Raw genomic sequence first — 56686 nt, 5'->3', positions numbered from 1 at the left:
TCAGCCCCGAGGACCCCCCATGCGCCTTTCCGCGTCGACCCCCGTCGATAAAACGAGTAGCCCCTATCCGAGGCGATGGTGGGCGCTCCTGGTGCTCTGCCTGAGCCTGCTGATCATCGTCATGGCGAACACGGCGTTGATCGTGGCCGCGCCGGACATGACGCGGGACCTGGGCCTGGACAGCAGCGAGCTGCAATGGGTCATCGACGGCTACACCGTCCCGTACGCGGCGCTGATGCTGCTGCTGGGAGCGGTCGGCGACAAGTACAGCCGTCGCGGAGCCCTGGTCACGGGCCTGGCGATCTTCGCGGCGGGTTCGGTGGCAGGCAGTCTCGTGGACAGTTCGACCGCGGTCATCGCCGCGCGAGCCGTCATGGGGCTCGGCGCCGCGATGATCATGCCGGCGACGCTGTCCCTGCTCGTGGCGACCTTCCCTCGCGGTGAGCGGGCGCGGGCGATCACCGTGTGGACCGCCACCTCGGGACTCGGCGTCGCCGTGGGCCCGCTCATCGCCGGATGGCTTCTCGAGGGCCATGCGTGGGGCTCGACCTTCCTGATCAACGTCCCCATCGCACTGCTCGCGATCGTCGGCGCGTTCGCGCTCGTCCCGCCGTCCCGGGCCCACGGGATGGGCAAGCTCGACCTGGTCGGGGGCGTCCTGTCCATCGTCGCCGTCGGTTCGCTGGTGTACGCGGTCATCGAGGGGCCGCACTTCGGCTGGACGGCAGGCCCCGTGGCGGCCGCTGTGATCGCCGGCCTGGCGCTGGCCGCCTTCGTTCTCTGGGAACTGCGGCACCCGCACCCCGTCCTCGACGTGCGCAAGTTCCGCGACCGGACCTTCAGCGGCTCGACGATCGCCGTCCTGATGTTCTTCCTGGGGACCTTCGGGGCCATCTACTACATCACCCAGGACCTGCAGTTCGTCCAGGGATACACCCCTCTGGAGACGGGTGTCAGGATGCTGCCGCTCGCCGGCGGCGTCTGCCTCGGCGCCGCTCTGACCGGACGGCTGACACCCCTTCTCGGCATGAAGGTCACCGTCATCGCCGGAATGGTGATCGGTGCCGTCGGCGTACTGCTCATGACGCAGGTCGACGCCGACTCCAGCTACGGCAGCTTCCTCGGTCCGTTCATCCTTCTCGGACTGGCCGTCGGCCTGAGTGTCTCCCCGTGCACCGACACGATCATGGGGGCCTTCCCCGAAGGCGAACTCGGCGTGGGCGGAGGCGTGAACGACACCGCCCTCGAACTGGGCGGTTCACTCGGTATCGCCATCCTCGGTTCCCTGCTCGCCACCTCCTACCGCGACAACCTGACGGACAGCGTCGGCAACGCGCTGCCCCCTGAGGCGCTGAGCGTCGCGCGGGACTCCATCGGCGGAGCCCTCGCCGTAGCCGGGCAGGTCGCTCACGACCCGTCCGGCGGAGTCGCCAAGTCCCAGGCGCTCGTCTCGGCGGCCAATGCCGCGTTCTCCGACTCCGTGGCCACGACGAGTCTGATCGGCGGAATCATCATGACCGCCGGAGCAGTGATCGTCATGGCGCTGCTGCCCGGTCGGAAGGACCGCCTGAGCCCCCCTCCCGACAGGGAAGCCGGCGACATCGAGACGGTGGACACGTCATCCGGGAGGTCGGTATGACCAGCACGGAGGATGCCCACCGTCCATGGCAGGAGCGGCCCCGGCCCCTTCCCCGGTGGCGCCGCCCACGCGTGCTCGTACCGACAGCCGCTCTTGCCCTGCTGCTGATCGCCACCGGCGTCGACGGCGCGGCCCTCCAGTACACCGAGTCGCGGACCGCCGCCGCGTTCCAAGAGGCAACCGGCACGGCGCAGGCTCCGGCAGTCCACGTCCGCGGATTCCCGGTGCTGACCCAGTTGGCCGACGGCACCTTGAAACGCGTCGACATCTCCGCCCGCGACATCCCCGCCGGGGCGCAGAATCCGGTGCCGATCACCGACCTGGATGTGCACCTGACCGGCCTCAAGCGCGGCACTGACGCCCGTTCGGCCCACGCCGCCACGGCCACGGCCACCGCGTTCGTCTCCTACCGCGACCTGTCCGACGCCCTCGGCATCGACATCGGCCCCGCGTCCACCGACGGCCGCGTCGCGGCAAGCATGTCCGTACCACTGATCGGCGATCTCCAGGTCACCGCCCAGGTCACCAGGGCGGAGCACAACAGCATCGCCTTCACGTCCGTGCGGGTCTCCGGAGGACAACTTCCGGCCTCAGTGCGAGCGTTGGTCGAGAAGGCGTTCCAGCAGACGATCCCCCTGGAGAACCTGCCGCGCGGTCTGACCCTCGACGGGCTCTCCACCGGACGCGGCGGTATCACCGCGAACCTGTCGGGCCACGATGTCACCTTTACTCCGGACTCCGGGGCAACCGAAACCGGATACGTGTACTGATCCCCGGAGGAATTCCTGAAGAAGGAGGACGCGGTCAGCGGCCCGGTCGGTCGGGCCGCTGACCGCGTTCTTCGCCCGGCTAGGCCGTCGCGAGCGCGAACACGTGCAACGTGCCCCCGGCGACGGTGCCGGGGAGGGTCACGCTCTTCAGTTGCTTGCCGGCTGCCAGCGTGATGGGGGCGCTGGCGAAGACGTCCGTGGCGATCTGCTGGCTGCCGCCGCCGGAGACGTCGCGGTAGGAGGTGCGCAGGGCGATGGTGTTGCCGTACGAGGGCTGGCGGTTGCCGCCGCCGAGGGTCCAGTCGCTGAAGCCGAGCTGTGCCTCCTGGGTCGTGCCGTCGGTGTAGGTGAGGGTCATGGTGCCGTCGGCGGCGCCGTTGCCGGCGCTGCCCAGCAGGCTGAGCCGGGTGGCGTTCGCCGAGCCCGTCGGGGCGTTGAGGACCTGGTCGCCGCCGCTGACGGCGATGTTGTCGGGGTCGCCGGGCTTGACCTTGGGCCAGGTGAAGTCGAAGCCGCCGGATGTGACGGTGGCGCCAGGGGTGGCTCCGGCGGCGGCGAGAGCCTTTGCCGAGTAGCTGTAGCCGCCGCCGTCGAAGTTGGCGGCGGGGTTGGTGTCGTCGGCCGAGATGCCCTTGTTGTTGAGGTTCCAGAACAGGCTGCCCGGTGTGGCGACCGTCACCGCGAGGGCTGCCTTCGGCAGGGCGGTGCCGTCGGAGTCGGTCAGCTTCAGGGGGACGGTGTAGAAGCCCGGTTCGGTCCCGGCCGCCGCCGAGATCGACAGGGTGCCGGTGCCGGTGCCGTCCGCCGGCACGGTGAGGTCGCCCTCGGTGGCCGACAGAGTGATGCCGTCCGGGGGTGAGGCCGTCCAGTGCACGGTGGTGCCGGTGTCCTTGAGGGTCCGGACGGTGACGGTCGCGTGCTCGGCGTCCCCGCCGGGCTGGACCTTGACCCGGCCCGGGTCGGTGCTGGTGAAGTAAGGCTGCTCGCCGTCGCGGAAAGACGGTGGTGCGTCGGCCGCCGCGCTCGCCCAGGTGGTGTTCGGGGTGGTGCCGAGGGTGTAGTCCAGGGTGCCGCCGTCGGCGACGAAGGACTCCGGCAGCCAGGCCTTGCCGCTGTCAGCGCCGTTCACCTTGAGCGACTGTACGTAGTAGGTGTCCGCCGAGGCGTTCGGAGCGTTGATGGTGATGGTCTGGCCGCTGCCCCGGTGCAGAGTGATCTCCGGGAACAGCGGGCTGGCCAGCACCAGTTCGGACCGGCCCGGCACCTCGGGGTACATGCCGAGCGCCGCCCAGACGTACCAGGACGACATGGCGCCCAGGTCGTCGTTGCCGACCTCGCCGTCCGGCTTCTCCGAGTAGAGCGTGTCGGCCGCCCGGCGCACCACGTCCTGGGTGCGGTAGGGCGCGCCGGCGTAGGCGTACTCCCAAGGGGTCTCCAGGGAGGGCTCGTTGCCCAGGAAGGCGTACGGCTTGTGCGGGCCGGCGTTCAGCTCGGTGAAGAAGGTGTCCAGCCGGTCGACGGCCTTGGCGTTGCCGCCCATGGCGTCGAACAGCCCGGCGAGGTCGTAGGGCACCATCCAGTGGTACTGGGAGCCGTTGCCCTCGACGTACAGGCTGGAGTCGGCCGGGTCGAAGGGGGAGACGAACGATCCGTCCGGATCGCGGGGCTGGATCCAGGAGTTGGACGGATTGAAGACGCTCTCCCAGTTCTGCGCCCGCTTCATGAAGGTGGCCTGCGTCGAGTCGTCGCCCAGCTTGCCGGCCAGGGCGGCGATGCCGAAGTCGGCGCTGGTGTACTCCAGCGTGGTGGAGACGTCGTCGGGCAGATAACCGAGCGTCTGGTAATCGCTGAGGCCTGGCCGCTCGACGTAGCGGGCGGTGGTCGGCTGGATGGTCGTGGCGCCCTTGACCATCGAGGTCAACGCCGCCTTGGCGTCGAAGCCGGTGGCCCCGAAGGCGTACATGCTGGCCAGAATCGAGTGGTAGGGGTCGCCGTTCATGACGCCCTCGAAGTCGTTGTTCACCGACCAGCGGTCCCACACATCGCCCGCCTGATGCGCCTGGTTGTACATCGACTGGGCGATGTCACCGGATTCGCCGGGCGCCAGCAGGGCCAGCAGCTGCGCCTCGGAGCGGTAGATGTCCCAGCCGGAGAAGTTGGCGTACTGCGCGTGCCCCTTCGCCGCCTGGTGGACGCGCCCGTCGAAGCCCGGGTACTGGCCGTCCGTGTCGCTGAAGACGTTCGGCTGGAGCAGCGAGTGGTACAGCGCGGTGTAGAAGGTGGTGCGCTGGGCGGTGGTGCCGCCGTCGACCTGAATTTGGTTCAACCGTTGGTTCCAGGTTGAGCGCGCCTTGTTGACAACGTTGTCGAATGATGAAGAACCCTGCTCCGCCCTGACGTTCGCGGCGGCGCCCGCGATGCTCACGTAACTGAGCCCGACCTTCACTCCGACGGTCGCCTGCTTCGCGGTGTCGAAAGTGACGTACGCCCCCGAGCCCGGCCCCGAGACACTGACCGACGGGTGCGCGGCCTGCGCCTGCTTGGACTGCGTCAGGGCGCCGGCCTTGGCGCGGGCGGTGCCGTGCACGCTCTCGTCTCCGGGGCTGACGATGTCGTTGTGCCAGGTGCCGACGGAGGCGAAGGGCTGGTCGAAGGTGGCCGAGAAGTAGACGCGGTAGAGATTGCCGCCGCCGCAGAAGTGGCCGCTGGCCACATAGCCGGTGATGGTGCGGTCGCCGGTGATGGTCGCCTGCGCGTCCGAGGCGCCGCCGATGGAGCCCGAGACGTTCAGCAGCAGGGAGGCGGTGCTGCCGGCCGGATAGGTGAAGCGCCCGGCGCCGGAACGCTGGGTGGCCGTCAGCTCGACCTTGTTGCCGGAGGCCAGCTTGACGCCGTAATAGCCGGCGGTGGCCGATTCGTCGTCGTGGGAGAAGCTGTCCAGATAGTGCTTGGGGTCCGTGGCCGGCGAGGTGGTCACGGATCCGGAGTACGGCATGAACGGCAGGTCCTCGGCTCCGTCGCAGCCGGCACCGGACAGATGGGTCAGGCTGAAGCCCCTGATCTTGTCGTCGTCGTAGAAGTAGCCGCCGGGCTGGTTCTTGTCGGTGTCCGGACTCCACTGCACCATCCCGAACGGCACGTCGGCGCCCGGAAAGGTGTTGCCCGACCCGCCGCCGGTCCCGAAGTCCGGCCCACCGGGCTTCGTACCGACGAGCGGGTTCACGTAAGGGACGAGATCGCGCGGAGCGGCGGCGGCCTTGGCCGACGCCTGGGCGGGGGAGCCTGCGCCGAGGCTGCCAACAGCCACGAGTGCCGTGAGGACCACGGACAGGAGCGGCCGGGCCCGTCTGCCGGGGGAGCTGGATCGGAGTGCCGCCATGCGGTGTCTCCTTGCTGTGTGGTGAGTGTGGGGGAGACCGGGCGGCGCTGATCCACACCGCACCGGCGCCCGCGAGTGTGAACGGGTGTGGCAGGCGGCGTCAACGGTGACACCGTGAACGGAGCGACAAATGGGACTGGCTTGGTCCCATTCAGGCCACGCCGCCGTCGGGCGGGCCCCACCGGCGCCATCGCCGGCGATCAGCTCATCTGACGGCGGACCAGTTCGTGCAGGCGGCCGCCCTGGTCGGCGAGCAGATCCGCCGGGCGGCCCTGCTGGACGACCTTGCCCTCGGACATGACGATCACCCGGTCGGCGTCCATGACCGTGGAGAGCCGGTGGGCGATGACGACGCGGCTGGCGCGCAGGGTGCGGGTGCTCTCGATCACGATGCGCTGGGTCTCGTTGTCCAGGGCGCTGGTGGCCTCGTCGAAGAAGAGGATGCGGGGGCGTCGGATGAGGGCCTGGGCGATCATCAGGCGCTGGCGCTGGCCACCGGAGATGGTGGAGCCGCCGGCGATCATGGTGTGCAGGCCCATCGGCATCCGCTTGATGTCCTCGGCGAGACCGGCCATGGCGGCGGCCGCCCACGCCTCGTCCTGGGTGAAGGTCTCGGTGCCGCAGATGCAGTCCAGGATGGAACCGGTGAAGGGCTGGGCGTTCTGCAGGACGACGCCGCACTGCCGGCGGACCGCCGCCTGGTCGAGGGCGGCCAGGTCCTGGCCGTCGTATAGGACGCTGCCCGCGGACGGCTTGTCGAAGCCGATGAGGAGGCGGAGCAGGGTCGACTTGCCGCAGCCGCTGGGGCCGACGATCGCCACGAACTCGCCCGGCCGGACCTCCAGTGACACGTCGTCGAGGACCAGGGGGCCGTCGTCGGTGTAGCGGAAGGACAGCTTTCGGGCCTCGATGCCACCGGACAGCGCGCCGGGCTGGGTGCTGGTGCCGCGGACCTCGGGTGCCTCGTCGAGCACCGGCTTGATCTGCTCGTACATCGGCAGTGCGGCGACCGCGGAGACGAGTGCGCCGGTGAGCTGGGTGACCGAGGTCAGCAGCATGGTGACGGCGGTGCTGAAGGTGAGGAAGGCGCTGGCCGACAGGGAGCCGCGGGCCGGGCCGGCCAGCAGCATGAACATGATGAGCGAACAGAGCGGCAGATAAACCGCGTTGAGGACGGCGGTGAGGTTCTTGATCCGGCCGGTGCGCTGCTGGAGTTCGCGGCTGCGGGCGAACTCCCGGGCCCAGGCGGCGTACGCGAAGCTCTCGGCGGCGGCGACGCGCAGCTTGGGGAGTCCGCGCAGGGTCTGGAAGGCCTGGTTGTTGAGCTTGTTGCTCAGCTCGACCAGGCGGCGTTGCCAGCGCACCTGCCACAGACCCATCGCCAGGAAGACGGCGGCGATGACGACCAGCATGGCGATGGCGGCCAGCGCCAGCGGGACGCTGTAGAGGAGCAGCAGTACGAGGTTCATGGCGCCGACCGTGAGCGACTGGACGGCGACCGGGCCGACCCCGGTGAGCACCCGGCGGATGGCGCTGACGCCCATGGCGGCGCTGGCCAGTTCGCCGGTGGACCGGTCGGCGAAGAAGGCGGTCGGCAGGCGCAGCAGCCGGTCCCAGACGGCGGGTTGCAGGGTGGCCTCGATGCGGCCTTCCATCCTCAGGATGGTGAGGCTCTGCAGCAGCATGAAGGCGGCGGACACGACGCTGGTGACGATGATGGCCAGCGAGAACTGGACGATGAGCCCGGTCTCGGCGTCCGGCACATAGGTGCCGAGCACCTGGCCGGTCGCGATCGGCACCAGCGCGCCGAGACCGACCGTGACGAGACCGCTCAGAATGAGGTTGCGCAGGTCCGCCCGGGTGCCGCGCAGGCTGAAGCGCAGCAGCCGCATCGGGCTGAGCGGCTTGTCCGGCAGCGGGCGGTAGAACATGACCGCGCGCTCCGCGATCTCCTCCGCGTTGTCCGCGGTGATGCGGATCCGGCTGCCGCTGAGCGGGTTGACCGCCTCGTACCCCCCGCGCCGCCACAGCAGGGCGACCCGGACCCCGGTGGCCGCCCGGTGGCCGACCAGGGGACCGGCGTTCTCCCGCCACCAGCGGCCGTCGAGCCGGACCGGCCGGGTGCGGACGCGCGAGGTGACCGCGATGCGGTCGACCGCGTCCATCCGGTCGCTCTCCGCGCCGCTCTCCGAGGGCGGGGTGAGGGTGATCCCGGTGGCCTGCGCGACGACCTTGCAGACGGCGTACGTGGTGTCGTCGGAGGTCCCGGGGGCACGGGACGGCGCCTTCCGGGACTTGGCGATGGAGTCCAGCAGCGCCTGGTCGGCCTCTTCGCGTACGGCCTGGCCCGCCTTGATACCGGCCGCCGTACGGTCCTCGTGGGCGCGCTCCAGCCGTTCGATCCAGCGGTCCAGGGTGGACAGCAACCGGTGCTGCTGGTTGACCATGCCCTGCCACATCGAGCCGTCGATGAGCAGGTCACCGGACGCCTCCGCGGAGTACGCCGCGCCGTACTGCACGCTGCCGGGCAGCACCGGCAGCCACAGGATGTCGTCGTCGGCGACGGCTTCGTCGGCGGTCGTACGGCCGTCCAGCGGCGCCTCGTACAGAACGCGCTGGCTGCGTCCGACGCCCAGCGCGAAGGCCTGCTCCAGCAGGCTGAGGGCCTGGCCCTGGTCGGTGTCGAACTGGTTGCCGTAGGCCCAGGGCTCGGCGTACTCGGGCCGGTACAGCTCGCGCAGCTGGATCCGGCGCAGCCAGCAGTTCTGCAACGGCCGCCCGACCAGGGTGTGCTGCGGTCCCTCGACCGGGCCCAGGAGCAGGGTGCCGGGTTCGAGGCGGCCGAGGAAGTGCCAGTGGCCCTGCTGGGCCGCGTCGACCGCGAAGAGGTCGAGGGCGCCGGCCATCACGAGCCACAGGACGTGCGGGCCCTCCAGGTTGATGCTCCGCAGGCCCGTGCAGTCGACGGGGGTGCCGAGACCACCGAGGGCGGCGGTCACCGGGTCGTCGACGGCGGGGGAGTGCTGAACGGGGATCACGTCAGTGCTCCTTGACCAGTTCGGCGTACGCGCCCGCGGCGGCCACCAGCTCTTCGTGGCGGCCGCGCTCCACGACCGACCCGTGGTCGAGCACCACGATCTCGTCGCTGTCGCGTACGGTGCTGAGCCGGTGGGCGATCACCACGCAGGCGCAGCCGCGCCGCCGCAGATTGTCGATGATGATCAGCTCGGTCTCCGCGTCCAGTGCGCTGGTCACCTCGTCGAGGACCAGGATGCTCGGCCGGCGGACCAGCGCCCGGGCGATCTCCAGCCGCTGCCGCTGCCCCCCGGAGAAGTTGCGGCCGTCCTGCTCGACCCGGCTGTTGATGCCGCCGGGGCGGCGCGTGATGACGTCGTACAGGGCCGCGTCCTGGAGGGCGGTGACGACGGCCTCGTCGGGGATGGAGGGGTCCCACAGCGCCACGTTGTCGCGCACGGTGCCCTCGAAGAGGAAGACGTCCTGGTCGACGAAGGAGACGGAGGCGGCCAGGGCACTGCGGGAGATCTCGTCGAGGCGCGTCCCGTCGATGCGGATGACGCCTTCCCAGGGGCTGTAGAGCCCGGAGATCAGGCGGGAGACGGTCGACTTGCCGCTGCCGGAGCCACCGACCAGCGCGACCTGCTGCCCGGGCGCGACGGAGAGCGAGAAGCCGGACAGCAGCGGCTTGTCGAGCGGGCTGTAGCCGAAGGTGATGTTCTCCAGCGTGACGTGCCCCTTGAGCCGGCGGGTGCTCGCCTCGGGCTCGGGGCGCGAGTAGAGCGAGTCCACCGGGAAGCTCTCGACGTCCTTGAGCCGGGCCACGTCGGCGGCGAAGTCCTGGATGCGGCCCGCGACTCCGTTCAGCCGGGTGACGGGCGCGGTGAAGCGGGTGACCAGGGCCTGGAAGGCGACCAGCAGACCGATCGAGATATGGCCCTCCACCGCCCGCAGTCCGCCGATCCACAGGATGAGCGCGCTGTTGAGGACCGCCAGGGTCGGCGCGACGACCGACAGCCAGGCGCTCGGCACCCCGAGGCGCTGCTGCTCCTCCAGGGTGGCCGCGTGCTGGCCGGCCCAGCGGCGGAAGTACCCGTTCTCGCCTCCGGTGGCCTTCATGGTCTCGATCAGCTGGAGGCCGGTGTACGAGGTGTTGGTGAGCCGCGCGGTGTCGGCCCGCAGCTTCTGGGTGCGGGTGGCCCGCAGCCGTACCACCACCCGCATCGCCACCACGTTGAGCAGCGCGATCCCGACGCCGAGGACGGTGAGTTGGGGGTCGTACGTCCACAGCAGGACCGCGTAGAGGACGACCACCACCCCGTCGACGGCGGCGGACGCCAGGTCGCGGGCCAGGGTCTCGGCGACCGCGTCGTTGGACTGGAGGCGCTGGACGAGGTCGGCGGGGCTGCGCTGGGTGAAGAAGGTGACCGGCAGCCGCAGCAGATGCTGCAGGAAACGGGCGCTGCTGAGGGTGGAGGAGATGATGCGGCCGCGCAGCAGATTCGCCTGCTGGAGAGCGGTCAGCACAGCGGTGAGCGCCACCATGGTCGCCATCGAGGCGAACAGGACGCCGAGCAGCGAACTCTGTTCGCCGATCAGGAACATGTCGATGTACGTGCGGCTGAGCGCGGGCAGCGCCGCACCGACCGCGACCAGCAGGAGACTGGCCACCAGCGCGGCCAGCATGGTGCCGGTGGTGCCGCGCAGCCGCGCCGGCATCGCGCGCAGGATGCCGGGCCTGCGGCCGCCCTTGTGGAAGTCGGCGCCGGGTTCGAAGGTCAGGACGACCCCGGTGAAGCTGGTGTCGAAGTCCTCGGCCGGCACGAAACGGCGGCCCTTGTCGGGGTCGTTGATCTGTACGCCGCGCCGGCCGAGGCGGCGTGCCATGCCGTCGTAGACGACGTAGTGGTTGAACTCCCAGAACAGGATGGCCGGGGCCCGCACTTCGGCCAGCGCGGCCGTCTCCATCTGCATGCCCTTGGCGCGGAGACCGTAACTGCGGGCCGCCTTGAGCAGGTTGCTGGCCCGGGAGCCGTCGCGGGAGACGCCGCAGGCGATCCGCAGTTCCTCCAGCGGCACATGGCGGCCGTAGTGGCCCAGCACCATCGCGAGCGAGGCCGCGCCGCATTCCAGGGCCTCCATCTGGAGCACCGTGGGGGTGCGTACGGTCTTCTGCCTGCGCCCCTTCGGCTTCGGCTGGGCGCGTCGTCCGCGCTCCGGGGTGTGTCTGCGGCGGCCTGCGGGCGGCAGTTGCTGCTGTTTGTGCTGTTTATGCGAGGACGGTGCGGTCACGGGAGCAGCCAATCGATCGGACGCTGGGCGGCCAGATGGACGGCGCCGCTGGTCAGGGTCATGGAGTCGATCCCGTACGGCGGTCCGGAGGACGAGGACCACCGGTAGCCCGACTTGGTGGTGGCCGACGCGTCAAGCCGTACCAGGACGGCCACCGGCCGGCTCTTCCCGAATGCCTCGGCCAGTTGGCTGTCGCCCAGGAAGGCGGCGATCTGCTGCGCCGACTGGGAGGTGCGGCCGACGGACTCCACATGGCCGCGCAGGACTCCGTACCGATCCTTCGACACCGACTCGACCGTCAGGTCCACGGAGGCGCCCACCGGTACGGACGAGGCGCTGCCGGCCGGCACATACAGGGTCGCCACGAGCCGGTCGTCGGCCCGGGTGACGCGCTCCACCGAGGCCACATTCGCTCCGGTGGTGACGACGGTTCCGATCGTGGCGACCAGCGCGGTCACGCGGCCCGCGGCCACGGTGCGCACGACGCTGTCGCCCTGCGGCGTACGGACCTTCAGCAGCGGCGCGTTGGCGGCCAGCTGCTCACCTTCCTTGGCGAGGACCTGGACGACCTGTCCCGCGACCGGGCTTTGCAGGATGTAGCTGCCCTGCCCGTGGGTGAGAATTCCGGACGCGTTCAATTTTGACGAGACCGAGCCGGTCACGGCCCAGAAACTCGCGGCGGCCAGGACCACAATCGTGACGGACAGTACGAACAGGCCCTGCGGCCGGGCGAAACGCACCGGCAGTTCGAGTTCCTCGGGCGACTGCAGCTTGGAAAGGGCCTTTTGGCGAAACTGCACGGAACTCTTCCCTCACAACTGCATTCGTCGCTATACGGACACAACGCCGCAACGGCGCCCGTGAGCCCCGGAACGGTCGGTTCCGGGGCTCACGGGGTGAATCCGTCTCAGAGGCCGGCGATGAGGCCGGTCGCGACCGAGGTGTTGACGCCGGTCAGACCCTCAACGGTGCCGACGACGCCACCGAGGGTGGTGGAGACCGGGGCGATGGAGTCGACGGTGCCGGTCACGGTGCCGACGAGGCCGCCGATGAGGCCGCCGGACACGTTGTCCAGGTCGGCGTCGGAGATCTCGCGGGTCTCAACCTGGGGGGTGACGTTCATGATGGGGCTTCCCTTCAAGTGGATACTTCTCAAAGTGGCGAACAGTTTTTCGAAGAAGTCCCGCCGCCGGACAGGATCAAAGCATGTCGTCAGGTCGTACGACCAATGCCGGACAGCCCGTTCGAATAGCATTCGGATTCATGACTTCACGGGTGTGTCGGCCCGTCCACGACTTGGTGCCAACATCCGCACATGAGCTGATCGCGTTCACCTCGGCGAATTGGGCACTCCGCATCAAAGGCCCCGCACAGACCGCGGACAACCACCGCCCGTCAGCGGCCATATGGCGTCGGCGTGCACAGTGTGAGGATTTACTGGAGATAGTGCGCCCGGTTACCGGTCGGTCGGGAGACGCGTTCGCACGAGGAGGCCCGGAGTCCGGTGCCGGCGACACACCGCCGTTCGGCAGCAGTCCGCTCTTCCGCTGTACGACCTACCCGGTGTTCGAGTGGTCCACGGTTCACAGGCGTAGCCGGTACGGCAGCATGCAGACCGCGACGTCGGTGCGGGCCCGCAGGACGGTGGCCAGGAGGATGCCGCGCTGGTTCTGGAGGATCTGGTAGCGCCGGTGCTTCGGCTCGACCTCGGGGATGAGCACGGCGATCTGCCGTCCCTGGCTCGCCGCGTGCTGGACGTACTCGACGATCGGCTCCACCAGCGAGCGGTGCGGGCTGTCGAGGATCTCCAGCCGCACCCCGGGATTCCAGTGGTCCCAACTGTCCCGCAGCACTTGGACTCTGGCGGGATCGGCGTGAACGGCGACCGCGACGACCTCGTCGCCGAGGGCGAGGGCGGCGGTCAGCGCGTACTGGGCGAGCTTGCTGACCTCGCCCACGGGGACGATGACCAGGCTGGCGATCCGCTGCGGCGGGGGCGGGATCCGGCCGAGGCCGAGTTCGGCGCCGACCGCGTCGTAATAGCGCTGGATACGGGCGAAGAGCAGCATCAGCAGCGGCACCGCGACCACGACCACCCAGGCGCCCTCCAGGAACTTCGTGGTGAGCAGGACCAGTCCGGCCAGGGCGGTGAGCAGGGCGCCGATGCCGTTGACCAGCGCCCGGCGCAGCCAGCCGGGTGGCCGCTGGGTGGCCCAGTGTCGCACCAGGCCGACCTGGCTGATGGTGAAGCCGATGAAGACGCCGATGGCGAAGAGCGGGATCAGCCGATGGGTGTCGGCATTCGCGGCGACGAGCAGTACGGCCGCGAGGAGGGCCAGGGCCAGGACGCCGTAGCGGTAGACCGGACGCTCGGCGCGCAGTCCGAACAGGTGGGGCAGCCGGTGGTCGCGGGCCAGCAGGCTCATCAGGACCGGCAGGCCGCCGAAGCTGGTGTTGGCGGCGAACAGCAGGACCAGGGTGACCACGATGTTGGTCGCGTAGAAGGCCCATCCGGTGCCGTACGCCCCGGCGGTGAGCTGGGCGAGGACCGTCACGCCACCTCGCGGAGCCACGTGGTCGCGGCGGATCAGGAGCGCGAGACCGATCAGCATCACCCCGAGGAGCCCGCCGAGCATCAGCTCGGTGAGCTGGGCCCGCTTGACCCGTGGCGTACGGAAGGACGGCACGGCGTTCGCGATGGCCTCCACACCGGTCAGCGCGGAGCAGCCGGAGGAGAACGCCTTCAGGAGCAGCAGGACGCTCAGCGCCTCGGTGGCGTGGATGGGCTCCGCGGTGCCGACCTCCGCTGCCGGGTGCGAGCGGATGAGCCCCACGACGACGATGCCGAGCATGCTCACGATGAACAGCACGGTGGGCAGCATCAGCGCCCTGGCACTCTCGGCGATACCCCGCAGGTTCACGACCGTGAGCAGGGCGAGCCCCACCAGGCAGACGGCGAGCAGGTGCGAGCCGAGGGCGGGGAAGGCGGAAGCCAGGCTGGCGGCACCGGCGGCCAGGCTCACGGCGACGGTGAGGACGTAGTCGACGACCAGACTCGCCGCCGCGAGCAGGCTCGGCCAGGGCCCGAGGTCCTTCTTGGCCACCGCGTAGGCACCGCCCCCGTCCGGGTGCACGGCGATCACCTGGCCGTACGAGACCACCAGCACCGCGAGCAGCGCCGCGATGACCAGTGTGATCGGCAGCGTCGCCGACAGCGCCCCGCTCCCGGCCGCGACCAGGACCAGCACGATCGCCTCGGGGCCGTACGCGACCGAGCTGAGCGCGTCCAACGACAGCGCGGCGAGTCCCTCCAGGCTGGTCAGGTGGTTCTTGTCGCCCTCCCCGGGACGGAGCGGAACCTTCGGTCGCAGTTCGCGGCGTGCCAGGCCGAACGCCATGGAAACCTCACGGAACAGAGTGCGTCTGATCTCTCGCGTGACACTCTGCCCGGCAGCGGCGGCCCGGCGCGTCAAGGCCACGCCAAGGGTTGGCGCCGAGGCGTCAGAAGCCCGTCAATGCCCCCGGGATGCGGGCGTGGCCCCCGTCCTTCCCTGGACCCGGCGCCCGCCGCTCGCGCGACCGCGGCACCCTCCGCTCCGGGTCAGCAGCAGCCGCCGGACGCGGCGGCGGTGGGGTCGGCGGGGTCGGCGGAAGCCGCGCAGCAGGTGCTGTCCTGCTGCCGGGTGAGGGTGCCGGCGTCGGCCTTGACGACATAGACCTCCCAGGGCTCCTGGCCGGGGGCGTGCACCCAGACCTTGTCCTGGAGGGCGTAGCAGCAGGTGGTGTCCGCCTCCTCGGTCGTGGGCAGGCCGGCGGCAGCGAGCCGCTGGGTGGCGTCGGTGACGGCAGTGGTGGAGTCGACTTCGACGCCGAGGTGGTCCAGGCGGGTGTCCTCGGAGGCTTCACCCTGGAAGAGGACGAGCTTGAGCGGGGGCTCGGCGATGGCGAAGTTGGCGTAGCCGTCGCGGAGTTTGGCGGGTTCGGTGTCGAAGAGCTTCGCGTAGAAGGCGATGGATGCCTCGAGGTCGGGGACGCGGAGAGCGAGCTGTACGCGGGACATGGCGTGCCTCCTGATGAGTGGGGGTGTGGGGTCAGCAGCCGCCGGACGCGGTCGGGACGCCGGTGCCGATCTGCAGGGTGGCGGGGGCGGCGCAGCAGCCGCCGCTGTCGGTGCCCTGTGCGGCGGTGGGGTCGTCGAAGAGGCCGGCGCCGCCGCAGGCGCCGGTTTCGGGGAGGGTGAGTTCGACGCGGGCGGCGGCGGTGTGGTCGCCGGCGAGGGAGGCGGCGATGGAGCGGACCTGCTCGTAGCCGGTCATGGCGAGGAAGGTGGGGGCGCGGCCGTAGGACTTCATGCCGACGAGGTAGACGTCCGGCTCGGGGTGGGCGAGTTCCTTGACGCCGTGGGGGTAGACGGTGCCGCAGGAGTGGACGTTGGGGTCGATGAGGGGGGCCAGCGCCACCGGGGCCTGGAGGCGTTCGTCGAGGGCGAGGCGGAGTTCGGCCACGAGGGACAGGTCGGGGCGGAAGCCGCTGAGGACGATGACCTCGTCCAGCGGTTCGGTGCGGCGGCCGTCCTCGGCGACAAGGGTGAGCCGCTCGCCGTCGTTCTCGACCGCGGCGGTACGGAAGCCGGTGAGCGCGCTCGCGTGCCCGGCCTCGACGGCGGCCTTGGCCCGCAGCCCCAGCGCGCCGCGGGCGGGGAGCTGGTCGGCCTCGCCGCCGCCGAAGGTGCTCGTACCGATGCCCCGGCGCAGGATCCACACCGCGTGCGTACCCGGGGCGTCCTCGGCGAGGCCGGCGAGCTGGGCCAGGGCGGTGAAGGCGGAGGCCCCGGAGCCGACGACGGCGGTGCGCTTGCCGGCGTAACGGGCGCGGGCGGCCGGGTCGTTGAGGTCGGGGACGCGGTAGGCGACGCGACCGGCGGCGGCGCGCTCGCCGAGGGCTGGCAGGCCGTCGCCGCCCAGCGGGCCGGGGGTGGCCCAGGTGCCGGAGGCGTCGATGACGGCGCGGGCGGTGAGGCGCTCCTCGGTGCCGTCGGCGGCGGTGAGGTGGACGGTGAAGGGCTGCTCCTCGCGGCCGGAGTTGACCACGCGGTCGCGCCCGGTGCGGGCCACGCCGGTCACCCGGGCCCCGTACCGTACGCGGTCGCCGAGGGCGGCGGCGAGGGGCTGCAGGTACCGGTCGGCCCAGTCGGCGCCGGTCGGGTAGGCGGCGCTGTCGGGGCGGGCCCAGCCGGTGGGGGCGAGCAGCTTCTCGGCGGCGGGGTCGACCAGTTCGGCCCAGGTCGAGAACAGCCGTACGTGTCCCCACTCCCGTACTGCCGCACCGGCGCTCGGGCCGGCCTCCAGGACGAGCGGCTCCAGGTCCCGGGCCAGCAGATGGGCGGCGGCGGCCAGGCCGATCGGGCCGGCACCGACGACGACAACGGGGAGAGCGGTGGTGGTCGCGCTGGTCGGGCTGCTCACGTCGACTCCTTGTTTCGATGTTTGTCGATGCAATAGAGCCTGGCACTTTGCATCGATGGATGTCAACATAGACACATGTCGAATCTGAAGACGGTCGAGCTGCCGCTCCTGGACACCGTCGAGCCGTGCTGCCCGCCGCTGACATCGGCCGCGCTGTCGGAGGCGGACTCCATCCGCATGGCGGCGATGTTCAAGGCCCTCGGTGACCCGGTGCGGCTGCGGCTCTTCTCGCGCGTCGCGTCGCACCCGGACGGCGAGGCGTGCGTCTGCGACATCTCCGACGTGGGCGTCTCGCAGCCCACGGTCAGCCATCACCTGAAGAAGCTGCGCGAGGTCGGCCTGCTGAGCTCCGAGCGCCGGGGGACCTGGGTCTACTACCGCGTCGCGCCCGGCGTGCTCGCCGCCATGGCCGGACTGCTGGCGGGTATCGACGGCTGAGGGCCCGCCACCCCCCGCCCGAAGACGACCGCCACCAGGGCCAGGCCCAGGACGCCGCCGGCCAACTGGACACCGACGAAGCCGGGGACCGAGCCCGGGGCGATGCCGGCGAAGGTGTCGGAGAAGGCCCGGCCGATGGTCACCGCCGGGTTGGCGAAGGACGTGGACGAGGTGAACCAGTACGCGGCGCCGATGTAGGAGGCGACGGCGACCGGCGCGAAGCGCAGGCTGTCGGTGCGGGCGAGCCCGAAGATCAGCAGGATCAGGCCGGCCGTCGCCACCACCTCGCCCAGCAGCAGGTGCCCGGCCGAGCGGTCGTGCGTCGACCACTTCACCAGCGGCTCCGCGAACATGGCGTCGGCCAGGATCGCCCCGCCGATCGCCCCGCCCACCTGGGCCGGGACGTACGCGGCCGCCTCGCGCAGGGTGACTCCGTCGCCGCCGCGCCGGGCCGTCCACCACGCGGCCAGGGTGACGACCGGGTTGAAGTGCGCGCCCGAGACCGGGCCGAGCAGTGCGATGAGCACGCCGAGGCCGAAGACGGTGGCGATGGAGTTGGCCAGCAGCTGTACGCCGACGTCCTTGCTGAGCTCGGTGGCCTGGATGCCGGAGCCGATCACGACGGCGACCAGCGCCGCGGTGCCCACGAACTCGGCGGCGGCCCGCCGGGTGAGCGGCGCGGGCTGGGAACCGGTCGCGGGTATCGAGGACTCCGGGGCGGTTTCGGGGTCGGCCGTGGTGGCGGTCAACAGGACTCCTCGGTGCGGATCAGGGACAGGCGCGTTTGGTGTTGTTCTCGGCGGTGGCGCGAGCGGTGGCGGCCAGTTCGGCGAAGGATGCCGCCAGTGTGTCGATGACGTCGGGCATCAGCCGGTAGTAGGTGAACCGCCCGCAGGGTTCGGTCTCCACGACCCCGGCCTCTCTGAGCACCCGGAGGTGGTTGGAGAGGTTGGTCTGCCTCGCGCCCGTCTCCTCCACGAGATGCGTGGTGCAGAGCGTCTCGCGGGCGAGCAGGGTCACGATCCGGAGCCTGAGAGGGTCGGCCAGAACCCGGATCAGGTCAGTGTCGACTGACGTCATCATGGGCTGATACTGTCACATCAGCCGGAGCTGACGCGAGCCCGGCCCCTTCAGCCGTGAGCCATCGTGGGACACAGCGAGACAAGACAGACAAGAGAGACCTCCATGTCCGACAAGCCCTCCGTGCTCTTCGTCTGCGTCCACAACGCCGGCCGCTCCCAGATGGCCGCCGCCTGGCTGACCCACCTCGCAGGCGACCGCGTCGAGGTCCGCTCCGCCGGCTCGGCCCCGGCCGACACGGTCAACCCGGCGGCCGTCGAGGCGATGAAGGAGGTCGGTATCGACATGTCGGCCGAGACCCCCAAGGTCCTCACGGTCGAGGCCGTCCAGGCGTCCGACGTTTGCATCACCATGGGCTGCGGTGACACCTGCCCGGTCTTCCCCGGCAAGCGCTACCTGGACTGGACGCTGGACGACCCGGCCGGCCAGGGCGTCGAGGCAGTACGGCCCATCCGGGACGAGATCAGGGCCCGCATCGAGGGCCTGATCGCGGAGATCGCCCCGGAACCCGCGTCATGACGGCGGAAGAAGCGGGCGACGTACGCGAGGTCATCGTCATCGGGTCCGGGCCGGCCGGTTACACCGCCGCGCTGTACACCGCCCGCGCCGCGCTGAAGCCCCTGGTCCTCGAGGGCTCGGTCACCGCCGGCGGCGCGCTGATGCAGACCACCGAGGTCGAGAACTTCCCGGGCTTCCCCGACGGCGTCATGGGCCCCGACCTCATGGAGAACATGCGGGCCCAGGCGGAGCACTTCGGCGCCGAGTTGATCCCGGACGACGTGATCGCGGTCGACCTCGAGGGTGACATCAAGACCGTCACCGACTCGGAGGGCACCCTCCACCGCGCCAGGACCGTCATCGTCGCCACCGGCTCCCAGCACCGCAAACTCAACCTCCCCCACGAGGACGAACTGTCGGGCCGGGGCGTGTCGTACTGCGCCACCTGCGACGGCCCCTTCTTCCGCGAGCGCGCCATCGCCGTGATCGGCGGCGGCGACACGGCGATCGAGGAGGCCACCTTCCTCTCCCGCTTCGCCGGGATCGTCACGATCGTGCACCGCCGCGACACCCTGCGCGCCTCCAAGGTCATGCAGGAACGCGCCTTCGCCGACCCGAAGATCACCTTCGCCTGGGACAGCGAGGTCGCCGAGATCCACGGCACCGACGGCAAGCTGTCCGGACTGACCCTGCGTGACACCAGGACCGGCGAGACCTCCGCCCTCCCCGTCACCGGACTGTTCGTCGCGATCGGCCACGACCCGCGCACCGAGCTCTTCAAGGGCGTCCTGGACCTCGACGCCGAGGGCTACATCGAGGTCCAGGTCCCCAGCACCCGTACGAACCTCCCCGGCGTCTTCGCCGCCGGTGACGTCGTGGACCACACCTACCGCCAGGCGATCACCGCGGCCGGCACCGGTTGCGCGGCAGCCCTGGACGCCGAGCGCTACCTCGCCGCCCTCTGAAGCCCCCCGCACACCGTCTTGCTCAGCGGGACGAAAACATCTCACTCCGTGGATGTGGTTTGCGCGCGGGCCCCGCTCGACGGTTATGGTTTCGGCCATCTACGCGGGAGCCCCGAGCCGAACGGGCTGAGAGGGCGTCTGGGACCGGATTTCCGGGCCCCATGGGGACGCCGACCGCATCACTTGAGTCAACAGTGCCCGCGTAGGAGTACCGGTGTCAGCAGCAGTTTTCGAGCAGACGTGTCTTGTGGCCGCAGCCAGGGCCACCCGCTCCTGTCGCTGATCCGCCGCCTTCACAGGCTCCCGCTCACCACCCCTCTCACATCTCGCCGTCCCATCCGTACGGCTGCGGAGTTCCCCATGTCGCATGTCCGAGTCATGCTCGATTACTTCCACCCCTGGCCGAATTCCGCCGGTCTCTACGCCGCACGTGAGCACGGCTGGTACCGCGCGGCGGGCATCGACGTGGAACTGGTTGTCCAGGATCCGGGACGCGGCGACACCCTGGAGTACCTGTCCCAGTACGAGGCCGACTTCGGGATCTTCCCGCCCAACCGGCTGCTGGCCAGACGAGCCGGCCTCCACCAGCCGCTGATCGCCGTGGCGGCCGTCAACCACCGCGCCCTGGAAGCCGTCCAGACCGTCACGGGCACCGGCATCACACGCCCCCGGGACCTGGCGGGACGCCGTGTCGCCTACAACCCGACCCCGCGCGGCCGGGCCATGGTCCGGCACCTCGTCGCCGCCGACGGGGGCAATCCGGACGCGGTCGTGACCGTCGACTCCGGCAGCCGCGAGCTGACCGTGGACGACATAGCCGCCGGCGAGGCGGACGCCACCTTCGGCAACTACTGGGCCTGGGACGCCCTGCGCGGCGACCTGCCCGAGGAGCGGCGGATCACCTGGCCGGTCGACGAGATCGGCGCGCCGCGCTACCACAGCTACGTACTCGGCACCCGTGAGCAGCTGCTCGACCGCAACCCCGGCCTCGTACGGGCGTTTCTGGAGGCCACCGCCCGTGGCTACCGGGCGGCCGCCGCCGAGCGGGACCGCACGCTGGCCGTGCTGGAACGGGTGATCCCGTACTTCTCGCGGCCGCTGATCGCCCGGTCGCTCGATCTGATCTCCCCGACGTGGACGGACGCCGACGGCCGGTGGGGCGTGATCGACGAGAGCCGTGTCGGCCCGTACGCCCACTGGCTCGCCGAGCACGGCGCGATCCCGCGGGCGGAAGGCTGGGAGCGGTCCTTCACCAACGAGCTGCTGCTCGGCACGGGAGTGCGGTGAGCATGTTCTGCGTGGCGCAGGCGGCCGGCCTGACCCGGCGTATGGCGGTCGACCTGATGCGGGTCACCAGCGCGCTCTGTCGGGCTTGAGCGAGCCCCGACCCTCGACCGCGCCCCCGCGCCCCGATCCGCAGCCCCACGAAGGACCGCACCATGAGACGCCGTGCCCTGCTCCGTACGATCCGTACCCTCCCCGTCCTGACCGCCGCCGCGCTGCTCGCCGCCACCGGCTGCTCCGCCCAGAACAGCGCCGGAAGCGCCGCCGCGGTCAAGGGCCTCACCACGGTCACCCTGGCCCTGGACTGGACGCCGAACACCAACCACACCGGTATATACGTCGCCCAGCAGCTCGGCTGGTTCAAGGACGCCGGGATCGACCTCAAGATCGTGCCGTACGGCTCGACCGCGCCCGAGACGCTGATCGCCAACCACAAGGCCGACTTCGGCATCTCGTACCAGGAGGGCATCACCACCGCGCGCTCCGCAGGCCAGGACATCACCTCCGTCTACGCGGTCACGCAGAAGACCGATGTCACGGTCGCGGTCCGCGCCGACCGCAGCGACATCGCGTCCCCCAAGGACCTGGACGGCAAGACGTACGCGGGCTTCGGCGCGGCCTACGAGAAGCCGCTGCTGCAGAAGGTGATCCGCGACGCCGGCGGCACGGGCGACTTCAAGCAGGTCACCCTCAACACCTCGGCGTACGCGGCCCTTTACGCGGGCCAGGCGGACTTCGCGATGCCGATGCCGACCTGGGAGGGCCTGGAGGCGAAGCTGTCGGGCAAGCCGCTGAAGAACTTCCAGCTGTCGGACTACGGCTTCCCGGCGATCTACTCCACGCTCATCGCGTCCTCCGACCAGTACCTGAGCAACAACCCGGCCGTCGCGAAGAAGTTCCTCGCGGCCGTCAACAAGGGCTACGAGTACGCGGCCAAGAACCCCGACAAGGCGTCCGACCTGCTCATCAAGGCCAACCGCAGTGTGCTCACCAACACCGAGCTGGTGAAGCAGAGCGAGCGGCTGCTCGCCAAGGAGTACTACCGGGCCTCCGACGGCACCATCGGCGGGCAGAGCGCGCAGCGCTGGAAGGCGTTCGCGGACTTCGAGTACAAGGCCGGGCTGCTGGCGGACGCCAACGGCAAGAAGCTGACCAAGGCGCCGGACACGACCGCCTTCTTCACGACCGCGTACCTGCCGGGGCAGTGACCGTGATGCCGACAACGCGACGCGTCCTGACGGCCGTCTGGCCACCGGTCGTGGTCCTCGCCGTCGTCATCGGCGGCTGGCAGCTGTACACCACGGCCGCCGGGGTCGATCCGACCACCCTGCCCAGCCCCGCCCGCGTCGTCGGACAGGGCTGGGCCAACCGGACCGATCTGTGGGACAACACCCTGCCCACGCTGCAGGAGACACTGCTGGGCTTCGCCGTGTCCTTCGCGGCGGCCTGGATCGTGGCGGTGCTCCTGGACTTCTCGGCGGCGGCGCGGCGGGGCCTGTATCCGCTGCTCGTCGCCTCGCAGACCATCCCGATCGTGGCGGTGGCGCCGCTGCTGATCATCTGGTTCGGCTTCGGCCTGCTGCCGAAGTTGCTGGTGGTGACCCTGACGACCTTCTTCCCGCTGGCCGCCAACCTCGCCGCCGGCTTCGCCTCCACCGACCGCGAGGCCATGCGCCTGCTGCGTTCGCTGGGTGCGGGCCGGGCGCGCGCCTTCCGGCTGGTGCGGGTGCCGAGCGCGATGCCGTACTTCTTCGCCGGGCTGCGGGTGAGCATCACGTACGCGGTGGTGGGTGCCGTCTTCGCCGAGTACGCCGGGGCCGAGAAGGGACTGGGGATCTACATGCAGGCGCAGAAGAGCGCCTTCCGTACGGACCTGGTCTTCGCGGCGGTCGCGGTGACGGCGCTGCTGAGCGTGGCACTGTTCGGGGCGACGTTTCTGCTGCAGCGGCTGGTCCTGCCATGGGAGCGTCAGATGCTGCGTTCTTCCGGGGAGCGACTCCCCGCACCCCTGCGTAAGGACAAGGAGGCCCGTTCATGAGCGAGGACGCACTCGCCCTGGACCTGCGCGGGGTCGGCAAGTCCTTCGGCGCGCTCGAGGTGCTGCGGGATCTCGAACTGGCGGTGCGGCCGGGCGAGTTCGCGGCTGTGATCGGACCGAGCGGGAGCGGCAAGAGCACCCTGTTCGACATCGTCTCCGGGCTCGAGACACCGACCTCGGGTCAGGTGCGGACCGACGGGCAGGTCGCGTACATGCCGCAGAAGGATCTGCTCTTCCCGTGGCGGACCGTGCTCGACAACACCGCACTCGGGCTGGAGGCACAGGGCGTACGGCGCAGGGAAGCACGGCGCCGGGCCAACGAGTTGTTCCCGGCGTTCGGCCTGGACGGCTTCCAGTCCTCCTACCCCTTTCAGCTGTCCGGCGGCATGAGGCAGCGCGCGGCCCTGCTGCGCACCGTCGTCCTGGAGCGGCCGGTGCTGCTGCTGGACGAGCCCTTCGGCGCACTGGACTCGCTGACCCGCACCGAGATGCAGCTGTGGCTGGCGGACATGTGGCAGCGCTACCGGTGGACCGTGGTCCTGGTCACGCACGACATCCGCGAGGCGGTGCTGCTCGCCGACACCGTGCATGTGCTGTCGCCCCGGCCCGCCTCCGTGGTCGAACGCATCGAGGTGCCGCTGCCCAGGCCGCGCGGCGTGGACGCCCTCACCGAGCCGGAGTTCGCGGCTGTCGAACGGCGGGTACTGGACGCCCTCCAGAACCGGGCGCTCCGGTGAGCGGGCTGCTCGCCCACGGCCTGGGCACCGAGCCGGTCGCCCCGGACTGGCCGCCGCTGACCGACGCGGAAGTCGCCGACGTGCTCGGCGGCGGCCCGGTACGGGTGCTGTGGCGCAGCCCGCGGCCACTGTCGGCCGCCGCCCTGGTGGAACGGGAACGGCTGCTCTTCGTCAAGCGGCACCATGTGTCGGTGCGTACGGTGGAGGGCCTGGCCGAGGAGCATGCCTTCCTGCGGCACCTGCGCGAACGCGGCGCTCCGGTGGTTGACGTGCTGTCGGTGGTCCGGCTCGGCGACTGGGTGTACGAGGTCCACTCCGCCGGTACCGGTACCGACCTCTACCAGGACGCGCTGTCCTGGTCGCCCTTCGCCTCCGCCGGCCACGCGGCTGCCGCGGGAGCCGCCCTGGCCCGGCTGCATCTGGCGGCGGAGGGCTACCGGGCACCGCGCCGCCGAGTACAGCCGCTGGTCGCCTCGTTCACGGTCTTCGCCTCGGCCGAGCCGATGGCGGCGCTGGAAGGGTACGTATCGCAGCGCCCGGCCCTGGCCGCCGCCCTGGACGGCAGGCCGTGGCGGGCCGACACCGAGCGGGTGCACCTGCCCCTGCACCGCCGGCTGGCACTGCTGCTCGACGACCTCGAACCGCTGTGGACCCACAACGACTGGCACGCCTCCAACCTGCTGTGGGACACCCAGGGCCCCGACACGGAGGTCTCCACGGTCCTCGACTTCGGCCTCAGCGACCGCACCACCGCCGTCCACGACCTGGCCACCGCCATCGAGCGGAACATCGTGCAGTGGCTGGACCTGCCCGGCGGCTCCGTGCGCGTCCAACGCGAGCATCTGGACGCGCTCCTGAACGGCTACACCTCGGTCCGCCCGCTCACCGCGGCCGAGACCGCCGCCCTGCCGGAGCTCCTGCCCCTGGTGCACGCCGAGTTCGCGCTGTCGGAGCTGGACTACTTCCACGGCGTCATCGGCTCCGCCGAAAGCTCGGGCCTCGCGTACGACTACTACCTCGGGCACGCCGAGTGGTTCACCACGCCGGACGGGAAGCGGCTGCTGGAGCGCCTGAGGTAGGGCGGGTTCACCCGTCGCCGCCCTTTTCGGGATCGAGGACGTACAGCTGCGGGAGGTTGACCACGATGGCCTCCTGGGTGCTGCGGGCGATCACCACGACGGCTTCCTCGTCCTGGCTCGGGTTCTCCTCGCGGTGCGGGACGTAGGGCGGGACGAAGATGTAGTCGCCGGGGGAGGTGCGCAGCCGGACCTCCTGGGGGCTGCCGCTCGAGTCGTCGAGGAAGACGAACTCGGGGTGGCCGCCGATCACATGGATGGCGGTCTCGGAAGCGCCGTGGTGGTGGTCGGAGGAGGCGGTCGCCGGGGCGACGTGCGTCTGGCCCATCCAGATCCGTTCGGAGCCGACAGTGCGGCCGCTGATGGCCGCGAACCGGCGCATGCCGCCGCTCTGGGCGGTGTCCCCGTCCAGCGCGTCGGCGCGGATGTGGTGGAGCCGCGCCCGCAGGGGCAGCGAGTCCTTGCCGTCACCGGCGTCGTCCGGGAGGTGCGGGTGGAAGCCGCCGACGTGCGAGGTCATGGCGCTGACCGTAGAGAGGAAGCCGAAAGGATGTCAAGATGTGTCCATTGCTCGGTGCCCGATCGGCCCAGGGGCCTGTCGTGATCCACACGACAGGCCCTGGCGCCACCGGTGCCCGGGATCACCGGTCTCCGGCCAGGAAGATGGAGTACATGCATATCTCGGCGAAGGCGGACTATGCGGTGCGGGCGCTGGTGGAGCTGGCCGCCCACGCGGAACAGCCGCTCACCTGTGAGGGCATCGCCTCGGCCCAGGAAATCCCGTTCCGTTTCCTGAAGTCGGTCTTCCGGCAGCTGCGGCAGGCCGGCCTGGTGCGCAGCCAGCGCGGCTGCGAGGGGGGTTACTGGCTCGGGCGTGACGCTGAACGGATAACCCTGGCCGAGATCATGGTCGCCGTGGACGGCGACTTCATGACCCTGCGGGGGGAGCGGCTGGACGCCCTGGACTACCCGGGCGCGGCCGGAACGCTGCCGGATGTGTGGCGGGCGGTGGAGGCGGCGGCCGATGCCCTGCTGGGCCGCATCACCCTGGCCCAACTGCTGTGCGGCGGCGGCCTGGACGCGCTGCCCCTGACCCGGGACGGCGTGGCCGGCCGCCGGGCCGCCGATCCGGTGGTGTCCGCGTGAGCGTGGAACCCGACGGCGGGCCGCCGGTGCTGGAGATCGTGGAGTTCACCGACCCGGCCTGCCCTTGGGCCTGGGGCTCGGAACCCACCTTCCGGGCGCTGCGGCACACCCTGGGTGCCCAGGTCGCCTGGCGCCGGGTCTTCGGCATCCTCTTCGACGAGGACGACGACCCCGCCCCCGACCCCGACGCGGAGACCCGCTGGTACCGCGACTTCATCGCGGGCATCGCCGCCCACACCGGAGCACCTCACACCCCGCGCCTGCAGTGGGTGGCCCGGACCAGCTGGCCCGCCTCGCTCGCCGCGAAGGCGGCCGAGGCGCAGTCCGCCCCGATCGCCGAACGCGTGCTGCGCAGGCTGCGCGAGGCCACGTTCGTCCTCGGCACCCCGGCCGACACCGTCGACGGCGTCATGACCGCCGTCACCGGCATCCCGGGGCTGGACACCGACCGTCTGCTGCGCGACCTGCGGTCCGAGGCCACGGGCCGGGCCGTCCGTCGTGACTGGCGGGAGACCCGTCGCCCCGACCCGTACGTTCTCCGGCTCGACGCCCCCGGACCGCACGGCGGACGGGCCAAGCCGGTCAACGGACGTCACCGGTACGCCCTGCCGACCCTGCTGTTCAAGGGGCCGGCCGGCACGGCCATCGTCCCGGGCTGGCGGCCGTACGAGGAGTACCGGGACGCCGTCGGCGAAGTCGCCCCCGGCCTGCGGAAGTTCGCCGCGCCGCCCTGCGCCGACGAGGCGCTGGACTGCCACCGGTCGCTGACCGGGCCGGAGTTGACCCTGCTCACAGGGGAGCCGGACCCGCCGCGGCAGGCCGTGCGCGTCGACACCGGCACGGGGCCGCTGTGGCTGCATCCGGACGAGGCGCGGGTGCACCCCGCCCTGTCGCTTTCGCAACCGGCGCGTGCAAAACGTGAGGTGAACGAGGTCTCGGTCAATGAGACACCTCGAGGTATCCATTGACACCGCTTCGGCCACGCCGTCAGGATGTCGGCATGAACTCGACGCACCCCGGCGTGGTGTGCCGCTACGTGGACTACCGGCGTACCTCCAGCGCCCTCTGTCGCTGACCACTCCCCGGCACGCTGCCCCGCGCCGCCCGCACCGCTCTTCGAGCGCTGCCGCGCCCAGCTGCCCAGCCTGATCCCGTAGACCGCCGGCCCCGCCCGGCCCTGCGCCGCGTCCCCACCGTCGCGCGGATCCCTCCCCTCTCCTCACCCCCTGATCTTCGCGCGCCCGTCGCCACCCCGACCGGACGCCGTACGGCCATGCGCGCGTGCCCTCGACGGCGTGCCATGAGGCCGAGAAAGGTGACGCACACCCATGCAGATCTTCCGGACCCCTTCCTCCGTCGCCGACGCCGACCGGCCCAACGCCACGCTCCCGGCGGGGCTGGGCAGACGGTCCTTCCTCGGCCTCTCCCTCGGCGCCGGCGCGGCCCTCGCGCTCACCGCCTGCGGCGCCGACACCTCACCGGCCACGGCCGGCGGGGTGAACGGCACCCTCAAGTGGGGCTGGGCGCTGCCGACTTCCTGGGACCCGATCACCTCGTCGGCCGGGTGGGACGTACACGTCCTGTCGCTGGCCTACGCGGCGCTCACCAAGCTCGACGAGAAGGGCGACCCGGTGGCCGCCCTCGCCACGTCCTGGAAGTACGACGCCAAGGGATCCTCCGTCACCTTCACCCTGCGCAAGGGCCTGACCTTCAGCGACGGCACAGCGCTCGACGCCACCGCGGTCAAGAAGAGCCTGGAGCGCGGCCGCGACGACGCCAAGTCCCTGGTCGCCGCCCAGCTCGTCAACGTCAAGCGGATCACCGCGCCCGACGCGCTCACGGTCACCATCGAGCTGGCCCAGCCGGACTTCCAGATCCCGGCGCTCCTCGCGGGCAAGACCGGCATGATCGTCAACCCCAAGGTCTTCGCCGCCGACGCCGCCTCCATCGCCACCAAGCCGGCCGGCGCCGGCCCCTTCACCCTCACGTCGTACGTGCAGAACTCCAAGGCCGTCCTGCTCCGCAACCCCCGCTACTGGGACGCCGACCAGATCACGGTGCAGAACTTCGAGGTCTACCCGACCCCCGAGGCCTCCACCGTCGTCGCGGCCCTGCAGTCCGGCCAGTACAACGTCGCCCAGATACCAGGCAGCCAGGTCAAGGCCGCCAAGGCAGCGGGTCTGACGGTGCAGGTCATCCCCTCGCTGGTGGTGGCCGTCCTGGACGTCAACATCAAGAAGGGGCCCTTCACCGACCCCGACGTCGCCCTCGCGCTGAAGTACGCCGTGGACCGCGAGGAACTGCTCAAGACAGCCGCCGTCGGCTACGGCGAGGTCGCCTACCAGCCCTTCCCGAAGGGCTACGTCGCCCACAACGACGAGCTGGACGGCCTGTACGCCTACAACCCGGCCAAGGCCAAGGAACTGCTGGCCAAGGCCGGACACGCGGACGGTCTCGAACTGACCATCACCACCTCCCAGGCCGAGGGCATCCCGGAACTGCTCCAGGCGCAGCTGAAGAAGGTCGGCATCACGGCGAAGATCGAGACCATCCCCCTCGCCCAGGCGACCCAGATCATCTACATCCAGCACAGCAGGGCCCTGTTCACCGACCAGTTCGCCGGACGCGACTCGGCCGTACAGGCCTTCCAGGTGCTCTTCGGCAAGGAGGGCCTGATGAACCCGGGCCGGACCACCGCCCCCGAGCTGGACAAGGCACTGGCCACGGTCCGCAGCACCCCGCTGGACTCCGCCGAATACCCCAAGGCGCTCCAGGCGGCCACCGCGATCGCGGTGAAGAACCAGCCCAACGTCTTCCTCTACACCGTGCCCCGCATCCTGGCCCGCAACGACAAGGTCTCCGAAATCCCCGGCTACACCGTCGTGCAGCGCTTCGAGGGGGTGACCGCGTCATGAGCGCACCCGGCGGAACACTCCCCGCCCCGGCCGGGCGGCGCGCCGCACCCGGCCGGACCGGCTGGGCCTCCCTCGGCCGGCGCGCCGCGACCGCCCCGCGCCCGCTGGGCCGGGTGCTGGCCGTCACCGCGACGGTCTTCCTGCTCTCCTCGCTCCTCACCTTCGGGCTCGGCGCACTGTCCGGCGCCAACCCGGCCGCCGCCGTCCTCGGCGACACCGCGACACCGGCCGACATCGCCCGCATGGAGCACCAGTTCGGCCTCGACCGGCCACTGGCCCTGCAGTACGTGAGCTGGCTCGGCCACGCCCTCACCGGCGACCTGGGCCGCTCCTGGTTCACCACCGTCCCGGTCTCCGACAGCATCACCCAGGCCCTGCCGGTGGACCTGTCCATCGCCGGGCTGGCCCTGCTGCTCGCCGTCCTCCTCGGCGGCGGGGCCGGGATCGCCGCCGCGCTCAGTGGCGGCGGCCGGATCGACCGCACCGTCACCGTGGTCTGCTCGGTGCTGGGCACGTTGCCGCCCTTCGTGCTCGCGATCGGGCTGATCGTGATCTTCTCGGTCCAGCTCGGCGCGCTGCCCTCCGGAGGTTACGTCTCCTTCAGCACCGGCCCGGGCGAGTGGCTGCGGTACGCGATCCTGCCCGCCTTCGCCCTCAGCCTGGACGCGGCTGCCTCCATCGCCCGGCAGTTGCGCACCTCGCTGGTGGGCGAGCTGCGCGAGAACTACGTCACCGGCGCGGTCATGCGCGGCTTCTCCGCCCGCCGGGTGCTGTTCGGGCACGTCCTGCGCAACGCGGCAGGGCCCGCCCTCACCGTCCTGGGGATGAGCGTGCCGGTGATCCTCGGCGGGGCCGTCGTCACCGAGCGCATCTTCAACCTGCCCGGCATCGCCCAGCTGTCGCTGCAGGCCGCCGAGCAGCACGACATCCCGGTCGTGCAGGGCACCCTGCTGGTCACCGTCACCGTCGTACTCGTCGCCAACCTCGCGGTCAACGCCGCCCTGACGGCCCTCAACCCCGCCGCGCGCCGCGGGCACCGCAACCGTCCGCCGGAAGGGAGCCCGTCGTGAACACACTGCGCCGGGCCTGGCGGCTGCGTACGGCCCGCCTCGCGCTCGCCGTCCTGGCCCTGATCGCCGTGGCGGCGGTGGCGGGCGGGGCGCTGGCCCCGTACGACCCGCTCGCCCAGAACACCGCCGACCTGCTGCACGGACCCAGCGGGGCCCACCTGCTGGGCACCGACTACCTCGGACGCGATGTGCTCAGCCGGCTGCTCGGCGGCACCGGGCTCTCGGTCGCCGGGGCGCTGGAGGCCGTCGGCGCCGCCATGGTCCTGGGCGTCGTGCCCGGACTCGCCTCGGTCTGGCTCGGCCGCGGGGTGGAGTGGACCGCGCTGCGCGTGGTCGACGCCCTGATGACGCTGCCGTTCACGGTCTTCGCCATCGCCGTCGTCGGCGCCCTCGGCAACGGTATGCACCAGGCGATGCTGGCCCTCGGCGTGCTGTTCTCCCCGCTGTTCTTCCGGGTCACCAGGGCCGCCGTGCTGGGCCTGAAGCAGGCTCAGTACGTGGAGGCCGCCGAGCTGATGGGCGCCTCGCGGTGGTGGATCCTGCGTACGCACATCTGGGGGAAGATCCTGCCGACGGTCGCCGTCACCACCGCCCAGGCGATCGGTCAGGCGCTGTTGGTCGTCGCCTCGCTGACCTTCCTCGGCCTCGGCGTCCAGCCGCCGGCGCCGACCTGGGGCGGGATGCTCGCCAGCGATCTGGGCTACCTGGCCCAGCAGCCGTGGGCCCCGCTCTTCCCGGGCGCCGTGATCATGATCACGGTGGGCGCCCTCAACCTCCTCGCCGACGCGATCCGTGACAGCGGCGGCGCCGGCCTGCTCCCCGTCACGGCGGACACCGCCGCCACCCCCGGTCACTCCGCGCTCCCGGCATCCGCCGCCACCGTCCCCGAGGAGGAGCAGGCCGATGCCCGCGTCCCCGTCGCCTGAGCAGACCGCGTCCGCGGCCCTGACCGTCGAAGGCCTCGGCATCACCGCCGGCGGCCGTCGCGCCGTCCACGACGTGTCCTTCACCCTCGCCCGGGGCGAATCGGTCGGCCTGGTGGGGGAGTCCGGCAGCGGCAAGAGCCTCACCTGCCGGTCGGTCCTCGGGGTGCTGCCGACCGGCTGCGAGACCACCTCAGGCCGGGCGGTCCTCGGCGGCGAGGCCCCCGTCGAACTCACCGCCCTGACCCGCAGGCAGTGGGACACCGTACGCGGCAGCAGGCTCGGCGCGGTCTTCCAGGACCCGGCCTCGTACCTCAACCCCTCGCTCACCGTGGGCCGTCAGCTCGCCGAGCAGCTCCGCGTCAAGCAAGGCCTGTCCCGGCGGGGGGCCCACGCCCGGGCGGTCGAGCTGTTCACCGACGTCGGGCTGCACCGGCCCGCCGAGGTCTACCACCAGTACCCGCACGAGCTGTCCGGCGGCATGCTGCAACGCGTCCTCATCGCCGTCGCCATCTCCTGCGAACCCGAACTCCTCATCGCCGACGAGGCCACCACCGCTCTCGACGTCGTCATCCAGGCCGAGATCCTCGAACTCCTGCAACGGCTGCGCGCCGAGCACGGCCTCGCACTGCTCCTGGTCACCCACGACCTGGCCGTCGTCGCCGAGGTCTGCGACCGGATCCTGGTGATGTACGCCGGCGAGATCGTCGAGAACGGCCCCACCGCCGACGTCCTCGCCGCACCCGCCCACCCCTATACCGAGGCGCTGCTGCGGGTGGCGTCCATCGGCGAGTGGGGACGCCGCGAGCTCGACGTCATCCCCGGCCGCCCACCCGAGGCCGGCGCCGACCTCCCCGGCTGCCGCTTCGCGGACCGCTGCGCCTACGCCACGGCCGAATGCACCACGGCGCCGGTGCCCCTGCATCCGGTCGGCGACCGCCACCAGTCCCGCTGCCTGCGCGCCGCCGACGCACGCGTCAACGACGTCAAGGAAGGAGCCCCGGTATGACCGCCACGTCTCCCCTGCTCGACATCAGCGGGCTCACCGTCTCCTACGACCACCACGGCCGCAATCGCGTCCTCGACGGGGTCTCGCTCACCGCTCGCTCCGGCGAGATCCTCGGCGTCATCGGCGAGACCGGCTCCGGCAAGACCACCCTCGCCCGCGCCACCGTCGGCCTGGTCCGGCCCGACGCCGGAAGGATCGGCTTCGACGGCCAGAACCTCGCGGCCCTGGGCGGCGGCGCGCTGCGGGCCTTCCGCCGTACGGGGCAGGTCCAGCTCACCTTCCAGGACCCGCTCCGCTCCCTGGACCCCGAACTGACGGTCCGCCGGATCGTCGCCGAACCCCTGGCAGCCATCGGGGCACTGACCCGCGCCGAGCGTGACGACCGGGTCAACGAGGCCCTCACCCGGGTGGGCCTGGACCCCCACGCCCTCGGCCCGCGCACCCCCGGCCAGATCTCCGGCGGGCAGCGCCAGCGGGTCTCACTGGCCCGCGCCATCGTGACCCGGCCGCGCCTGCTGCTCAGCGACGAACCGGTCAGCGCCCTGGACGCCTCCAACCGCAATCTCGTACTCGCCCTGCTGGACCGGCTGCGCCGCGAACTGGACCTCGCCGTCGTCGTCATCTCCCACGACCTCAGCTCGCTCGCCGGCATCGCCGACCGGGTCGCCGTCCTCTACCGGGGCCGCCTGGTCGAGCAGGGCCCCATCGGCGACGTACTGGCCCACCCCCACCATCCGTACACCGCGCTGCTCACCGCCTCCGCGCCCAGCGTCCGCCGCGAACACCGGTTGCTGCCCGCCCAGTTGCGGGCCCCGGCCGACCGCGAGCCCTGGCCGGACGGTGAGGGCTGCGTCTTCGCCCCCCGCTGCCGCTTCGCCGGGCCGGAATGCCGCGAGCAGCCGCACGCGGAACCGGCCCCGGCCCCGGGGGCGGACCGTACGGTCGCCTGCCACCACGCGGCGACCTGGCGGAACCTGCTCGCCTGACCCTCCGACCCCCGTCCCTTCGCCACCCGGGAGCACCCCATGACCATCGAATTCATCGGCATCGCCGCCACCCAGGAGACCAGCGAGAGCGGCGCCGCCACCCCCGTCAACGGCGGTGCCCGGGACGGCGTCTCCGCGCAGACCGAGGCCGCCGCCGCGCACGGCCCCGTCGTCCAGCCCGTCTACCTGCGGGCTCTCGCCCGCGCCCACGAGGAGGCGGGCTTCGACCGGATCCTGGTCGCGCACTCCTCGGCCAGCCCCGACGGCTTCACCGTCGCCGACCAGATCCTCACCCACACCGAACGGCTCGGCGTGCTGCTCGCCCACCGCCCCGGGTTCGTCGCCCCCACCCTGGCCGCACGCAAGTTCGCCACCCTCGACGCCTTCCACCCCGGCCGGGTCGCCCTGCATGTCATCACCGGCGGGGACGACGCCGACCAGGCCCGCGACGGCGACCTCACCGACAAGGCCACCCGCTACCGCCGCACCGACGACTTCCTCGACGTCGTGCGCAAGGAGTGGACCGCCGCCACTCCTTTCGACCACGACGGCGAGTTCTACCAGGTCCGCGGCGGCTGGTCCGCCGTGCGCCCCGCCGACCCGATCCCCGTCTACTTCGGCGGCGCCTCCGACGACGCGGTACGGGTCGGCGGCAAGCACGCCGACGTGTACGCCTTCTGGGGCGAGCCGCTGGCCGGGATCGCCGAGCGCATCCGCCAGGTCCGCGAGGCCGCCGCCCCGTACGGCCGCGACCCGCGCTTCAGCGTGAGCCTGCGCCCCATCCCGGCCGCCACCGAGGCCGAGGCGTGGGAGCGGGCTCGGGAGATCCTGCGGCTCACCAAGGAACGCACGGGCGAGGCGAAGAAGCTCTTCAACCTCGACCACGCGCAGCAGCGCGGCTCCCAGCGGCTGCTGGAGTACGCCGCCCAGGGCGAGGTCCACGACAAGCGGCTGTGGACCGCCATCGCCGCCACCACCGGCGCGGCCGGCAACTCCACCGCGCTGGTGGGCAGTTACGAGCAGGTCGCCGAATCCCTGCTGGACTACGTGAAGCTGGGCGTGTCCACCCTGCTCATCCGAGGCTTCGCGCCGCTGGCCGACGCCCGCGACTACGGCACCCTGGTCCGGCTGGTCCGCGAACAGGCGTCCGACGTGGCGGTCCCCGCGTGACCGCGACCCCTGTTCCCACCACCTCGCACTGGGGAGCCTTCGGCGTACGCCACCTGCCCGACGGCGGTATCGAACCCGTGCCGCACCCCGCCGACCCCTCGCCGTCACCCCTGCTGGCCGGTGTGCCCGGTGCGCTGCGGCACGCCACACGGATCCGCCGGCCCGCCGTGCGGCGCGGCTGGCTGGAGAGCGGCCCCGGTCCCCGGGAGCGGCGCGCCGACGAGCCGTTCGTCGAGGTGGAGTGGGACGAGGCGCTCGACCTGGCCGCCGCCGAGCTGGACCGGGTCCGCCGCGAGCACGGCAACCAGGCGATCTTCGGCGGCTCCTACGGCTGGGCCAGCGCGGGCCGCTTCCACCACGCCCAGAGCCAACTGCACCGCTTCCTCGGCCAGTTCGGCGGCTTCACCGGCTCCCGCAACTCGTACAGCAACGGCACCTCCTCCGTGCTGCTGCCGTACGTCCTGGGCGCGGCCGAGGACGTGCTGCGCGGCGCCTCCTCCTGGCCCACCATCACCGCCAACACCGAGCTGATCGTCGCCTTCGGCGGCATCCCCGCCAAGAACGTCCACGTCACTCCCGGCGGCGTCACCCGGCACACCACCCCCGGCCACCTGGCCGCACTCGCCGCCCGGGGCACCCGTGTCGCCCTGATCAGCCCGCTGCGCGACGACCTGCCCGACGGCCCCGACACCGACTGGTACCCCGTACGCCCCGCCACCGACACCGCCCTCATGCTCGGCCTCGCCCACACCCTCGTCGACGAGGATCTGCACGACCGGGCCTTCCTCGACCGGTACACCACCGGAGCCGACACCTTCGTCGCGTACGTCCTCGGCAAGTCCGACGGCACCGCCAAGGACGCCGACTGGGCTGCCGGGATCTGCGGCATCCCGGCCGGCCGCATCCGTTCGCTGGCCCGCCACATGGCGTCCGCCCGCACCCTGGTCACCGTCACCTGGTCCCTGCAGCGCGCCCAGTACGGCGAACAGCCCGTGTGGGCAGGCCTCGCGCTGGCCGCGCTGCTCGGCCAGATCGGCCTGCCCGGCGGCGGCTTCGGCCACGGCTACGGCTCGATGGGCGACACCGGCGACACCGGCCCGCACATGCGGCTCCCGTATCTGCCCCAAGGGCCCAATCCGGTAAGGGACTTCATCCCCTGCGCCCGGATCGCCGACCTGCTGCTGCACCCCGGCGGGGCGTACGACTACGACGGCGCCGCCCGTCGCTACCCCGACATCCGCCTCGTGCACTGGGCGGGCGGCAACCCCTTCCATCACCACCAGGACCTCGGCCGCCTCGCCCGCGCCTTCGGCCGCCCCGACACCGTCATCGTCCACGAAACGCACTGGACGGCCACCGCCCGGCACGCCGACATCGTCTTCCCCGCCACCACCGCCCTGGAGCGCGAGGACTTCGGCGGCGGCCGGCGCGACACCCACCTCATCGCCATGCACCGCTCCGTCGAGCCGCAGGGCGAGGCCCGCGACGACCACGCCGTGTTCGCGGCGCTCGCCGAACGGCTCGGCTTCGGTGAGCGCTTCACCGAGGGCCGTACGCCGAAGGAGTGGCTGGAGCACCTGTACGACACGTGGGCCGCCGGCATCGACGGCGCACCGGCCTTCGCGGACTTCTGGGCCGCGGGGGAGTGGCAGCTGCCCGAAGAGCCCGCCCAACGCGTGCAGTTCGCCGCTTTCCGGGCCGACCCGGACGCCGCACCGCTCGCCACCCCCAGCGGCCGCATCGAGCTGACCAGCGAACGCATCGCGGGCTTCGGACTGCCGGACTGCCCCGGCCACCCCACCTGGCTCGAACCCGACGAGTGGCCCGGCAGCCCGGCGGCCGCCCGCCTTCCGCTGCTGCTCATCGCCAACCAGCCCGCCACCCGGCTGCACAGCCAGCTCGACACCGGCGCCGTGAGCCTGGCCGCCAAGGTCGCCGACCGCGAGGCACTCCAGCTCCACCCGGACGACGCGGCCCGGCGCCGCATCGCCGACGGCGACCTCATCCGGGTCTTCAACGACCGCGGCGCCTGCCTGGCCGGCGCGGTCCTCACCGACCGGGTCAGCCCCGGCGTCGTACGACTGCCCACCGGCGCCTGGTTCGACCCGGTGCCAGGACACAAGCCGCCGCTGTGCGCGCACGGCAACCCCAATGTGCTCACCGCCGACATCCCCAGCTCCCGGCTGTCCCAGGGCTGCGTCGGCCAGCACGCGCTCGTGGAGATCGAACGGTACGAGGGCGAGCCGCCTCCGGTGACGGTCCGCCGGCCCCCGGTGCTGTTGCACACCCGCCAGGAGGCGTCATGACCAGCACCGCCATCGGCCTCCCGCCGCTCGCACCCGACCGGCTCCCCGCCGTCACCGCCGCCCTCGCGGAACGCGCCGCCGAGCACGACCGCGACGCCACCTTCCCCACCGAGGGCTTCGACCACGTCCACGCGGCCGGTCTGCTCACCGCCACCGTGGCCACCCGGCACGGCGGCCCGGGCGCCGGACTCACCGACACCGTCCGCATCCTGCGCGCCCTGGGCGCGGGAGACCCGGCGGTCGCCCTGGTCACCGCCATGACGCTGTTCGTCCATGCCGCCGAGGCCCGCACCCCGGCGTGGCCCGCCGCGTCGTACGCCGGTCTGCTGGCCGAAGCCGCCGTCGGGCCGGCCCTGGTCAACGCCCTGCGTGTCGAACCGGAGTTGGGAAGCCCGGTCCGCGGCGGCCTGCCCGCGACCACCGCCCGCCGGGACGGCGACCGGTGGCGGCTGACCGGCCGCAAGATCTACTCCACCGGGGCCGTCGGACTCAGCCGCCTGCTGGTCCACGCCCGCACGGACGAGGACCCGGTCCGGGTCGGCAGCTTCGTCGTACGGGCCGGCAGCCCGGGGCTGAGCATCGAGCCGACCTGGAACCACCTCGGCCTGCGCGCCAGCCGCAGCGACGACGTGATCCTCGACGGCGTCCCGGTGGCCCTGGACGAGACCATCGGACTGGCCGAACCCGGGCCCGCTCCCGCCCGCCCCGACGCGGTCATCGGCGCCTGGGGCTCGCTGGGCCTGGCCGCGCTCTACCTCGGCGTCGCCGGGGCCGCCCGCGACTGGCTGACCGGCTTCCTCCACGAACGCACCCCCACCGCGCTGGGCGCACCGCTCGCCACCCTGCCGCGCTTCCAGAGCGCCGTCGGGGAGATCGAGGCCGCCCTCATCGGCGCCGACACCCTCGTCGACGCGCTCGCCGCCGGGGTCGACGCCCAGGACGTCGAAGCCGCCGAGCGGGCGGGCGTGGCGAAACTTCTCGCCACCCGGGCCGCGATCAACGCCGTCGAGCAGGCCGTCGCCCTCGTCGGCAACCACGGCCTCACCCTCGACAACCCCCTCAACCGCCACTACCGCGACGTGCTGTGCAGCCGCGTCCACACCCCGCAGGACGACTCCGTACTGGCCGCCACCGGCCGTGCCGTCCTCGATCGCCACCCCGCGGCGCCCCGCAGCCCTGCAACGAAAGGCAACTGATCACCATGTCCGTCGAGTTCATCGGAATGATCGGCACCCAGGACGTCTCCGAGACCCGCCCCGCCTCGGGGCCGGTCATCGACCCCGACTACACCGTCCGCTTCGCCCGCGCCCACGAGGACGCCGGTTTTGACCGCATCCTCATCGGCTACAGCTCCGGCACCCCCGACGGCACCCAGGTCGCCGCCCACGTCGCCGCCCGCACCGAGCGCCTCGGCCTGCTGATCGCGCACCGCCCGGGCTTCACAGCCCCCACCCTGGCAGCCCGCGGCTTCGCGACCCTCGACCACTTCTCCGGCGGCCGCGTCGCCGTCCACACCATCACCGGTGGCCATGACACCGAGCAGCGCCGCGACGGCGACTACCTCGGCAAGGACGAGCGCTACGCCCGTACCGACGAATACCTCGGCATCCTGCGCCGAGCCTGGACCGCCACCGAGCCCTTCAGCCACGAGGGCCCGCACTACCGCTTCCAGGACTACCGCAGCGATGTGCGGCCGCTTCGCGAGTCCGGCATCCCGCTTTTCTTCGGTGGCTCCTCCGAGGCGGCGTACCGGGTCGGCGGCCGGCATGCCGACACCTTCGCGCTCTGGGGCGAACCGCTGGCCGAGACCGCCGAGCAGATCGCCTCCGTACGAGCCGCCGCGCAGGCCGCCGGCCGCACCGACCTGCCCGGTATCAGCGTCTCGTTCCGCCCCATCCTCGGCGCCACCGAGGAACTGGCCTGGGAGCGCGCGCACCGCATCCTCGACACCATCACCAACGGGACCGGCACGTCCTTCTTCGGCCAGGTCAAGCGGTTCACCGGTGCCGACGGCCCGCAGAACGTGGGCTCACAGCGACTGCTGGCCGCCGCCGCGAGGGCCGACCGGCACGACCGCGCCCTGTGGACCGCCCCCGCAGCGGCCTCCGGCGCGGCCGGCAACTCCACCGCGCTCGTCGGCACACCGGAGACCGTCGCCCAGGCCCTGCTGGACTACGTCGACATCGGCGTCACGACCATCCTCATCCGCGGTTACGACCCGCTGGACGACGCCATCGACTACGGGCGCCACCTCATCCCCCTGGTCCGCCAGGAACTCACCCACCGCGCCGCCACCGCACCCCTCGCCACCTCCCTCGCCACCACGGGAAGCGCCCGATGACCGACCTGCTCACCGCCGGCCACCACTGGCCCCCGCCGGCCACCGCCACCGTCCGCGGTACCCTCCTGGTCCTGCCCGGCCGCGGCGAACACGGCGGCGTGTACGAACGCTTCGGCCGCCGCCTCGCCGCCGACGCCTACGCCGTCCACGCCCTCGACACGGCACCCGACACCGACCCCGCCGCCCTCCGGCGCGCCCTGCGGCAGGCCGCCGGGCCGGACCCCGTGGGTCCCGTCGTGCTCGTCGGCGCCGACACGGGTGCGCTCCAGGCCCTGGCCGTCGCGGCGGACCCGGACCCCGAACTCCCGGTCCACGGCGTCATCCTGGCGGGCACCGCCCTTCCCGGCACGGGCGTCGTCCCCCGGGACGGCGAGGCGGCCGGGGCCTGGGACGCCGAACTCGCCGCCCGCACCGCCTGCCCCGTCCACCGCGGACGGCTCACCGCCGATCCCGACTTCGTACGCGGCGATCTCTTCGCCCCGGTCCCCGGATCTCTGCTGGCCGCTGCCACAACCGCCGTACCCGGCCTGCCCGTACTGCTCCTGCACGGTGACGCGGACCCGGTCGCTCCGGCCGCCGGCGCCCGCGATCTCGCGGCACGGCTGCCCGGGGCCACCCTTGCGGTCATCCACGGGGGAGTCCACGACACCCTCAACGACGCCTCGCACCGCAGCGCCGCCGCCACGGTCGTCCAGTGGCTCGAACGGCTGCGTACCGGGCCCGAGTTGACCCCGATTCTCACTCTGGAGAGGGAGCCGCACGCATGACCATCACCAGCGACCGTCGCCGCGAGGCTCTGCCCGACGAGCCGTCCGCCCCCGCCGAGATCCTCCGCCGCACCCTGCGCCGTCACGCCTCCGGGGTCACCGTCATCACCGTCCCCGGTCCGGCCGGCTTCACGGCGACCTCGTTCACGTCGGTCTCCCTGCAGCCCGCCCTCGTCGCCTTCTACCTCGGCCTGACGGCCTCCACCGCTCCGGCCGTCCGGGCCGCGGAACGCTTCGCCGTCCACATCCTCGGCGCCCAACACGCCCCGCTCGCCGAGTCCTTCGCCCGCAGCGGCACCGACCGCTTCGCCGGGATCCCGTGGGGCCCGTCCGACGAGGGCCTGCCCCTCCTGGACGGCGTACCGGCCTGGCTCAGCGCCCGTGTCGTCCTCCGCCAGGAGATCGGTGACCACCTCCACGTCGTCGGCGAGGTCGAGACCGGCGGCGGACCCGCCACCGGCCTGCCCCTCGTCCACCACGACGGGGCTCTCACGACCTCCGCCACTCAACGGTAGGCCGACACCGCCGCGAACCAGAGCGCCAGGAAGGCGCTCGCGGCGCTCGCTCCGACGAGGACCGACTGGGCCACGACCGAGCGGGTCGGCAGGCCGTGAAGGGCGCCCGGGCCGATGACGGAAGCGATCAAGCCCGCGATGAAGGCGATATTGAGGGCGAGTGACAGGCCGAGTGGCAGCGTCAGGGCGTGATCTACCCAGCTCATGGAGCGCCTCCGTAAGGGCACGTGGTACGCGATGGGTCGCGGTGGTGGCCGTAGCCTAGCGGGATGCACGTGCATCTGCACGTGCATCTGCACACCCAACCAGGGTGGTCAGCGCGGGACTTGGTTAAGAAATGGGTAAGCCGACCCCGTGTCGGGGGGAATCAGGACCGGCCCGCCGGAGTTCGTAACTGATGTGAGAGGGTTCTATATCCCCTGGCTCGGGGTGCCGCTGGAGCACGGTCCCTGGGTCGCGGCCGCGGCGTCGCTGGCCGTCACTCCGGGGGCACTGTGGCTGTTGGCGCTGGTGCTCGAGCGGCGCCTGATGGGGGCGCGCAGCGGGTTCGTCGCGGTCGTGCTGGGCGATCCGTTGCTGGCCGCGGCGGTCGCTCTCGGGGTCCAGCGGATGCACGGGACGGCGCCGACCGGGGCAGCGGGTCCATGGTTCGGGCTGGCCTCGCTCATCGGGTGGTTCGGGTTCGGCCTGGTGCAGTGGCGTGGGGAGCTGCGGGCCGGATTCTTCACGCGTGAGCAGGCCATCGCCCCCACCAAGATCTGGCATCAGCTGGTCGTCTATCCGCTGCTGGGCTACTGGTTGTGGACGGCCGGAGTCGGCGGCCTGATGGCGCCGGGGTCCTCGCCCGCCGATGTCGCGGGCCGCGTCCTGATCGTCGCCTGCGTCGGGGTCTGGGTCGTCAGCAACGGCTACGACCGACTGCGCCCCAAGCTCGGTCATCCGCCCTACGACTGGCGCCGGCTCCGGCCGTACGGACAGCCGTGGCCGGGCGCCTCCGTCACCCTGCGCGCGTACGAACGGGACCAGAGCGTCGGGCCCTGATCCCGGGCTGGGAAGGTCCGCATCAACTTCCTGCCGGCGGCGGACCGGAGCACCTGCTCTCGGTGACCGTCCACCCGCAGAAGCAGAGCCGGCGCCCCGCGAGGGACGCCGGCTGCCGCTAGGAGTTGCTCACTGCCTCACACCCGACCTCACGGGTACGAGGTGACCGTCGACGGAACGGTCGAGGTGCCCGAGGTGGCCGTGCCGGTGTCGTTGATCACGTGGTTGTACTGGCCCTGGCCGCCCAGGGAGACCACCAGTACGTCGTGCATCTTGATCCCGGACTTGACCGGGACCTCGAAGCCGTGGTCCATGACGATGGTCGGATCGACGTTGAAGTAGCAGTAACTGCCCACGCCCCACGCCTCGTGGGTGTTCACCGTGTCGTCGACCTTGTAGGCGGCGTATCCCTTGGTGCTGCCGTTCTGGATGGCCGCCTGGTTGGGCGCGTCGTAGGCGATCTCGTTCTGGAAGAAGATCGTCTTGCCGTTCTCGCCGCTCCACTCGACGTCGTACTTCTTGAAGTGCTCGACGAAGAGTCCGGTGGCCAGCACGTTGTTGCCCTTGACGACCAGGCCGTAGTCGGACGGGTTGGTGTTCCAGCCCACGCCGGTGCCGTGGTCGGCCCGCCAGAGCCAGGTGTGGTCGATGATCGTGTCGTTGCTGTTGATCTCCACGGCGGTGGTGGCGCTGCCGGCGCCGGCGCCGCCGATCCGGGCGAACACGTCCTGGACCGTGGTCGGGTCGGCCGAGTGGCTGGCCGACGAGCCGGCCGGGCCGACCTGCAGGAGCACCGGCGAGTTGACCGCACCGGCGTCGATGAGGAAGCCGGCCAGCTTGACGCCGTCGACGTCGGCGACCTTCATCGCCGTCACGCCGTTGTCCGGGACGATCGTCGCCAGGCCCAGCCCGAGGACGACCGTGTCGGCACGGGTGACGTTGATCGTCTGGTCGACGTGGTAGATGCCCGGGGTGAACAGCAGGTTGAGGCCCTGGGCGAGCGCGGCGTTGATGGTCGCCGCGGTGGCTCCGGGCTTGACCACGTAGAACTGGCTGAGCGGAAGTGAGCTGCCCGCCGTCGTACCGCTGGCCCACGAGGTGCCGCGGGCGTTGGTGCGCTTGGCCGGTACGAAGACCTTGTAGTCGCTGCCGTCCAGGTACAGGAACGGCTTCTCCCGCGAGACCGGGGTGGTGTCGAGCGTGGTGTACGGCGGGTTCGGGAAGCTCTGCGCGGGAGCGCCCTGGACGCCGGAGAACACGTTGTTCCAGACGCCGTTGGCGTTGCCGCCGATCGAGCTGTCACGGGTGTACCACTGCTGCTGCGAGTACGGGCTCACCGTGCCGTCGATCTGGCTGTCGGCGATGTAGCCACCGCTGGCCCAGCCGTAGCCGGTCGGCGCCAGGTTCAGGCCGCCCTTGACGTGCATCCGGCGGAAGGGCGCGGCCTGGGCGACGGCCCACCGGTCGGTGCCGCTGACCGGGTTGAGCGTGAGGTTCTCCGCCGACCGCCAGAAGTTCTGCGTCGCGTTGCCGTTGAACCAGCCGGCGTCCACCGTCACGTCCCCGTTGAAGGTCGTGTCGTTGGGCGAGAGCCCCAGGCCCGAGATCGAGGTGTAGAAGCCGAGTTGGGCGTTGATGTTGTTGTAGGTACCCGGCTTGAACAGGAACTGGTAGCGGCCGGTGCCGAACTGGGCCGTCTCCTGCTGTGAGAACACCGAGTCCAGCCTGGACTGGATGTCGGTCATGGACGGGTCGAAGACGATCACGTTGGGGCCGAGGTCACCGCCGCCCGGGATGACCGTGCCGTCGCTGAGGGTGTGCACGCCGAACTCCCACAGCGAGTAGCCGTATCCGGTGTGCCGGGCCGTGCCGTACAGGCGGATGTAACGGCCCGTGCCGTTCACCGAGAGCGTCTCGTTGCCGCCGGGCCCGGTGGTCGTCGAGTAGACCGTGGTCCAGGTCGAGGCGTCGGCCGAGACCTGGATCTGGTACGAACTTCCGTATGCGGCCTCCCAGTTGAGCACCACCTGGCAGATCGTCTGCGAACTGCCCAGATCCACCTGGAGCCACTGCGGGTCGCTGAAGGCGCTGGACCAGCGGGTGCCGGTGTTGCCGTCCACCGCGTTGGCGGCCACGAAACTGCTGTTCTCGGCCGAGGAGGCGGTGGCGGTCTTGCCCTGCGCCGCGTTGGCCGTGCCGCAGGTGGCGGCGGCCGCCCTGGTGGCCCCCAGCGGCGCGACGAGCACCACGAGGAGGGCCAGCAGGGCGGCCCATAGGACCGTCGCTCTGAAGGGTGGGGGAGTGGTGCCGGATATGGGTCTCATCAGCTTCTCCTGTGTGCGGGGGGTGGAGGTGCTGTGCGGTTGGGTGGGTGGGTGTGTGGGTTTGTGGGTGCTCCTACGCCGCGCGGCGTGCCCGGGCGCGGTGGGCCGAGATGAGATCGCCGTAGCGGTGTCCGCTGCCCTTGATCGTGCGGCGCTGGGTTTCGTAGTCGACGTGGACCAGGCCGAAACGCTTGTCGTAGCCGTACGCCCACTCGAAGTTGTCCAGCAGCGACCAGGCGAAGTAGCCCGCCAGCGGGGCGCCCTTGCGGACCGCCCGTGCGCAGGAGGCCAGGTGCTCCTCCAGGAAGCGGGTCCGCTCGGGGTCGTCGATGGTCCCGTCGGCGCGAACGACATCCGGGTAGGCGGAGCCGTTCTCGGTGACGAAGAGCCGCTGTGCGCCGTACTCCTCGGTCAGCCGCATCAGCAGCGTCTCGAGGCCGTCCGGGTGGACCTCCCAGTCCATCCCGGTGTGACGGGCGCCGGCCGGGTCCACCTGGCGGGCGTTGGGCAGCGGCCCGGTCGGGTCGGCGGAGACGACCATGCGGAAGTAGTAGTTGACCCCCAGCCAGTCCAGCGGGGCGGCAATTGTCGCCAGGTCGCCGGGCTGCTCGGGCAGGTCGACTCCGTACAGGTCCAGCATGTCCTGCGGGTAGCCGCGGCCGTGGATCGGGTCGAGCCACCAGCGGTTGCTGTGGCCGTCGGCGCGGACGGCGGCGGCGTGGTCCTCGGGGCTGTCGGTGGCCGGTTCGCAGGGGCTGAGGTTGTTGACAATGCCGACCTGGGCGTCCGGAACGGCCGCCCGGATCGCCTGGACGGCCAGGCCGTGGCCCAGGTGCAAGTGGTATGAGGCGTGTACGGCAGCGGTGATATCGGTGAGCCCCGGCGCCATCCGGCCCTCCAGATGGCCGATCCACGCCGAGCACAGCGGCTCGTTGAGGGTGCACCAGTTCTGGACCCGGTCCCCGAGCCGCTCCGCCACGGCCCCCGCGTACGCGGCGAAGCGCTCGGCCGTCTCCCGCTCGGGCCAGCCGCCGCGGTCCTGGAGCACCTGCGGAAGGTCCCAGTGGTAGAGGGTGGGGAAGGGGGTGATGCCGGCGGCCAGCAGGCCGTCGGTGAGCCGGTCGTAGAAGTCCAGGCCGGCCACATTGACCTTGCCGTCGACGCCCGGCACCACCCGGGGCCAGGCCACGGAGAACCGGTAGGCGTCCACGCCGAGCCGCTCCATGAGCCCGATGTCCTCGCGCCAGCGGTGGTAGTGGTCGCAGGCGACGTCACCGGTGTCGCCGCCGTCGACCATGCCCGGGGTGTGGGAGAAGGTGTCCCAGATGGACGGTGAACGGCCGTCCTCAGCCACTGCCCCCTCGATCTGGTACGACGCGGTGGCCGCGCCCCAGAGGAAGTCGGCGGGAAGACGGTCGAGCTCGTTCTGGGGCTCTGTCACGGGAGTCCTTTCCGGTGTGATCACTTGACGGCTCCGGCGGTGAGGCCGGCCACGAGGTAGCGCTGCAACAGCAGGAATCCGGCGACGACGGGCACACTCACCACCAGTGACGCGGCCATGACCTGGTTCCAGTACACGTCGTTCTGTGTGGCGTAACCCCGCAGGCCGACAGCGAGCGTGCGGGTGGTGTCGTTGGTCATCACGGAGGCGAAGAGCACCTCGCCCCACGCGGTCATGAAGGCGTAGACGGCGACCGCGACGATGCCCGGCGTGGCCGCCGGAACGACCACCCGGAACAGGGCGCGCAGCGGGCCGCAGCCGTCCACCAGGGCGGCCTCGTCCAGATCCCGGGGGATCGAGTCGAAGTACCCGATGAGCATCCAGATGGAGAAGGGCAGGGAGAAGGTCAGATAAGTGAGGATCAGGCCACCGCGCGATCCGTACAGCGCGATGCCCGTCGTGTTGCCGATGTTGACGAAGATCAGGAAGAGCGGCAGCAGGAAGAGGATGCCGGGGAACATCTGCGTGGACAGCACGGTCACCGTGAAGAGCCGCTTGCCGCGGAAGCGGTACCGGCTGACCGAGTACGCCGCGAAGATCGCGACGATCACCGAGCAGACCGTCGCGGCGCCCGACACGATCAGGGAGTTCCCGAAGTACCGGGCGAGCGGCACGGTCTGCCAGATGTCGAAGTACGGGCGCAGGGTCAGCCCGCTCGGCACCCAGCGAAAGGCCCCGGAGACGTCCTGCAGCGGCTTCAGCGAGCTGCTGAGCATGACGTAGACCGGCACCAGGACGAACAGCGAGATCAGTGACAGCCCGACCCTGCGGGTCCAGAGGAAGGACCGGGGCGGGGCCATCGGACTGACCGGGGCGGCGGTCCTAGACATCCTGCCTCCTTCGGGAGGTGGCGAGCAGATAGACGGCCGTCACCAGGAGCAGGAACAGCAGCAGCAGGACGGACATCGCCGAGCCGGAGCCGAAGTTCCAGGTGACGAAGGACGCCTGGTAGATGTGGATGGAGATCACGTCGGCGGCTTCCGGCGCGGAGTTGCCGAACAGCACGAACGGCGTGTTGAAGTCGTTGAAGGTCCACAGGAACAGCACGAGGACCAGCACCTGGTTGACCGGCCGCAGCGAGGGCATGGTGATCTTGCGGATCTGCTGCCACATGCCCGCGCCGTCGATCGCGGCCGCCTCGTACAGCTCCCGTGGGATGTTCTGCAGACCGGCCGTGATGATCAGGAAGGCGAAGGGCCAGCCCTTCCACACGGACACGATGAGCAGCGCGTAGAAGCTGTTGTCCCCGATCAGCCAGAACGGATGGTCGGAGGTGAGGTGGAGCTGGTCGTGCAGTACGTGGTTGATCAGGCCGTTGTCCCGCTGGAACATGAACGCCCAGGTGATCACCGCCGCGTAGACCGGCAGCGCGTACGGGACCAGGAACAGCGTCCGCAGCACGCCCCGGCCGCGGAAGGAGTCCTGCATCATGAGCGACACGAACGCTCCCAGCAGCCAGCACATGCCGACCGACAGGGCGGTGAACGCGCAGGTCACCCAGAAGGAGTGGAGCAGCGCCTTGCCGATGGGGGCGTTGAAGTCCAGGGCGATGCGGAAGTTGTGCAGGCCGGCCCAGGGCGCCTGGGTCCAGTTGCGGATGAAGAACTGGGTGATCCCGCGGAAGCTCATGACGATGCCGAGGATCATCGGCACCAGGTGGATCAGGAGCTCCAGCAGGATCGCCGGGAGCAGCAGCATGTAGGGCAGGCTCAGGTTGCGGAGGCGGCCTGCCCGGCGCGGGCGGCGGGCCGGCCCGCCCCGCCGGCCATCGGCCGGACGGGGCGGGCCGGAGCCGGCCGGGGCTGCTTGGGATTCGTCGGCGGCAGCCGTGGTGGGGGGTGTCATGCTCCGGCCTCTCACTGCTGCATCTGCTGCTGGGCCTTGTCCAGCGCTGCCTTGACGGATGCCGTGGTGACGGGCTTCCCGGCCGCGGCGTCCGCGAACAGGCCCTTGACGGCGGTGCCGACTGCGGTCTCGAACTGCGACTCCGTCGGGACCTGCGGCAGCGGCGTGGCGCTGGTGGCGAGGGCGTTGCGGAGCGGCTTCATGGCCGTGGTGTTGAACGCCGGGTCACTCTGGGCCGACTTGACCGGCGGTATCGAGCCGTAGGTCTTGTTGAGGATGATCTGCTCGGCGTCGCTGGTCATGAACTTCACGAACTTCACGGCGCCGTCGACGTTCTTGGAGTTCTTGAAGACGGCCATGTTGATGCCGGCGACCATCGAGTTGGTCTGCTGGCCGGTGCCCGGGGTGCCCGACTGGACGGGGACGGGGGCCACGCCGAAGTCGCTGTCCTTCATGCCGTACGACTTGAAGGTGCTGGCCGCGGTCTGCCACAGCACCATCGCCGTCTTGCCCTTGGCGAAGTCCTGCAGGGTCTGGTTCTGGGCGTACTCGGCGCTGCCCTTGGCGACGATCTTGTCCTTGGCCATGAAGTCCACCCACTGCTTCACACCCGCGACGGCGCCGGGGGAGGTGAAGGTGGGCTTGCCGGCCGAGTCGTAGAAGTCACCGCCGTGCTGCTTGGCCAGCACGAAGGCCTGGTGGATGTTGTTGGAGAGGTTGGCGCCCTCCAGGCCGAGGCCGGACTGCCCGCTCTTGGTGAGCTTCTTTCCGTCGGCGACCAGCTCGTCCCAGGTGGCGGGCGGCGTGGTGATTCCCGCGTCGGCGAAGAGCTTCTTGTTGTAGTAGAGCGCGTACGCCATCGAGTACAGCGGGACGGCCGCCGGGTCCTGGCCCGCCGCGCCCGCCGAGCCCACCGCGGAGTCGGTGAACCGGTCACGGCCGCCGATCTGCTGGAAGTGGCTGTCGTCCCAGGGCAGCAGGGCGCCTGTGGCCTGGAGCGAGGAGGACCAGGTGTTGCCGATGTTGAGCACGTCGGGGCCCTGGCCGGAGGAGGTCGCCGCCAGGATCCGGTTGAGGAGGTCGCTCCAGGGGACGACTTCGAGCTTGACCTTGATGCCCGTCTGCTTCTCGAACTTCTTCAGCTCCGGGGTGAGGGTCGCCTTGTCGGCCTCGACATTGGGTCCCTGGTTGCTGGCCCAGTAGGTCAGCGTCTTGGAGGAACCACCGCCCCCGCCGGAGGTGTCGCTGCCCCCGCCGCAGCCCGCCGAGGCGGCGGCGAGGGCGAGGACGGTGGAGACTACGGCGGCGGCTCTGATCATGCGCATCGGGTTGTGCCCCTTCCAGGGGTCGGCCGGGTTCGACAGAACCGGCCTCACGGCTTAATTTAATGCGTGAGTTAAGACGCGAAGGAAGCTGCGGTCAAGACTCCCGGCACAATGTGTTGCGGAGCGGGAGAGGAATCGCATGGGCGAGCGCAACGGCCGGACGGTACGTGACCTGCGAAGGGGGAGTCGGGCTGCGGTTCTGCAACGACTTTATTTCGCAGGTCCGTTGAGCCGGCAGGAGCTCGGCCCGGCGACCGGCCTGAGCTCCGGGTCCATCAGCAACGTGGTCGGCGACCTCGTGGCCGAAGGGCTGGTGGAGGAAGCCGGTGCGGTGGACTCCGACGGCGGCCGCCCCCGCACCCTGCTGCGTGTCGCCCCCGGTCACGGCTGCGTCATAGGGATCGACGTCGGCGAGACCCGGGTCCGCGCCGCGCTTTTCGACCTGTCCCTGAGCGAGGTCGCCCTCACGGAACGCCTGCTGAGCCGGCACGTATACGACACCGACCGGATCGTCCGGCACATCCTCGACGCCATGGCCGACCTGCTCCGGGACACCGGGGCCCGCCCCGACCGGCTGCTCGGCGTCGGCATCGGCGTGCCGGGTATGGTCGTGCCGGACGCCGACGGCCACGCGGTCGTCCACGGCCAGACGATCGGCTGGGACGCCGTCCCCCTGGAAGCCGTCGTGCGAGCCGAGGCCGACATCCCCGCCCATGTACGCGTCCACGTCGACAACGGCGCGAAGACCCTCGGCCAGGCCGAGACCTGGTTCGGCGCCGGACAGGGCGCCCGCGACGTGGCCGTCGCCCTGCTCGGCTCGGGCGTGGGCGCCTGCATCGTCAAGGGCGGCACCCTCGGCGGCGCCGCCGACGGCACCGCGATCGAATGGGGCCACACCACCGTCCAGGTCGGCGGACGCCGCTGCCGCTGCGGCGCGCGCGGCTGCCTGGAGGCCTACGTGGGCGCCGAGGGGCTCCTGGAGCGATGGTACGAGGTGGGCGGCGAGGCGCCGGACGGCGACGACGAGACCGCCCTCGCCGCCCTCATCGCGGCGGCCCGGCCCCGCTCCCGGGGCCACCGGCCGGACCCCGCGGCCGCCACCCTGCTCGCGGAGACCGCCGAGTACCTGGGCGCCGGCGTCGCCACCCTGGTGAACCTCTTCGCACCGGAACGCATCCTCATCGGCGGCTGGGCCGGACTGCTGCTCGGCCCCGCGCTGCTGCCCGACGTACGCCGCCACGCCGAGGCGTACGCCCTGCGCTACCCGGCCGGGCGTGCCGCCATCGAGCTCAGCCGGCTCGGCGCGGACGCCGTCACCCTGGGCGCCGCGACCTTGCCGCTCGCCGACTTCCTGCAGCGCGGCGGCGCGGCGGCGGCGACCGAGCCCGCGGTGCAGGTCAGGCCGACTCCCGTACCACCAGGGACGCTTCGAAGATGACCGAGGTGACCGGCCGTCCCGGCTGCTCGACCTGCGAGACCAGCAACCGGGCCATCTCGGCCGCCATCTCCTCCACCGGCTGGTGGACGGTCGTCAGCGGTGGCCGGCAGACCAGCGCCGCACTGCTGTCGTCGAACCCCACGACGGCCACGTCACCGGGGATGCTCCTGCCGTGCTCCCGCAGTACCTGGCAAGCACCGCGCGCCATCAGGTCGTTGGCGCAGAACACCCCGTCGAGGTCCGGGTGGTCGGTCAGCAGCCGCTCCATCGCCGCCTCGCCGCTCTCCTGGGTGAAGCGGCCCTCGGCTATGGGCATGTACGCGTGCCCGTGCCGCGCCATGGCGTCCCGGAACCCGGCAAGGCGGTCCTGCCCGGCCGGTACGTCCAGTGGCCCGCAGATCGTCGCGACCCGCCGGCACCCCCTGGCCAGCAGCCGCTCGGCGGCCAGCTCCGCGCCGCCGCGGTGTGAAAGGTCCACGTAACTGATCGGCAGCGGGCGGGCCGGGCGCGCGAACAGCACCGCCGGCACACCCGCCTCGACGATCATGGCGGGCAGCGGGTCCTCCGCGTGCGTGGACACGATCAGCGCCCCGTCGGCCCCGCCCCGGCGCAGGAAGGCGACCACCTGCTCCCGCTCCCGCTCGGTCTCGGCGAACTGGAGCACGGCCGCCGCTCCGCGCGGCCGCAGCCAGTCGACCACCCCGGCCGCCACCCGCCCGAAGAACGGATCACCGAACACCTGCCCGGCGACCGCCGTCCGCTGCCCCGCCGGGTCCGCGCCGGCCCCCGACACCACCAGCGCCAGGGTGCCGGTCCTGCGGGTGACCAGCGAGCGTGCGGCGCGGTTGGGCAGGTAACCGGTGGTCCGCACCGCCTGCCTGACCACCTCCTGGATCGCCGGATCCACATTGCGCACCCCGTTGATCACCCGCGACACGGTCGCCCGGGAGACCCCGGCCACCCGCGCCACGTCCTCCAGCGTCGGGGACCGCCCCTCGACCGGCGCAGCATCGCTCATGGCAGCGTTATAGCACCCCGGGAGAACGCTCTCCCTCGGCGTGGCTTCGGCCTGACTTCGGCGCTGTCTCAGGGCGGCGGGCTCACGCGTACACCCCGAACTCGTAGAGGGAGTAGCCGTATGCGGTCCCCCGGGCGGTCAGCAGCAGCCGGACGTATCGGCCCGACCCGCTGACGTCGAAGTCGTCCACGCCGCCGGAGCCGGACGATGTGGAGTACACCGTCGTCCAGGTGCTCGCGTCGGTGGACGTCTGCACCTGGTACTCCTTGCCGTACGCCGCCTCCCAGCCCAGCTGCACGTGTTTGACCGCGGTGACCTGCCCGAGGTCCACCTGGATCCACTGCGGGTCGCTCCAGTCGCTGGCCCAACGGGTGCTCCAGTTCCCGTCGGTGGCGTTGGACGGGGTGAAGGAGCCGCCGCCGGTCTGGTAGGAGGACGCGGTGGTCGCCTTGCCCAGCGCCACGTCGGTGCCGCTGACCGGCGGGGCCACGACGCGGAAGGACCTGGTCTCGATGCCGACGTTGCCGTGGCCGTCGTAGGCGTAGACGTAGACCTTCCACACGCCGAGGGTCCTGGGGGCGGTGACGGTGAACCTGCCGTCCCCGGTCTGGGTGAAGGCGACGTTCTTCAGGCCCGTGCTGCCGTCGACGTACTTGGAGCAGTACATGAGCTGGTAGCGGATGGTGTCGCCGTCGGGGTCGGTCGCGGTGGCGGCGAGGGTGAAGGTGCCGCCGGCCGGGACCGTGCCGGTGTTGCTCAGGGTCATGGCGCTGATCACCGGAGGCGTGTCGGCCTGCGGCTTTCCGCCGTAGGCCTGGGCGACGGCGTAGTACGACAGCCGCTTCCAGCCGTGCGGCTCCAGGTTGAACCAGGCGCCGCCGAAGTCGTTCTCGGTCCCGTAGTGGAAGAGCGTGGCACCGAGGGCGACGCCGGTGTGGCCGGAGACGCACTTCCAGGCGTTGAGGTAGCCGTCGCGTTTTGCGGTGTCGGCGGGCTCGGTCGCCACGCCGTTGGAGTCGGCCGGGACCTCCCACTCGCCGGGCTCGCCGCTCTCGGTGACGATGTACGGCTTGGTGTAACCGCCGTCGGTCCAGGCCTGCTTGACGTCGCACACCGCGCCGTAGGAGTTCACGGCGTACAGGTCCAGGTGCGGGGTGTAGGCCTGGTAGTACTTCCAGGCGCCGGTCCAGGCGTCGGTGGAGGTCACCGGGTGGTTGGGGTCGATGGCGTGGATGGCCTGGGCGACGGTGTCGACGTACTTGGCGTAGGCGATGCGCTGCTGCTCGATCGCGTCGCCCGAGTAGTGGTCCTGGGTGGTGAGGATGACCTCGTTGCCGACGTCCCACATCAGGACGCCGGGATGGTCCTTGTAGGCCGTCACCCACTTCTTGATGTCGGCAAGGGTGTTGTTCATGTACGTCGTGTCGTTGACGTAGTCCGCGCCCTGGTTGAGCCAGAAGCCGTTGACGACCTTGAGCCCGTACGCGGCCGCCGAGTCGAGCAGCGGTTGGCTGGCGGCGTCGGTGCCCCAGGTGCGTACGGTGTTCACGCCGAGCGCCTTCAGGTCCCGCATGTGGGCGTCGGCGGTGGTGTTGGACGGGCCCCAGGTGACGCCCTTGACCTGGTAGGGCGAGCCGTTGACGGAGAGCTGCCAGGCGCCCTGCGAGCCGGTGACGTGGACGTCGCTGGCGCCGGAGGGCACGGAGGGGGTGGTGAGCGGGTCGGGGGCGGTGCCGGTGGTGGAGGAGACCGAGACGGCGTCGACGCTCAGGGTGCCGCCGGAGCCGGTGGTGGCGGCCGGTGAGGTGCAGCCGCACACCGAGTCGGGGTAGGAGCCGCCGATGCCCAGGTTGAACAGCAGGAAGACGCCCTGGTGGACGGCCTTCTCCCAGGTGGCGACGCCGACCTGGGACTCGTCGACCTGCCAGATCTGGTTGCCGTCCAGGGAGAAGCGGATCTGCTCGTCGGAGACGGTCCGGTCGATGACCTCCTCGTACGTGTGGTAACCGGTCTGGCAGCCGGCGCAGGTCGCCAGGCCGCTCGACAGGCCGTCGTACTCGTTGCAGTTGCCGCCCGGCGCGGTCCCGCAGTGCAGGGTGGCCGACAACTGGCTGCGTCCGTTGACGTTCTCCAGGATGTCCGCCTCGCCCGGCGCGGGCCAGGCGGTGGGGTCGGCGCGGTAGGCGGCGCCCAAAGCGCGGAAGGAGGGCCAGTAGCCGAGCGCGTCGGCGGGATCGGGCTGCTTGACGGTCGCGGAGATCCTCAACTTGCCGCCGGCCGGGGCCTGGAAGTCGCTGCGCTTGGTCTCGACGCGTCCGGAGGTCCAGGAGCTGCCGCTCTTGACGGCGGTGAGGTTCAGGTGGCCGTTGCCGTCCAGCCCCACGTTGGCGGAGGCTGCGCTCGAGGTCTCGACCTCACCCGTACCCCACTTCGCGGGGCCGTTCGCGTAGCCGGTGCCGGTGTCGACGGTCCAGTCGGCGGAGGCCGGTTGGCTGCCTGCCGCGCCGGTGAAGTCATCGCTCCAGAGCGTGTTCCAGGTGTCCGCCGGGGGCGTGGTGGACCCGCCGCCGTAGACCTGGAACTCCCAGAGCGAATAGCCGTAGCCGTTCGCGCGTGCGGTGCCGTAGAGGCGGACGTAGCGCCCGGTGCCCGTCACGTCGTGGGTCTCGGTGCCGCCGGTTCCGGTGCTGGTGGAGTAGATCGTCCGCCAGGTGGAGGCGTCGTCGGACACCTCGATCCGGTACGCGGTGCCGTAGTTCTCCCACTTCAGGACCACCTGGCTGATCGCGGCGGCCTGCCCCAGGTCCACCTGCAACCACTGCGGGTCACTCCACGTGCTCGCCCAGCGCGTGCCCCCGTCACCGTCCACCGCGGCGGCGGCGCCATAGGCATCGCCCTCGGCCGACGAGGCGGTGGCCGGTCTGCCCTGGGACAGCAGGGTGGCGGTCGCCGCGTGCGCGGGCGTCGGCGGTGCCGCGATCAGCGAGCAGAGGGCGAGACACAGGGCGAGCAGTGCGAGTTGGGCGAGCACGACGGGCCTGCGGTGCGGCGCGGCCATGGCATCTCCAGCGTGGGGAGTCGGGGAATGTGGGAGAGCGCTCTCCAAGTCCCGCGATGGTTGCGCCGGGACGTGTGCCTGTCAAGGGATCCGGACGCCCGGGCTGCCTATCCGGGTTGTGGTGGGCCGTCCGCCTGAGCCGGAAAGGGCTGGCACAACCCGGCCACGGACCTGACGCCGACGCATTCCTGGCCACCCGATATCGGGGGGCGCACCGTTGCCGCCCAACTCGAGGGCGACGGTTGCCGAATACGCGCGGAGGCTTGACACGTCGGGCGAGCGGGCCGAACGTACGGGAGAGCGCTCTCCAAGCCCCCGACCCTCCGTACGTCACCGGAAGGAAGCTCATGACGAGTGCCGAGGCCCTCACCGCCCCAGGCGAACTGGACTGCCTCCTCGGCAAGCTGACGCTCCGCCAGAAGATCAGGCTGCTCTCCGGGGACGGCACCTTCCGTACTCCGGCGGAGCCGGCGATCGGGCTGCGGGCGATGGTCTTCTCCGACGGACCGGTCGGGGTCCGTGGCGAGCACTGGGACGAGCGGGACACCGCGCTCGCCCTGCCGTCGCCCACCGCGCTGGCCGCCACCTGGGACGACGGACTCGTACGGCGGCTCGGCGGGCTGCTGGCGGCCGAGGCCCGCCGCAAGCAGGTCGACGTGCTGCTCGCCCCGACGCTCAACCTGCACCGATCCCCGGCAGCCGGGCGGCACTTCGAGTGCTTCTCCGAGGACCCTCTCCTCACCGCCCGGATGGGCGCCGCCCTCATCCGTGGCGTGCAGGACGGCGGTGTGGCCGCAACCGCCAAGCACTACACCGTCAACGACTCCGAGACCGAACGCCTCACCCTGGACGCCCGCATCGACGAGTCCACCCTGCACGCCGTCTACCTGGCGCCCTTCGAGGCCGCCGTGGCCGCCGGGGTGTGGGTGGTGATGGCCGCGTACAACCGGGTCAACGGCGCCGCGATGACGGAGAGTCCGCTGCTCTCCGACCCCCTCAAGGACTCCTGGGGGTTCGACGGGGTGGTGGTCTCCGACTGGGGCGCGGTCACCTCCACCGTCGCATCGGCCGGCGCCGCCCTGGACCTGGCGATGCCGGGACCGCACCCCGCGTGGGGCGAGGCACTGCTGCGGGCGGTCCAGGACGGGCGGGTGCCGCAGGCCGCGATCGACGCCAAGGTGCGCCGGATCCTGCTGCTCGCCGCCCGGGTCGGAGCCCTGAGGCCCGGGTCGTCCCCGGCGCCCCCGCCGGCCCCCGCACCGCACACCGCGCGCGCCCTGCTGCGGCACGCCGTGGCCGCCGGCACGGTGCTGCTCCGCAACGAGGGCTCCCTGCTGCCGCTGGACGCGACGGGCCTGCGCCGGGTCGCCGTACTCGGCCCCAACGCGGCCACCGCCCGCGTCCAGGGCGGGGGCAGCGCCGGCGTGTTCACCGGGCACTGCGTCTCCCCGCTGGCAGGCATCCGGCGCGCCCTGCCCGCCAGGGTCGAGGTGGTGCACGCCCCCGGCCCGCTCCCCTACGCCCGGCCCGCGCCGCTGCACACCGGGAACGCCCGTGACCCGCTGACCGGCCGGCCCGGCGTACGGCTGCGCTACCTGGACGCCACGGGGGCCCAGGTGCACACCGAACACCGGCTCAGCGGCAGGATCCTGGAGCCCACCGCACCCGGGGCCGACGTCACCCGGGCGACCGCCGTGGAAGTGACCGCGATCGTGACGCCGGGCGCCACCGGCCCGTGGCGGCTCGGCGTGGTGGGGCTCGGCCACGTCGTCCTGGAGGCCGGCGGCCATCGGCTGATCGACGAGCACGTCCCGCCGGAGTCCGCCGACCCGACGTACCTGCACGTCGCGCCGTCCTACCGCACCGCCACCTGGGAGGCCGAAGCGGGACGGGAGTTGACCGTACGGGCGCAGCGGCAACTGGACCCCGGCACCGGTCGGGTCATCGCCCTCACCGCCGACCCGCCCCCCGCCGACGATGAGCGAGAGCTCGCGCACGCAGTCGGGCTGGCGCGTCTGGCGGACGTCGCCGTCGTCGTGGTCGGCACCACCGACGAGATCGAGAGCGAGGGCTTCGACCGCACCACGCTCGCCCTGCCCGGCCGTCAGGACGAGCTGGTCGGCGCCGTGGCCGCGGCGAACCCCAGGACGGTCGTCATCGTCAACTCCGGCGGCCCCGTCGAACTGCCCTGGCACGAGGACGTCCGCGCCCTCCTGCTGGGCTGGTTCCCCGGCCAGCAGGAGGGCGACGGCCTGGCCGACGTGCTGTTCGGCGCCGCCGAGCCGGGCGGGCGGCTGCCCACCACCTGGGCGGTGCGCACCGAGGACGTACCGGTCCTGGACACCGCGCCGGTCGACGGTGTGCTCGCGTACGCCGAGGGTCCGTACGTCGGTCACCGCGCCTGGCGGCGCACCGGCAGGCGGCCCGCGTACTGGTTCGGCCACGGCCTCGGCTACACGACCTGGGCGTACGAGAGCCTGACCGCCGACGGCCCCGTGCACCCCGAACTCGGCCTGACCGTACGGGTCCGGGTGCGCAACACCGGCCCGAGGGCGGGCCACGAGGTCGTCCAGGTATACGTCTGCGAAAACGGCGCGGACCCGGCAGACCGCAGGCTCGCCGGCTACGCGACGGTCCGCGCCGAGCCGGGGGAGAGCGTCACGGTCCCCGTACGCCTCCCGGCGCGGGCCTTCCAGCACTGGTCCCCGCAGACCCGCCGCCGGCACATCGAGCCCGGCGGCTTCCACATCCATGCCGGTCCCTCGGTGGCGGACACGCCGCTGCGGGAGCACTGCGAAGGAGGTCCAACATGATCCGTAGATCCACGGCCCTGTCAGGAGGGCTGGTCGCCCTGGCACTCGCGCTGGTGGCACTGCTGATGGTCAGCCTCGGGAGCGTCACCGCGCAGGCCGCGTCGGGCGACGACCCCGACGGCGACGGCTACATCATGGCGAACCCGCCGGTGACGGGCGTCGTGCCCTCGACGTACTCCCCGCCGCACGCGTACTTCCACGAGTTCCAGGCCAACTGCTCGGTGACCCGGACCCTGAAGGACGACCCGATCGTCTTCCCCGGGCAGTCCGGCGCCTCGCACGACCACACCTTCATGGGCAACACCACCACGGATGCCAACAGCACCACCGCCTCCCTCGGCGCCGGCGGCACCTCGTGCAAGGCACCCGGTGACAAGTCGGGCTACTGGATGCCGACCCTGTACAAGGGCGGTCAGCAGATCCTTCCGGTCGGGCCACAGGTCATCTACTACAAGACCGGAGTCCTCGACTACACGAGCGTGCGGCCCTTCCCCAAGGG

At 71.5% G+C, this 56686-nt stretch carries 46 protein-coding genes (1 of these 46 only partly in view); 27 read left to right on the top strand and 19 right to left on the bottom strand.

Annotated features, from left to right (window positions below; genetic code table 11):
* The first annotated feature begins 19 nt into the window (after positions 1-19).
* Both ACFXJ5_RS13350 and ACFXJ5_RS13345 read left to right on the top strand, forming a co-directional pair.
* On the top strand, positions 20-1639 hold the full coding sequence (locus tag ACFXJ5_RS13350; RefSeq protein ID WP_384630483.1) for an MFS transporter: 1620 nt from the start codon (positions 20-22) through the stop codon (positions 1637-1639).
* Positions 1636-2409, top strand: a complete 774-nt coding sequence (locus tag ACFXJ5_RS13345) for a DUF2993 domain-containing protein (protein WP_384630482.1) — start codon at positions 1636-1638, stop codon at positions 2407-2409. Before ACFXJ5_RS13350 ends, ACFXJ5_RS13345 begins: the two co-directional genes overlap by 4 nt.
* 79 nt (positions 2410-2488) lie before the next feature.
* Here ACFXJ5_RS13345 and ACFXJ5_RS13340 read toward each other — a convergent pair whose 3' ends face one another.
* The 8 genes from ACFXJ5_RS13340 to ACFXJ5_RS13305 form a co-directional block, all read right to left on the bottom strand.
* Positions 2489-5788, bottom strand: coding sequence for a GH92 family glycosyl hydrolase (locus ACFXJ5_RS13340; RefSeq protein WP_384630481.1), 3300 nt, complete (start codon positions 5786-5788; stop codon positions 2489-2491).
* A gap of 200 nt (positions 5789-5988) precedes the next feature.
* Positions 5989-8826, bottom strand: coding sequence for an NHLP bacteriocin export ABC transporter permease/ATPase subunit (locus tag ACFXJ5_RS13335; RefSeq protein ID WP_384630480.1), 2838 nt, complete (start codon positions 8824-8826; stop codon positions 5989-5991).
* Between the two features lies 1 nt (position 8827).
* The gene (locus ACFXJ5_RS13330; protein WP_384630479.1) at positions 8828-11095 is read right to left on the bottom strand and encodes an NHLP family bacteriocin export ABC transporter peptidase/permease/ATPase subunit; all 2268 of its coding nucleotides are present in this window, start codon (positions 11093-11095) and stop codon (positions 8828-8830) included.
* Positions 11092-11895 carry an HlyD family efflux transporter periplasmic adaptor subunit gene (locus ACFXJ5_RS13325; protein WP_384630478.1) on the bottom strand — a complete coding sequence of 268 codons (804 nt, stop codon included), beginning with the start codon at positions 11893-11895 and terminating at the stop codon, positions 11092-11094. Before ACFXJ5_RS13325 ends, ACFXJ5_RS13330 begins: the two co-directional genes overlap by 4 nt.
* Positions 11896-12002: 107 nt before the next feature.
* Entirely contained in the window at positions 12003-12218 is a 216-nt protein-coding gene (locus tag ACFXJ5_RS13320) for a type A2 lantipeptide (RefSeq protein WP_384630477.1), read from the bottom strand.
* A 460-nt stretch (positions 12219-12678) separates the two neighbouring features.
* Positions 12679-14493, bottom strand: a complete 1815-nt coding sequence (locus ACFXJ5_RS13315; RefSeq protein ID WP_384630476.1) for an APC family permease — start codon at positions 14491-14493, stop codon at positions 12679-12681.
* A 203-nt stretch (positions 14494-14696) separates the two neighbouring features.
* Positions 14697-15155, bottom strand: coding sequence for an ArsI/CadI family heavy metal resistance metalloenzyme (locus ACFXJ5_RS13310; protein WP_384630475.1), 459 nt, complete (start codon positions 15153-15155; stop codon positions 14697-14699).
* 31 nt (positions 15156-15186) lie between these two features.
* Positions 15187-16560, bottom strand: a complete 1374-nt coding sequence (locus ACFXJ5_RS13305; RefSeq protein ID WP_384630474.1) for an NAD(P)-binding domain-containing protein — start codon at positions 16558-16560, stop codon at positions 15187-15189.
* Positions 16561-16635: 75 nt separating this feature from the next.
* Here ACFXJ5_RS13305 and ACFXJ5_RS13300 point away from each other — a divergent pair, with 75 nt between their 5' ends.
* Entirely contained in the window at positions 16636-16998 is a 363-nt protein-coding gene (locus ACFXJ5_RS13300; protein WP_384630473.1) for an ArsR/SmtB family transcription factor, read from the top strand.
* On the opposite strand, the gene ACFXJ5_RS13295 is transcribed toward ACFXJ5_RS13300, so the two are convergent.
* Complete coding sequence (locus tag ACFXJ5_RS13295; protein WP_384630472.1) at positions 16935-17747, bottom strand: aquaporin; 813 nt, start codon at positions 17745-17747, stop codon at positions 16935-16937. The two genes, ACFXJ5_RS13300 and ACFXJ5_RS13295, sit on opposite strands and share 64 nt — an antisense overlap.
* A 19-nt stretch (positions 17748-17766) precedes the next feature.
* On the bottom strand, positions 17767-18081 hold the full coding sequence (locus ACFXJ5_RS13290) for an ArsR/SmtB family transcription factor (RefSeq protein WP_384630471.1): 315 nt from the start codon (positions 18079-18081) through the stop codon (positions 17767-17769).
* A 102-nt stretch (positions 18082-18183) separates the two neighbouring features.
* On the opposite strand from ACFXJ5_RS13290, the gene ACFXJ5_RS13285 reads away from it, so the two are divergent.
* The 7 genes from ACFXJ5_RS13285 (at position 18184) to ACFXJ5_RS13255 (ending at position 24679) form a co-directional block, all read left to right on the top strand.
* Entirely contained in the window at positions 18184-18597 is a 414-nt protein-coding gene (locus ACFXJ5_RS13285) for an arsenate reductase ArsC (protein ID WP_384630470.1), read from the top strand.
* Positions 18594-19541: a thioredoxin-disulfide reductase gene (gene trxB, locus ACFXJ5_RS13280; protein ID WP_384630469.1), complete on the top strand. Its 948-nt coding sequence runs from the start codon at positions 18594-18596 to the stop codon at positions 19539-19541. Before ACFXJ5_RS13285 ends, trxB begins: the two co-directional genes overlap by 4 nt.
* Before the next feature lie 360 nt (positions 19542-19901).
* Entirely contained in the window at positions 19902-20828 is a 927-nt protein-coding gene (locus tag ACFXJ5_RS13275) for an ABC transporter substrate-binding protein (RefSeq protein WP_384630468.1), read from the top strand.
* Between the two features lie 152 nt (positions 20829-20980).
* A complete protein-coding gene (locus ACFXJ5_RS13270; RefSeq protein ID WP_384630467.1) occupies positions 20981-22033 on the top strand; it encodes an ABC transporter substrate-binding protein in 1053 nt (350 codons plus the stop codon).
* Positions 22034-22038: 5 nt separating this feature from the next.
* Positions 22039-22863 carry an ABC transporter permease gene (locus tag ACFXJ5_RS13265; protein ID WP_384630466.1) on the top strand — a complete coding sequence of 275 codons (825 nt, stop codon included), beginning with the start codon at positions 22039-22041 and terminating at the stop codon, positions 22861-22863.
* Positions 22860-23600, top strand: a complete 741-nt coding sequence (locus ACFXJ5_RS13260; protein WP_384630465.1) for an ABC transporter ATP-binding protein — start codon at positions 22860-22862, stop codon at positions 23598-23600. The genes ACFXJ5_RS13265 and ACFXJ5_RS13260 overlap by 4 nt, the downstream gene beginning before the upstream one ends.
* Positions 23597-24679: a phosphotransferase enzyme family protein gene (locus tag ACFXJ5_RS13255; protein WP_384630464.1), complete on the top strand. Its 1083-nt coding sequence runs from the start codon at positions 23597-23599 to the stop codon at positions 24677-24679. Before ACFXJ5_RS13260 ends, ACFXJ5_RS13255 begins: the two co-directional genes overlap by 4 nt.
* Before the next feature lie 7 nt (positions 24680-24686).
* On the opposite strand, the gene ACFXJ5_RS13250 is transcribed toward ACFXJ5_RS13255, so the two are convergent.
* Positions 24687-25196 (bottom strand): cupin domain-containing protein, encoded by a 510-nt coding sequence (locus ACFXJ5_RS13250; protein ID WP_384630463.1) that lies wholly within the window; start codon positions 25194-25196, stop codon positions 24687-24689.
* 152 nt (positions 25197-25348) lie between these two features.
* Here ACFXJ5_RS13250 and ACFXJ5_RS13245 point away from each other — a divergent pair, with 152 nt between their 5' ends.
* The 13 genes from ACFXJ5_RS13245 (at position 25349) to ACFXJ5_RS13185 (ending at position 39824) form a co-directional block, all read left to right on the top strand.
* The gene (locus ACFXJ5_RS13245) at positions 25349-25822 is read left to right on the top strand and encodes an RrF2 family transcriptional regulator (RefSeq protein ID WP_384630462.1); all 474 of its coding nucleotides are present in this window, start codon (positions 25349-25351) and stop codon (positions 25820-25822) included.
* A complete protein-coding gene (locus tag ACFXJ5_RS13240) occupies positions 25819-26790 on the top strand; it encodes a DsbA family protein (RefSeq protein WP_384630461.1) in 972 nt (323 codons plus the stop codon). The genes ACFXJ5_RS13245 and ACFXJ5_RS13240 overlap by 4 nt, the downstream gene beginning before the upstream one ends.
* 360 nt (positions 26791-27150) lie before the next feature.
* On the top strand, positions 27151-28737 hold the full coding sequence (locus ACFXJ5_RS13235) for an ABC transporter substrate-binding protein (protein WP_384630460.1): 1587 nt from the start codon (positions 27151-27153) through the stop codon (positions 28735-28737).
* Entirely contained in the window at positions 28734-29807 is a 1074-nt protein-coding gene (locus ACFXJ5_RS13230) for an ABC transporter permease (RefSeq protein ID WP_384630459.1), read from the top strand. Before ACFXJ5_RS13235 ends, ACFXJ5_RS13230 begins: the two co-directional genes overlap by 4 nt.
* Positions 29804-30733 carry an ABC transporter permease gene (locus tag ACFXJ5_RS13225; protein ID WP_384630458.1) on the top strand — a complete coding sequence of 310 codons (930 nt, stop codon included), beginning with the start codon at positions 29804-29806 and terminating at the stop codon, positions 30731-30733. Before ACFXJ5_RS13230 ends, ACFXJ5_RS13225 begins: the two co-directional genes overlap by 4 nt.
* Positions 30711-31739, top strand: coding sequence for an ABC transporter ATP-binding protein (locus tag ACFXJ5_RS13220; RefSeq protein ID WP_384630457.1), 1029 nt, complete (start codon positions 30711-30713; stop codon positions 31737-31739). The genes ACFXJ5_RS13225 and ACFXJ5_RS13220 overlap by 23 nt, the downstream gene beginning before the upstream one ends.
* On the top strand, positions 31736-32725 hold the full coding sequence (locus ACFXJ5_RS13215; RefSeq protein WP_384630456.1) for an ABC transporter ATP-binding protein: 990 nt from the start codon (positions 31736-31738) through the stop codon (positions 32723-32725). Before ACFXJ5_RS13220 ends, ACFXJ5_RS13215 begins: the two co-directional genes overlap by 4 nt.
* 39 nt (positions 32726-32764) lie before the next feature.
* Positions 32765-33895, top strand: a complete 1131-nt coding sequence (locus ACFXJ5_RS13210) for an LLM class flavin-dependent oxidoreductase (protein WP_384630455.1) — start codon at positions 32765-32767, stop codon at positions 33893-33895.
* Complete coding sequence (locus ACFXJ5_RS13205) at positions 33892-36201, top strand: molybdopterin-dependent oxidoreductase (RefSeq protein ID WP_384630454.1); 2310 nt, start codon at positions 33892-33894, stop codon at positions 36199-36201. Before ACFXJ5_RS13210 ends, ACFXJ5_RS13205 begins: the two co-directional genes overlap by 4 nt.
* Positions 36198-37397 (top strand): acyl-CoA dehydrogenase family protein, encoded by a 1200-nt coding sequence (locus ACFXJ5_RS13200; RefSeq protein ID WP_384630453.1) that lies wholly within the window; start codon positions 36198-36200, stop codon positions 37395-37397. Before ACFXJ5_RS13205 ends, ACFXJ5_RS13200 begins: the two co-directional genes overlap by 4 nt.
* A gap of 5 nt (positions 37398-37402) precedes the next feature.
* Positions 37403-38542, top strand: a complete 1140-nt coding sequence (locus tag ACFXJ5_RS13195) for an LLM class flavin-dependent oxidoreductase (protein WP_384630452.1) — start codon at positions 37403-37405, stop codon at positions 38540-38542.
* Complete coding sequence (locus tag ACFXJ5_RS13190; protein ID WP_384630451.1) at positions 38539-39309, top strand: serine aminopeptidase domain-containing protein; 771 nt, start codon at positions 38539-38541, stop codon at positions 39307-39309. Before ACFXJ5_RS13195 ends, ACFXJ5_RS13190 begins: the two co-directional genes overlap by 4 nt.
* A complete protein-coding gene (locus tag ACFXJ5_RS13185; protein WP_384630450.1) occupies positions 39306-39824 on the top strand; it encodes a flavin reductase family protein in 519 nt (172 codons plus the stop codon). Before ACFXJ5_RS13190 ends, ACFXJ5_RS13185 begins: the two co-directional genes overlap by 4 nt.
* Here ACFXJ5_RS13185 and ACFXJ5_RS13180 read toward each other — a convergent pair.
* The gene (locus tag ACFXJ5_RS13180) at positions 39815-40030 is read right to left on the bottom strand and encodes a hypothetical protein (protein ID WP_384630449.1); all 216 of its coding nucleotides are present in this window, start codon (positions 40028-40030) and stop codon (positions 39815-39817) included. The two genes, ACFXJ5_RS13185 and ACFXJ5_RS13180, sit on opposite strands and share 10 nt — an antisense overlap.
* A 193-nt stretch (positions 40031-40223) precedes the next feature.
* Between ACFXJ5_RS13180 and ACFXJ5_RS13175 the strand changes: the two genes are divergently transcribed.
* Entirely contained in the window at positions 40224-40865 is a 642-nt protein-coding gene (locus tag ACFXJ5_RS13175) for a hypothetical protein (RefSeq protein ID WP_384630448.1), read from the top strand.
* A 149-nt stretch (positions 40866-41014) separates the two neighbouring features.
* On the opposite strand, the gene ACFXJ5_RS13170 is transcribed toward ACFXJ5_RS13175, so the two are convergent.
* From ACFXJ5_RS13170 to ACFXJ5_RS13150, 5 genes are all read right to left on the bottom strand, one after another.
* Complete coding sequence (locus ACFXJ5_RS13170; protein WP_384630447.1) at positions 41015-43189, bottom strand: discoidin domain-containing protein; 2175 nt, start codon at positions 43187-43189, stop codon at positions 41015-41017.
* A 73-nt stretch (positions 43190-43262) separates the two neighbouring features.
* Complete coding sequence (locus ACFXJ5_RS13165; RefSeq protein WP_384630446.1) at positions 43263-44630, bottom strand: GH1 family beta-glucosidase; 1368 nt, start codon at positions 44628-44630, stop codon at positions 43263-43265.
* A 20-nt stretch (positions 44631-44650) separates the two neighbouring features.
* The gene (locus ACFXJ5_RS13160; protein ID WP_384630445.1) at positions 44651-45520 is read right to left on the bottom strand and encodes a carbohydrate ABC transporter permease; all 870 of its coding nucleotides are present in this window, start codon (positions 45518-45520) and stop codon (positions 44651-44653) included.
* Positions 45513-46535, bottom strand: a complete 1023-nt coding sequence (locus ACFXJ5_RS13155; RefSeq protein ID WP_384630444.1) for a carbohydrate ABC transporter permease — start codon at positions 46533-46535, stop codon at positions 45513-45515. Before ACFXJ5_RS13155 ends, ACFXJ5_RS13160 begins: the two co-directional genes overlap by 8 nt.
* Before the next feature lie 11 nt (positions 46536-46546).
* Positions 46547-47860, bottom strand: a complete 1314-nt coding sequence (locus ACFXJ5_RS13150; protein WP_384630443.1) for an extracellular solute-binding protein — start codon at positions 47858-47860, stop codon at positions 46547-46549.
* A gap of 139 nt (positions 47861-47999) precedes the next feature.
* Between ACFXJ5_RS13150 and ACFXJ5_RS13145 the strand changes: the two genes are divergently transcribed.
* Positions 48000-49298: an ROK family protein gene (locus ACFXJ5_RS13145; RefSeq protein WP_384630442.1), complete on the top strand. Its 1299-nt coding sequence runs from the start codon at positions 48000-48002 to the stop codon at positions 49296-49298.
* Here ACFXJ5_RS13145 and ACFXJ5_RS13140 read toward each other — a convergent pair.
* Together ACFXJ5_RS13140 and ACFXJ5_RS13135 are read right to left on the bottom strand one after the other, a co-directional pair.
* A complete protein-coding gene (locus ACFXJ5_RS13140) occupies positions 49258-50316 on the bottom strand; it encodes a LacI family DNA-binding transcriptional regulator (RefSeq protein ID WP_384630441.1) in 1059 nt (352 codons plus the stop codon). The two genes, ACFXJ5_RS13145 and ACFXJ5_RS13140, sit on opposite strands and share 41 nt — an antisense overlap.
* Before the next feature lie 82 nt (positions 50317-50398).
* A complete protein-coding gene (locus tag ACFXJ5_RS13135; protein WP_384630440.1) occupies positions 50399-53374 on the bottom strand; it encodes a discoidin domain-containing protein in 2976 nt (991 codons plus the stop codon).
* A gap of 347 nt (positions 53375-53721) precedes the next feature.
* Here ACFXJ5_RS13135 and ACFXJ5_RS13130 point away from each other — a divergent pair, with 347 nt between their 5' ends.
* Complete coding sequence (locus tag ACFXJ5_RS13130; RefSeq protein WP_384630439.1) at positions 53722-56187, top strand: glycoside hydrolase family 3 C-terminal domain-containing protein; 2466 nt, start codon at positions 53722-53724, stop codon at positions 56185-56187.
* On the top strand, positions 56184-56686 hold the start of the coding sequence (locus tag ACFXJ5_RS13125; protein WP_384630438.1) for a DUF1996 domain-containing protein. It continues 508 nt past the right edge of the window; only the first 503 of its 1011 coding nucleotides appear in the window; it begins with the start codon at positions 56184-56186; the stop codon falls past the right edge of the window. The genes ACFXJ5_RS13130 and ACFXJ5_RS13125 overlap by 4 nt, the downstream gene beginning before the upstream one ends.

It is taken from the genome of Streptomyces sp. NPDC059373 (assembly GCF_042751495.1).
Taxonomy (GTDB): Bacteria; Actinomycetota; Actinomycetes; order Streptomycetales; family Streptomycetaceae; genus Actinacidiphila.
This window is presented reverse-complemented; position numbering and strand designations above follow the sequence as displayed.

What these genes read in the sequence shown, in the direction of transcription:
- ACFXJ5_RS13135 (WP_384630440.1), bottom strand. Translation starts at nt 53,374, where the DNA reads ATGGCCGCGCCGCACCGCAGGCCCGTCGTGCTCGCCCAACTCGCACTG.
- ACFXJ5_RS13350 (WP_384630483.1), top strand. Translation starts at nt 20, where the DNA reads ATGCGCCTTTCCGCGTCGACCCCCGTCGATAAAACGAGTAGCCCCTAT.
- ACFXJ5_RS13285 (WP_384630470.1), top strand. Translation starts at nt 18,184, where the DNA reads ATGTCCGACAAGCCCTCCGTGCTCTTCGTCTGCGTCCACAACGCCGGC.
- ACFXJ5_RS13340 (WP_384630481.1), bottom strand. Translation starts at nt 5,788, where the DNA reads ATGGCGGCACTCCGATCCAGCTCCCCCGGCAGACGGGCCCGGCCGCTC.
- ACFXJ5_RS13315 (WP_384630476.1), bottom strand. Translation starts at nt 14,493, where the DNA reads ATGGCGTTCGGCCTGGCACGCCGCGAACTGCGACCGAAGGTTCCGCTC.
- ACFXJ5_RS13270 (WP_384630467.1), top strand. Translation starts at nt 20,981, where the DNA reads ATGAGACGCCGTGCCCTGCTCCGTACGATCCGTACCCTCCCCGTCCTG.
- ACFXJ5_RS13170 (WP_384630447.1), bottom strand. Translation starts at nt 43,189, where the DNA reads ATGAGACCCATATCCGGCACCACTCCCCCACCCTTCAGAGCGACGGTC.
- trxB (WP_384630469.1), top strand. Translation starts at nt 18,594, where the DNA reads ATGACGGCGGAAGAAGCGGGCGACGTACGCGAGGTCATCGTCATCGGG.
- ACFXJ5_RS13310 (WP_384630475.1), bottom strand. Translation starts at nt 15,155, where the DNA reads ATGTCCCGCGTACAGCTCGCTCTCCGCGTCCCCGACCTCGAGGCATCC.
- ACFXJ5_RS13320 (WP_384630477.1), bottom strand. Translation starts at nt 12,218, where the DNA reads ATGAACGTCACCCCCCAGGTTGAGACCCGCGAGATCTCCGACGCCGAC.
- ACFXJ5_RS13220 (WP_384630457.1), top strand. Translation starts at nt 30,711, where the DNA reads ATGCCCGCGTCCCCGTCGCCTGAGCAGACCGCGTCCGCGGCCCTGACC.
- ACFXJ5_RS13160 (WP_384630445.1), bottom strand. Translation starts at nt 45,520, where the DNA reads ATGTCTAGGACCGCCGCCCCGGTCAGTCCGATGGCCCCGCCCCGGTCC.
- ACFXJ5_RS13180 (WP_384630449.1), bottom strand. Translation starts at nt 40,030, where the DNA reads ATGAGCTGGGTAGATCACGCCCTGACGCTGCCACTCGGCCTGTCACTC.
- ACFXJ5_RS13245 (WP_384630462.1), top strand. Translation starts at nt 25,349, where the DNA reads ATGCATATCTCGGCGAAGGCGGACTATGCGGTGCGGGCGCTGGTGGAG.
- ACFXJ5_RS13200 (WP_384630453.1), top strand. Translation starts at nt 36,198, where the DNA reads ATGACCAGCACCGCCATCGGCCTCCCGCCGCTCGCACCCGACCGGCTC.
- ACFXJ5_RS13265 (WP_384630466.1), top strand. Translation starts at nt 22,039, where the DNA reads ATGCCGACAACGCGACGCGTCCTGACGGCCGTCTGGCCACCGGTCGTG.
- ACFXJ5_RS13290 (WP_384630471.1), bottom strand. Translation starts at nt 18,081, where the DNA reads ATGATGACGTCAGTCGACACTGACCTGATCCGGGTTCTGGCCGACCCT.
- ACFXJ5_RS13195 (WP_384630452.1), top strand. Translation starts at nt 37,403, where the DNA reads ATGTCCGTCGAGTTCATCGGAATGATCGGCACCCAGGACGTCTCCGAG.
- ACFXJ5_RS13235 (WP_384630460.1), top strand. Translation starts at nt 27,151, where the DNA reads ATGCAGATCTTCCGGACCCCTTCCTCCGTCGCCGACGCCGACCGGCCC.
- ACFXJ5_RS13155 (WP_384630444.1), bottom strand. Translation starts at nt 46,535, where the DNA reads ATGACACCCCCCACCACGGCTGCCGCCGACGAATCCCAAGCAGCCCCG.
- ACFXJ5_RS13215 (WP_384630456.1), top strand. Translation starts at nt 31,736, where the DNA reads ATGACCGCCACGTCTCCCCTGCTCGACATCAGCGGGCTCACCGTCTCC.
- ACFXJ5_RS13140 (WP_384630441.1), bottom strand. Translation starts at nt 50,316, where the DNA reads ATGAGCGATGCTGCGCCGGTCGAGGGGCGGTCCCCGACGCTGGAGGAC.
- ACFXJ5_RS13250 (WP_384630463.1), bottom strand. Translation starts at nt 25,196, where the DNA reads ATGACCTCGCACGTCGGCGGCTTCCACCCGCACCTCCCGGACGACGCC.
- ACFXJ5_RS13230 (WP_384630459.1), top strand. Translation starts at nt 28,734, where the DNA reads ATGAGCGCACCCGGCGGAACACTCCCCGCCCCGGCCGGGCGGCGCGCC.
- ACFXJ5_RS13345 (WP_384630482.1), top strand. Translation starts at nt 1,636, where the DNA reads ATGACCAGCACGGAGGATGCCCACCGTCCATGGCAGGAGCGGCCCCGG.
- ACFXJ5_RS13275 (WP_384630468.1), top strand. Translation starts at nt 19,902, where the DNA reads ATGTCGCATGTCCGAGTCATGCTCGATTACTTCCACCCCTGGCCGAAT.
- ACFXJ5_RS13145 (WP_384630442.1), top strand. Translation starts at nt 48,000, where the DNA reads ATGGGCGAGCGCAACGGCCGGACGGTACGTGACCTGCGAAGGGGGAGT.
- ACFXJ5_RS13185 (WP_384630450.1), top strand. Translation starts at nt 39,306, where the DNA reads ATGACCATCACCAGCGACCGTCGCCGCGAGGCTCTGCCCGACGAGCCG.
- ACFXJ5_RS13300 (WP_384630473.1), top strand. Translation starts at nt 16,636, where the DNA reads ATGTCGAATCTGAAGACGGTCGAGCTGCCGCTCCTGGACACCGTCGAG.
- ACFXJ5_RS13130 (WP_384630439.1), top strand. Translation starts at nt 53,722, where the DNA reads ATGACGAGTGCCGAGGCCCTCACCGCCCCAGGCGAACTGGACTGCCTC.
- ACFXJ5_RS13210 (WP_384630455.1), top strand. Translation starts at nt 32,765, where the DNA reads ATGACCATCGAATTCATCGGCATCGCCGCCACCCAGGAGACCAGCGAG.
- ACFXJ5_RS13190 (WP_384630451.1), top strand. Translation starts at nt 38,539, where the DNA reads ATGACCGACCTGCTCACCGCCGGCCACCACTGGCCCCCGCCGGCCACC.
- ACFXJ5_RS13260 (WP_384630465.1), top strand. Translation starts at nt 22,860, where the DNA reads ATGAGCGAGGACGCACTCGCCCTGGACCTGCGCGGGGTCGGCAAGTCC.
- ACFXJ5_RS13150 (WP_384630443.1), bottom strand. Translation starts at nt 47,860, where the DNA reads ATGCGCATGATCAGAGCCGCCGCCGTAGTCTCCACCGTCCTCGCCCTC.